The organism is Erythrobacter sp. S227, from assembly GCF_057364925.1.
In genome coordinates this window covers 2,462,766-2,518,465 of sequence record NZ_CP200280.1, presented here as the reverse complement: position 1 = coordinate 2,518,465, position 55,700 = coordinate 2,462,766, and the positions used below count along the sequence as shown (strand labels likewise).

General features: G+C 58.8%; 54 protein-coding genes (2 of these 54 cut by a window edge). 25 read left to right on the top strand and 29 right to left on the bottom strand.

Annotated elements, in window-relative coordinates; all coding sequences use genetic code 11:
- Positions 1 to 816 carry the 3' portion of an electron transfer flavoprotein subunit alpha/FixB family protein gene (locus tag AC0V6Q_RS11935; RefSeq protein ID WP_486168598.1) on the top strand. 114 nt of this gene lie to the left of the window's left edge, so the window shows 816 of its 930 coding nt (coding positions 115-930); its start codon lies off the left edge, out of view; the stop codon is at positions 814 to 816.
- Between the two features lie 66 nt (positions 817 to 882).
- Positions 883 to 1,794 (top strand): energy transducer TonB, encoded by a 912-nt coding sequence (locus tag AC0V6Q_RS11930; protein ID WP_486168597.1) that lies wholly within the window; start codon positions 883 to 885, stop codon positions 1,792 to 1,794.
- Between the two features lie 36 nt (positions 1,795 to 1,830).
- Here the strand turns inward: AC0V6Q_RS11930 and AC0V6Q_RS11925 are convergent, their stop codons facing one another.
- From AC0V6Q_RS11925 to sciP, 5 genes are all read right to left on the bottom strand, one after another.
- Positions 1,831 to 3,123, bottom strand: coding sequence for a DUF445 domain-containing protein (locus tag AC0V6Q_RS11925; protein ID WP_486168596.1), 1,293 nt, complete (start codon positions 3,121 to 3,123; stop codon positions 1,831 to 1,833).
- A gap of 89 nt (positions 3,124 to 3,212) precedes the next feature.
- Positions 3,213 to 6,953, bottom strand: coding sequence for an efflux RND transporter permease subunit (locus AC0V6Q_RS11920; protein WP_486168595.1), 3,741 nt, complete (start codon positions 6,951 to 6,953; stop codon positions 3,213 to 3,215).
- A gap of 99 nt (positions 6,954 to 7,052) precedes the next feature.
- The gene (locus tag AC0V6Q_RS11915) at positions 7,053 to 8,246 is read right to left on the bottom strand and encodes an efflux RND transporter periplasmic adaptor subunit (RefSeq protein WP_486168594.1); all 1,194 of its coding nucleotides are present in this window, start codon (positions 8,244 to 8,246) and stop codon (positions 7,053 to 7,055) included.
- A gap of 291 nt (positions 8,247 to 8,537) precedes the next feature.
- Positions 8,538 to 8,804, bottom strand: coding sequence for a GlsB/YeaQ/YmgE family stress response membrane protein (locus AC0V6Q_RS11910; protein WP_486168593.1), 267 nt, complete (start codon positions 8,802 to 8,804; stop codon positions 8,538 to 8,540).
- A gap of 147 nt (positions 8,805 to 8,951) precedes the next feature.
- Positions 8,952 to 9,251: a CtrA inhibitor SciP gene (gene sciP / locus AC0V6Q_RS11905; protein ID WP_486168592.1), complete on the bottom strand. Its 300-nt coding sequence runs from the start codon at positions 9,249 to 9,251 to the stop codon at positions 8,952 to 8,954.
- 646 nt (positions 9,252 to 9,897) lie between these two features.
- Here sciP and mnmA point away from each other — a divergent pair.
- Complete coding sequence (gene mnmA / locus AC0V6Q_RS11900; protein WP_486168591.1) at positions 9,898 to 11,070, top strand: tRNA 2-thiouridine(34) synthase MnmA; 1,173 nt, start codon at positions 9,898 to 9,900, stop codon at positions 11,068 to 11,070.
- Positions 11,071 to 11,073: 3 nt separating this feature from the next.
- Here the strand turns inward: mnmA and AC0V6Q_RS11895 are convergent, their stop codons facing one another.
- Positions 11,074 to 11,463 carry a hypothetical protein gene (locus AC0V6Q_RS11895; RefSeq protein ID WP_486168590.1) on the bottom strand — a complete coding sequence of 130 codons (390 nt, stop codon included), beginning with the start codon at positions 11,461 to 11,463 and terminating at the stop codon, positions 11,074 to 11,076.
- Between AC0V6Q_RS11895 and AC0V6Q_RS11890 the strand changes: the two genes are divergently transcribed.
- Positions 11,462 to 12,598 (top strand): serine hydrolase domain-containing protein, encoded by a 1,137-nt coding sequence (locus tag AC0V6Q_RS11890; protein WP_486168589.1) that lies wholly within the window; start codon positions 11,462 to 11,464, stop codon positions 12,596 to 12,598. The genes AC0V6Q_RS11895 and AC0V6Q_RS11890 overlap by 2 nt on opposite strands.
- Here AC0V6Q_RS11890 and AC0V6Q_RS11885 read toward each other — a convergent pair whose 3' ends face one another.
- Both AC0V6Q_RS11885 and pdxH read right to left on the bottom strand, forming a co-directional pair.
- Positions 12,599 to 13,405 carry a PhzF family phenazine biosynthesis protein gene (locus AC0V6Q_RS11885; protein WP_486168588.1) on the bottom strand — a complete coding sequence of 269 codons (807 nt, stop codon included), beginning with the start codon at positions 13,403 to 13,405 and terminating at the stop codon, positions 12,599 to 12,601.
- Positions 13,402 to 14,064 (bottom strand): pyridoxamine 5'-phosphate oxidase, encoded by a 663-nt coding sequence (gene pdxH, locus AC0V6Q_RS11880; protein ID WP_486168587.1) that lies wholly within the window; start codon positions 14,062 to 14,064, stop codon positions 13,402 to 13,404. Before pdxH ends, AC0V6Q_RS11885 begins: the two co-directional genes overlap by 4 nt.
- A gap of 216 nt (positions 14,065 to 14,280) precedes the next feature.
- On the opposite strand from pdxH, the gene AC0V6Q_RS11875 reads away from it, so the two are divergent.
- From AC0V6Q_RS11875 to AC0V6Q_RS11855, 5 genes are all read left to right on the top strand, one after another.
- Positions 14,281 to 14,598, top strand: coding sequence for a hypothetical protein (locus tag AC0V6Q_RS11875; protein WP_486168586.1), 318 nt, complete (start codon positions 14,281 to 14,283; stop codon positions 14,596 to 14,598).
- A gap of 60 nt (positions 14,599 to 14,658) precedes the next feature.
- Complete coding sequence (locus tag AC0V6Q_RS11870; RefSeq protein ID WP_486168585.1) at positions 14,659 to 15,669, top strand: DnaJ C-terminal domain-containing protein; 1,011 nt, start codon at positions 14,659 to 14,661, stop codon at positions 15,667 to 15,669.
- Positions 15,670 to 15,748: 79 nt separating this feature from the next.
- Complete coding sequence (locus tag AC0V6Q_RS11865) at positions 15,749 to 16,747, top strand: YihY/virulence factor BrkB family protein (RefSeq protein WP_486168584.1); 999 nt, start codon at positions 15,749 to 15,751, stop codon at positions 16,745 to 16,747.
- On the top strand, positions 16,744 to 17,550 hold the full coding sequence (fabI, locus tag AC0V6Q_RS11860; protein WP_486168583.1) for an enoyl-ACP reductase FabI: 807 nt from the start codon (positions 16,744 to 16,746) through the stop codon (positions 17,548 to 17,550). The genes AC0V6Q_RS11865 and fabI overlap by 4 nt, the downstream gene beginning before the upstream one ends.
- Positions 17,550 to 18,563, top strand: a complete 1,014-nt coding sequence (locus tag AC0V6Q_RS11855; RefSeq protein ID WP_486168582.1) for an SDR family NAD(P)-dependent oxidoreductase — start codon at positions 17,550 to 17,552, stop codon at positions 18,561 to 18,563. The genes fabI and AC0V6Q_RS11855 overlap by 1 nt, the downstream gene beginning before the upstream one ends.
- A gap of 12 nt (positions 18,564 to 18,575) precedes the next feature.
- On the opposite strand, the gene AC0V6Q_RS11850 is transcribed toward AC0V6Q_RS11855, so the two are convergent.
- From AC0V6Q_RS11850 to AC0V6Q_RS11810, 9 genes are all read right to left on the bottom strand, one after another.
- Entirely contained in the window at positions 18,576 to 19,175 is a 600-nt protein-coding gene (locus tag AC0V6Q_RS11850; RefSeq protein ID WP_486168581.1) for a hypothetical protein, read from the bottom strand.
- 87 nt (positions 19,176 to 19,262) lie between these two features.
- Positions 19,263 to 19,784 carry a demethoxyubiquinone hydroxylase family protein gene (locus tag AC0V6Q_RS11845; RefSeq protein ID WP_486168580.1) on the bottom strand — a complete coding sequence of 174 codons (522 nt, stop codon included), beginning with the start codon at positions 19,782 to 19,784 and terminating at the stop codon, positions 19,263 to 19,265.
- A gap of 31 nt (positions 19,785 to 19,815) precedes the next feature.
- Positions 19,816 to 20,268, bottom strand: a complete 453-nt coding sequence (locus tag AC0V6Q_RS11840) for a disulfide bond formation protein B (RefSeq protein WP_486168579.1) — start codon at positions 20,266 to 20,268, stop codon at positions 19,816 to 19,818.
- A gap of 48 nt (positions 20,269 to 20,316) precedes the next feature.
- On the bottom strand, positions 20,317 to 21,720 hold the full coding sequence (locus AC0V6Q_RS11835; RefSeq protein ID WP_486168578.1) for a S41 family peptidase: 1,404 nt from the start codon (positions 21,718 to 21,720) through the stop codon (positions 20,317 to 20,319).
- Between the two features lie 150 nt (positions 21,721 to 21,870).
- Positions 21,871 to 23,100: a murein hydrolase activator EnvC family protein gene (locus tag AC0V6Q_RS11830; RefSeq protein ID WP_486168577.1), complete on the bottom strand. Its 1,230-nt coding sequence runs from the start codon at positions 23,098 to 23,100 to the stop codon at positions 21,871 to 21,873.
- Positions 23,101 to 23,106: 6 nt separating this feature from the next.
- Positions 23,107 to 23,529, bottom strand: coding sequence for a 23S rRNA (pseudouridine(1915)-N(3))-methyltransferase RlmH (locus AC0V6Q_RS11825; protein ID WP_486169307.1), 423 nt, complete (start codon positions 23,527 to 23,529; stop codon positions 23,107 to 23,109).
- A gap of 49 nt (positions 23,530 to 23,578) precedes the next feature.
- A complete protein-coding gene (rsfS, locus tag AC0V6Q_RS11820; RefSeq protein WP_486168576.1) occupies positions 23,579 to 23,941 on the bottom strand; it encodes a ribosome silencing factor in 363 nt (120 codons plus the stop codon).
- A 189-nt stretch (positions 23,942 to 24,130) separates the two neighbouring features.
- On the bottom strand, positions 24,131 to 24,787 hold the full coding sequence (locus AC0V6Q_RS11815) for a nicotinate-nucleotide adenylyltransferase (RefSeq protein WP_486168575.1): 657 nt from the start codon (positions 24,785 to 24,787) through the stop codon (positions 24,131 to 24,133).
- On the bottom strand, positions 24,788 to 26,089 hold the full coding sequence (locus AC0V6Q_RS11810) for a glutamate-5-semialdehyde dehydrogenase (RefSeq protein ID WP_486168574.1): 1,302 nt from the start codon (positions 26,087 to 26,089) through the stop codon (positions 24,788 to 24,790).
- A gap of 371 nt (positions 26,090 to 26,460) precedes the next feature.
- On the opposite strand from AC0V6Q_RS11810, the gene AC0V6Q_RS11805 reads away from it, so the two are divergent.
- Complete coding sequence (locus AC0V6Q_RS11805; RefSeq protein ID WP_486168573.1) at positions 26,461 to 27,657, top strand: peptidoglycan DD-metalloendopeptidase family protein; 1,197 nt, start codon at positions 26,461 to 26,463, stop codon at positions 27,655 to 27,657.
- Between the two features lie 16 nt (positions 27,658 to 27,673).
- Positions 27,674 to 28,084 (top strand): bactofilin family protein, encoded by a 411-nt coding sequence (locus AC0V6Q_RS11800; RefSeq protein ID WP_486168572.1) that lies wholly within the window; start codon positions 27,674 to 27,676, stop codon positions 28,082 to 28,084.
- 68 nt (positions 28,085 to 28,152) lie between these two features.
- Here AC0V6Q_RS11800 and AC0V6Q_RS11795 read toward each other — a convergent pair whose 3' ends face one another.
- The 4 genes from AC0V6Q_RS11795 to AC0V6Q_RS11780 all read right to left on the bottom strand — a co-directional run bounded on the left by AC0V6Q_RS11795 (position 28,153) and on the right by AC0V6Q_RS11780 (position 32,551).
- Positions 28,153 to 29,808, bottom strand: coding sequence for a long-chain-fatty-acid--CoA ligase (locus AC0V6Q_RS11795; protein ID WP_486168571.1), 1,656 nt, complete (start codon positions 29,806 to 29,808; stop codon positions 28,153 to 28,155).
- Between the two features lie 155 nt (positions 29,809 to 29,963).
- On the bottom strand, positions 29,964 to 30,815 hold the full coding sequence (locus tag AC0V6Q_RS11790) for a cell cycle transcriptional regulator TrcR (RefSeq protein ID WP_486168570.1): 852 nt from the start codon (positions 30,813 to 30,815) through the stop codon (positions 29,964 to 29,966).
- 127 nt (positions 30,816 to 30,942) lie between these two features.
- On the bottom strand, positions 30,943 to 31,572 hold the full coding sequence (locus AC0V6Q_RS11785) for a glutathione S-transferase family protein (RefSeq protein ID WP_486168569.1): 630 nt from the start codon (positions 31,570 to 31,572) through the stop codon (positions 30,943 to 30,945).
- Positions 31,565 to 32,551 carry an NAD(P)H-quinone oxidoreductase gene (locus AC0V6Q_RS11780; RefSeq protein WP_486169306.1) on the bottom strand — a complete coding sequence of 329 codons (987 nt, stop codon included), beginning with the start codon at positions 32,549 to 32,551 and terminating at the stop codon, positions 31,565 to 31,567. Before AC0V6Q_RS11780 ends, AC0V6Q_RS11785 begins: the two co-directional genes overlap by 8 nt.
- Positions 32,552 to 32,736: 185 nt before the next feature.
- On the opposite strand from AC0V6Q_RS11780, the gene AC0V6Q_RS11775 reads away from it, so the two are divergent.
- From AC0V6Q_RS11775 to AC0V6Q_RS11760, 4 genes are all read left to right on the top strand, one after another.
- The gene (locus AC0V6Q_RS11775; protein ID WP_486168568.1) at positions 32,737 to 32,940 is read left to right on the top strand and encodes a DUF1192 family protein; all 204 of its coding nucleotides are present in this window, start codon (positions 32,737 to 32,739) and stop codon (positions 32,938 to 32,940) included.
- 111 nt (positions 32,941 to 33,051) lie between these two features.
- Positions 33,052 to 35,457: an ATP-dependent Clp protease ATP-binding subunit ClpA gene (clpA, locus tag AC0V6Q_RS11770; protein WP_486168567.1), complete on the top strand. Its 2,406-nt coding sequence runs from the start codon at positions 33,052 to 33,054 to the stop codon at positions 35,455 to 35,457.
- Positions 35,458 to 35,530: 73 nt separating this feature from the next.
- Positions 35,531 to 37,636 (top strand): prolyl oligopeptidase family serine peptidase, encoded by a 2,106-nt coding sequence (locus AC0V6Q_RS11765; RefSeq protein ID WP_486168566.1) that lies wholly within the window; start codon positions 35,531 to 35,533, stop codon positions 37,634 to 37,636.
- 524 nt (positions 37,637 to 38,160) lie between these two features.
- Complete coding sequence (locus AC0V6Q_RS11760; RefSeq protein WP_486168565.1) at positions 38,161 to 39,192, top strand: ligase-associated DNA damage response exonuclease; 1,032 nt, start codon at positions 38,161 to 38,163, stop codon at positions 39,190 to 39,192.
- Positions 39,193 to 39,217: 25 nt separating this feature from the next.
- Here the strand turns inward: AC0V6Q_RS11760 and AC0V6Q_RS11755 are convergent, their stop codons facing one another.
- Positions 39,218 to 39,514 carry a hypothetical protein gene (locus AC0V6Q_RS11755; RefSeq protein ID WP_486168564.1) on the bottom strand — a complete coding sequence of 99 codons (297 nt, stop codon included), beginning with the start codon at positions 39,512 to 39,514 and terminating at the stop codon, positions 39,218 to 39,220.
- 98 nt (positions 39,515 to 39,612) lie between these two features.
- Between AC0V6Q_RS11755 and AC0V6Q_RS11750 the strand changes: the two genes are divergently transcribed.
- Both AC0V6Q_RS11750 and AC0V6Q_RS11745 read left to right on the top strand, forming a co-directional pair.
- A complete protein-coding gene (locus AC0V6Q_RS11750; protein WP_486168563.1) occupies positions 39,613 to 41,208 on the top strand; it encodes a cisplatin damage response ATP-dependent DNA ligase in 1,596 nt (531 codons plus the stop codon).
- A 49-nt stretch (positions 41,209 to 41,257) separates the two neighbouring features.
- Positions 41,258 to 41,764 carry a DUF1993 domain-containing protein gene (locus tag AC0V6Q_RS11745; protein ID WP_486168562.1) on the top strand — a complete coding sequence of 169 codons (507 nt, stop codon included), beginning with the start codon at positions 41,258 to 41,260 and terminating at the stop codon, positions 41,762 to 41,764.
- Positions 41,765 to 41,777: 13 nt separating this feature from the next.
- Here AC0V6Q_RS11745 and AC0V6Q_RS11740 read toward each other — a convergent pair whose 3' ends face one another.
- The 6 genes from AC0V6Q_RS11740 to AC0V6Q_RS11715 form a co-directional block, all read right to left on the bottom strand.
- Positions 41,778 to 42,170, bottom strand: a complete 393-nt coding sequence (locus tag AC0V6Q_RS11740; RefSeq protein ID WP_486168561.1) for a VOC family protein — start codon at positions 42,168 to 42,170, stop codon at positions 41,778 to 41,780.
- Positions 42,171 to 42,182: 12 nt separating this feature from the next.
- Positions 42,183 to 42,764, bottom strand: a complete 582-nt coding sequence (locus AC0V6Q_RS11735; protein WP_486168560.1) for a gamma carbonic anhydrase family protein — start codon at positions 42,762 to 42,764, stop codon at positions 42,183 to 42,185.
- Entirely contained in the window at positions 42,761 to 43,300 is a 540-nt protein-coding gene (locus AC0V6Q_RS11730) for a GNAT family N-acetyltransferase (RefSeq protein ID WP_486168559.1), read from the bottom strand. The genes AC0V6Q_RS11735 and AC0V6Q_RS11730 overlap by 4 nt, the downstream gene beginning before the upstream one ends.
- Before the next feature lie 16 nt (positions 43,301 to 43,316).
- On the bottom strand, positions 43,317 to 43,895 hold the full coding sequence (locus tag AC0V6Q_RS11725) for a GNAT family N-acetyltransferase (protein ID WP_486168558.1): 579 nt from the start codon (positions 43,893 to 43,895) through the stop codon (positions 43,317 to 43,319).
- 6 nt (positions 43,896 to 43,901) lie between these two features.
- Positions 43,902 to 44,897, bottom strand: a complete 996-nt coding sequence (gene hemB / locus AC0V6Q_RS11720; protein ID WP_486168557.1) for a porphobilinogen synthase — start codon at positions 44,895 to 44,897, stop codon at positions 43,902 to 43,904.
- A 70-nt stretch (positions 44,898 to 44,967) separates the two neighbouring features.
- Positions 44,968 to 46,542, bottom strand: coding sequence for a peptidoglycan DD-metalloendopeptidase family protein (locus tag AC0V6Q_RS11715; protein ID WP_486169305.1), 1,575 nt, complete (start codon positions 46,540 to 46,542; stop codon positions 44,968 to 44,970).
- 346 nt (positions 46,543 to 46,888) lie between these two features.
- On the opposite strand from AC0V6Q_RS11715, the gene AC0V6Q_RS11710 reads away from it, so the two are divergent.
- From AC0V6Q_RS11710 to AC0V6Q_RS11685, 6 genes are all read left to right on the top strand, one after another.
- Positions 46,889 to 49,900, top strand: coding sequence for a helicase-related protein (locus tag AC0V6Q_RS11710; RefSeq protein WP_486168556.1), 3,012 nt, complete (start codon positions 46,889 to 46,891; stop codon positions 49,898 to 49,900).
- Between the two features lie 7 nt (positions 49,901 to 49,907).
- Positions 49,908 to 50,207, top strand: coding sequence for a S4 domain-containing protein (locus tag AC0V6Q_RS11705; RefSeq protein ID WP_486168555.1), 300 nt, complete (start codon positions 49,908 to 49,910; stop codon positions 50,205 to 50,207).
- Between the two features lie 118 nt (positions 50,208 to 50,325).
- A complete protein-coding gene (gene fdxA, locus AC0V6Q_RS11700; protein WP_034960615.1) occupies positions 50,326 to 50,664 on the top strand; it encodes a ferredoxin FdxA in 339 nt (112 codons plus the stop codon).
- Between the two features lie 324 nt (positions 50,665 to 50,988).
- The gene (locus tag AC0V6Q_RS11695; protein ID WP_486168554.1) at positions 50,989 to 51,522 is read left to right on the top strand and encodes a CarD family transcriptional regulator; all 534 of its coding nucleotides are present in this window, start codon (positions 50,989 to 50,991) and stop codon (positions 51,520 to 51,522) included.
- Positions 51,523 to 51,661: 139 nt separating this feature from the next.
- Positions 51,662 to 52,456, top strand: a complete 795-nt coding sequence (locus tag AC0V6Q_RS11690) for a head GIN domain-containing protein (RefSeq protein WP_486168553.1) — start codon at positions 51,662 to 51,664, stop codon at positions 52,454 to 52,456.
- An 84-nt stretch (positions 52,457 to 52,540) separates the two neighbouring features.
- Positions 52,541 to 52,873 (top strand): hypothetical protein, encoded by a 333-nt coding sequence (locus AC0V6Q_RS11685; RefSeq protein WP_486168552.1) that lies wholly within the window; start codon positions 52,541 to 52,543, stop codon positions 52,871 to 52,873.
- Position 52,874: 1 nt separating this feature from the next.
- On the opposite strand, the gene AC0V6Q_RS11680 is transcribed toward AC0V6Q_RS11685, so the two are convergent.
- Positions 52,875 to 53,822 carry an L-threonylcarbamoyladenylate synthase gene (locus tag AC0V6Q_RS11680; protein WP_486168551.1) on the bottom strand — a complete coding sequence of 316 codons (948 nt, stop codon included), beginning with the start codon at positions 53,820 to 53,822 and terminating at the stop codon, positions 52,875 to 52,877.
- Between the two features lie 84 nt (positions 53,823 to 53,906).
- Between AC0V6Q_RS11680 and AC0V6Q_RS11675 the strand changes: the two genes are divergently transcribed.
- On the top strand, positions 53,907 to 55,649 hold the full coding sequence (locus AC0V6Q_RS11675; RefSeq protein WP_486168550.1) for an acyl-CoA dehydrogenase family protein: 1,743 nt from the start codon (positions 53,907 to 53,909) through the stop codon (positions 55,647 to 55,649).
- Positions 55,650 to 55,700, top strand: the 5' portion of a protein-coding gene (locus tag AC0V6Q_RS11670; RefSeq protein ID WP_486168549.1) for a DUF815 domain-containing protein. It continues 783 nt past the right edge of the window; 51 of the gene's 834 nt are visible here — the first part of the coding sequence; its start codon is at positions 55,650 to 55,652; its stop codon lies beyond the right edge, outside the window.

Below are 55,700 nucleotides of genomic sequence, written 5' to 3'. Positions count from 1 at the left end.
AACTGCGGCGGCGCAGCTGACGCGGCAGCAAAAATCGCTGGCGTTTCAAAAGTGCTTAAAGCGGACGATGCAGCTTACGGCGAAGGTCTCGCTGAAAACGTCGCACCGCTCGTGGCTGGCCTGATGGCTGACTACGACGCGCTGCTCGCCCCTGCGACAACCTCGGGCAAGAACATCGCCCCGCGTGTGGCTGCCATGCTCGACGTTATGCAAATCTCGGACATTCTTTCGGTTGAGGGTCCAAAAACCTTCACCCGCCCGATTTACGCAGGCAACGCCATTGCGACCGTCGAAAGCTCTGACGCCAAACTCGTCATCACCGTTCGCGGCACGGCCTTTGAAAAGGCAGCAACCGAAGGCGGCTCGGCTTCTGTCGAAGACGTAAGCGGTGCAGGCGATGCTGGTCTCTCCACCTTCGTAAGCCGCGAAGTCGCCAAGAGCGAGCGTCCGGAACTGACCGCTGCCAAGGTCATCGTTTCTGGTGGCCGCGCTCTTAAAGACGGTGAAACCTTCGAACAGATCATCAACCCGCTTGCAGACAAGCTGGGCGCAGCCATCGGCGCGTCACGTGCAGCGGTTGACGCAGGTTACGTGCCCAACGACTATCAGGTTGGCCAGACCGGCAAGATCGTGGCTCCGGAAGTTTACATTGCAATCGGCATCTCGGGCGCGATTCAGCACCTTGCCGGTATGAAAGACTCCAAAGTCATCATCGCGATCAACAAAGACGAAGACGCACCGATCTTCCAAGTTGCTGACATCGGCCTTGTTGCCGACTTGTTTAACGCAGTACCGGAAATGACCGGAGCGCTTTAAGCTCTGAATAAATCGACTGTTTACAGGGATCTCCGGAGCGCTATCTTCGCGCTTCGGAGGTTTTTTATGCGTTTCAATTTGGCAATGGCCGGGGCATCAGCTGCAATACTTGGAACACTTGGCGTCGGGCTGCCTTCACCAGCGCTGGCTGAACCAGTTGTGCTTGAGCCTCAATCCCCGTGGTCCATGGATTTTGGCGATACGCGATGCCAACTCGCGCACCTCTTCGGGGAAGAAGACGACAAACACATCATTATATTTGACCAATTTGGTCCGGGAGATAGCTTTCTCCTGACTTTAGCTGGATCCTCGGTCGGCCATTTTGACCGTGGCAGTCCGATCTTGACCAGTTTCAATTCCAAACAGGAGCCGTTTGAAGGCGAGCCCTACGCTGGTGCGCTTGGCTCCTACGGAAAAGCTCTGGTTTTCAGGAAGCTCGGCCTTAGCGCAACGATTACAAAAGCCACAACGGAACCACCGAGCATTTCGGAAACTCACGGCTCCCCCTCCTTGCGACGGCTTGATATCGAAGCAGCCAAAGCCACCGAATTTTTTCAAGTGGATCAAGGCGAGCAGATCGTTCGGCTGAAGATTGGTTCGCTTGGAGATGCCTTCACGCTTCTCAATCAGTGCACACACGGATTGATCGAAAGCTGGGGTCTGGATTCGGCTGCGCATCTGACGGCACAGCGTTGGCCAGAATTGTTGAATGAAGAGCGCGTAGCCAAGGGGGTACTTGGTAGCTATCCAATTGGGGCGATTCGCCGTGGCGAGTCCGGCGTGGTTGAATTGCGTGTTACCGTTTCAAAGGCTGGATCAGACACCAATTGTGTGGTTGAAAATGCAACCGCGTCCAGTGAGCTTCAGTCGGCTGCTTGCAGAGGGATGCGACGTTCGCGCTTTAACCCGGCCCTAGATGCTGAAGGAAACCCGATGGACTCCTTCTATCGGACCGAAGTCACTTACAGCTTGCCTTAATTGGGGCGACGCCACTCACCGGAAACGGACAGTCTCTCACAAAAAGCTCACGATAAAGTGTAGCGTCATGCCCACAAGGCCGCCGACAATGGTGCCGTTGACGCGGATGAATTGAAGATCACGGCCAACGGCGCTCTCGATACGCCCCGTAATCGTGGTCGCATCCCAACGCTTCACCGTTTCTGACACAAGCGTCACGATCTCGCCGCCATAACGCGTGGCAATGCCCACCGCTGTACGGCGCGCGAAACGGTTGATCTGGGTTTGCAGCCGTTCATCCTGTTTGAGCGCCTCACCAAGGTCAGACAGGCCCACGCGCATATCATTGCCCAATTGGCTATCTGGATCGCGCGCTCTGCGGATAAGGGACTGGCGAATACGCTCCCACACGCCCATCCACCATTCCGCGACCGCCGGGTTCTCGAGAAGATCGCTCTTCATGTCCTCCACACGGGCACGGGTTTCGGGATCGTTTTGCAGGTCGGTCGCAAGCTTCTGCAAGCCCTCTTCAATCTTGCCGCGAATAGGGTGCTCTGGATCAACCAGCACTTCGGCGAGCAATTTGTACAGGCCATCCAGAACGTTGGATGAAATCGTCTTGTCGAGGCCCGCCCAGCGCAAGACCCCGTTCACCCGGTCATGGATGATCGTTCGCACCGTCTCTTCATTGTCTTCAAGGGTCAGGCCTGCCCAACGCACAAAGCCATTGATCAGCGGCAAGTGGCGCTGATCGGCCATGGTGTTTTCAAGCATCCGCCCGGCGAGCGGGGAAACGTCGATTTTGCTGAGCTGCCTGCCAAGCCCTGCGCGAACCTGATTGCCAAGGCGATCCGGGTCGAGCGATTCGAGCACTTCGGCGAGCAATTCCGCCGCGCCGCCCGTTATGCGCGAACGGTTGTCCGCACCATCATCCTCCGGGCCGACGGCGAGAAAATCGCCGATGGCGCGTGCGACATTCATGCCTGACATGCGCCTTGCGACCACAGCAGGCGTCAGGAAGTTTTCCTGAAGGAATTGCGCCATTGTATCGGCGATCCGGTCCTTGTTGGACGGGATGATCGCCGTGTGCGGGATAGGAAGGCCGAGCGGATGGCGGAAAAGCGCTGTCACCGCAAACCAGTCGGCAAGACCGCCCACCATGGCCGCTTCGGCAAAGGCATTGACATATCCCCACGCCGGGTGCGCGGGCACAAGGCCGTGAGTGGTGAAGAACAGGACACCCATGGCAAACAACAGGCCCGTTGCCGTCCAGCGCATTCTCCGCGCACGGTCGGGGGTCAGCGGTTCTCCGCCAAACTTCAATGGGATGGAGCTTTGCGTTTCAGCCATAGACCCATGCTCTGTGCCCAAGCTCGCAGCCTTTGAAAAGATCAAAGGTCGGCAACGACCGACGCTCGAACTGAGGCGAAAGGAGCTGTTTACTCGGCAGGCTCTGCTCCCGGAGGCGGGATTTGCGGCTTCGTCTGAGCGGGGGCTGGAACGGGTGCCTCGAGCACGGGCTGTCCATCATCGCCCGGCTTATAGGTAAGGAAGCTCTTGCGCAGCCAAGGACCAACACGCTTCTCGACCCCGTCAGCGAGACTGAAGCCGGCAGGTACGATCAGAAGCGTAAGCAGCGTCGACAGCATCAATCCGCCAATCACCACGATACCCATCGGCTGACGCCAGGCGCCATCACCGGTCAGCGAAATGGATACAGGCACCATGCCCGCCGTCATAGCCACGGTGGTCATAACGATAGGTTGCGCACGTTTGTGGCCCGCTTCCATGATCGCAGTAAGCTTGTCGGTACCCCGCTCCATCTCCTCGATCGCAAAGTCGATCAGGAGGATCGAGTTCTTGGAGACAATGCCAAGCAAGAGCAACATGCCGATATAGACCGGCATCGACTGAGGCATTCCAACGAGCCAGATCAAGAAGATCCCGCCAAGCGGTGCAAGCGCCAGCGAAGTCATATTCACGAGCGGGCTCATGAGGCGCTTATAAAGAAGCACAAGGCAGGCAAACACGAGAAGAACACCAGAGACAATCGCAACAGCAAGGTTGCCCATCAACTCCTGCTGGATTTCGTCCTGACCCACGGCGTCGCGGATCACGCCTTGCGGCAGGTTTTGAAGCGTTGGAAGCGCGTCGATTTCAGCCTGCGCATTGCCCCTCAGAACGCCGCTTGCAAGGTCAGCACCGATGAACACACGCCGGTTCTGGTTGTACCGTTGAATTGTGGTCGGGCCGGAACCAAACTCGATGGCTGCCACCCGCGAAAGGGGAACCGTTCCACCGGTATTGGTTTGCACTGGCAAATTCTCGATCGTGGTCATCTTCCCGCGAGCGTCTTCACCAAGCTTCACATTGATCGGAATCTGGCGATCAGACAGCGAGAATTTCGCCGCATTCTGTTCAATCTCGCCAAGGGTGGCGATACGGATCGCTTGGCTCAAAGCAATGGTGGATACGCCCAGCTCGGCTGCCAGTTGCTCATTGGGAGTAATGATAATCTCGGGCCGGCGAAGGTCAGCGCCAATACGCGGTGCGACAAGGCTGTCGAGCCCCTTCATCTCTTCGACAAGCTGGGTTGCTGTCTCGTTCAAGAGGACTGGATCAGAGCCTGCGAGCATGACAGTCATATCTCGGCCAGAGCCTGCACCGCCGAAGCTTTCAGCAACAAAGCGAACGCGCGCATCGGCCACGGTGTTAAGGATCGGCGCCATCTCGCGCTGGAAGACGATGGACGAGCGCTCGCGATCCTCTTTGAGGGTCACGTAAATGGTCGCTTCGCCGGTACGAATACGCTCGAGTGTGAGCTCGACTTCCTGCTCTTGCATCAGAAGGTCTGTGACTTGGTCGACCACGCGTTTTGTGCCTTCAAGCGTGGTGCCAGGCACCATCTCAATGGCGATTTCACTGTTGGAATCGTCGATGTCGGGCTGGAATTGGCCCGGGACCGTGCCCAGCAGAACAACGGTGACCAGAAGCGACATCCAACCAGTGCCCAGCATCCAAACACGGTGGTCACGGAATCGCGCAGTGAGATAGCGCACATTGTCTGGTTGTGACGCCAACCTGATGATGGTCCTGATACCAAGGTATCCCCCGCCAATGGCTCCTACGATCCCGGCAAGGCCCACGAGCATGATTGGCGCGTTGATTGTTGTCGTGTCGATTTCGCCAAATGCGGCGCTGACCAACAGCTGAGCGATCCCGCCGACAACGGCAAAACCCAAGGCGGCGAAGACGAGAACGGAGATTCCGCCAAGCAACATTCTGCCAATCGTTGCAAGTGCGTGCGCCGACTGCAGCAAGGTGGTCAGACCCTCAACACATTTGAGCGCGAGCCAGGTGGCAACGCCAGCGACAAATGTGACGGTCAGCAATTGCGCGAGCTCGAACATCTTGGAAATGCTCTTGTAAACAATCCCGTATTCGTCAGCTGTGAACAAAGCAGCGACCTGGCCGTGCAGGTTCACTTCGCCGACCAGCCCCCACAAGGTGAAGACCACAAGCGCCGGAACCGCCAGCAGGAGCACCGATACAAGCAACAAGGCGACGATGTAGAGCCAGCGCGAACGCGGCCCATCGATGCCATCGCGAATCTGGTGCATCGTGCTGCTATCAAGCGTCCATTCGAGGACGCGCAAATAGCGTTCCATCCACTTGCCGCCGCCGTGGTCGGCGTGGCCTTTGGCAGAGAGGAAATAGGCCGCCATCAAAGGCGTGATCATGCGCGCAACCGCCAGCGACATAAGCACCGCGACCACAACGGTCAGGCCAAAGTTCTGGAAGAATTGCCCCGAAATACCGGGCATCAGTCCAACCGGCAGGAAGACCGCCACAATACAAAAACTGGTCGCAACCACCGGAAGGCCGATTTCGTCGGCTGCATCGATACTTGCCTGATAGGCGGTTTTGCCCATCCGCATGTGTCTGACTATGTTTTCGATCTCCACGATTGCGTCATCGACCAGGACACCTGCCACAAGGCCAAGCGCGAGCAAGGACAAGAAGTTCAGGTTGAAACCGAGCAAGTCCATAAAGAAGAATGTCGGGATAGCAGACAGCGGGATAGCGACCGCGCTAATGAAAGTTGCCCGCCAATCGCGCAAGAACAGGAAAACCACGACAACCGCAAGCACCGCGCCCTCGATCAGGGCCTGCATGGAGCTGGCATATTGGCTTTTCGTATATTTGACCGTGTTGAACAGCTCAATGAATTTGAGGTCAGGGTTGGCAGCCTCAATCTGGGCAATGGTTTCTTTGGCGTTCTCGTAAACCGTGACATCGGACGCGCCCTTTGCCCGGCTCATGAAGAAGTTCACAACTTCCCTATCGCCGACCTCGCTGATGGATGTGCGCTCTGAATAACCGTCCCGTACCGTTGCGACATCGGCAAGACGGACCGTGCGTCCATTGCCCAGCTGAAGCTGGCGTTGAGACAGTTCGAAGGCCGTTTCATTGTTGCCAAGTACGCGCAGGGACTGGCGTGTTCCGCCAACCTCTGCAAGGCCGCCGGCCGCATTCACATTGGTTTGACGCAGCACGTTGTTGATCTGCCCGGCGGTCACGCCAAAGGCCTGCATCTTGGCAGGATCGAGGACGACCTCGATCGCGCGATCAACGCCGCCGAACCGGCCCGCTTCGGCCATGCCGCTGATATCGAGAAGCTGTTTGGTGACCGTGTCGTCAATGAACCAGCTCAGCTGCTCGATGGTCATGTCATTAGCTTGCACCGCGTAAATACCAAGGAAACCGCCTGCGGCCTCGACCTTGTTGACCCGAGGCTCCTGTATACCGTCGGGAAGGCTGCCCCTGATCCGGTCAACCGCGTTCTTGACCTCGGAGACCACCACATTGGGATCGGTACCGATTTCAAACTCGACAAATGTGTTGGAGAAGCCCTCGCTTGCCGTCGAGGAAATCTGCTTCACCCCGTTGATCGAGCGAACTGCGCTCTCGACCTGCTGGGTGATCTGGTTCTCAATCTCGCTCGGCGCAGCACCGGGCTGCGAAATGCCAACCGTCACCGCCGGAAACTCGATATCCGGGTTGTTGGTGATGTCCATTTGAGTGAAACTCACCATGCCTGCAAACAGCAGAGCTGTGAACATGACGAGAGGGATCACGGGGTTACGGATCGACCAGGCCGAGAGATTGCGAAAGTTCATGGGTTTCCTGTCTGCCTTCGCCTAAATTGGCTTTGTCTTGGTTGGCACTTGGACGAAGCCTTTGGGAATTTACGGTTCACAGGCTCCTCCAGATGCCAATCAGTTTTCTTCACGCCTCGGGCTTACGGTCTCGCCCGGATTGAGGAAGCCGCCTGCACGAAGGACAATAGCCTCCGTTCCGGTGAGCCCCTCCATGATCGCAATGCCGTCCGGCGTTACCATACCGGTTACGACCGGCGTCCGGGTTGCCTTGTTTTCTGCGTTGACAACATAGACATAGCTGCCCTCGTCATCTGCAAGCACAGAGCTTTCAGGCAAGACGGTGGCGGTTAGTGTGCCGCTATTGATCGTCGCCGTTGCAAAACCGCCGGGGCGAAGCTCGGGCTGATACGACAAAGCAATGCGCGCCGTTCCCTGACGGGTTTGCGGATTGACGATTGGTGAAAGCTGCCAGACCTGACCTTCGAAGCTCTTGTCGGAGCCAGCGGGCACCACGCTTGCCGATACACCGGTTGAAAGCGTTGCGAGCTGGGTTTCACTTATCTCGGCGAGCATTTCAAACTCGCCGCCGCGCGCAATCGTGAACAATGCGCCAGAGCCTCCGCCAACCGTTTGGCCGGGTTCGACATTGCGCTCCAGAATATAGCCTGATGCAGGCGCAATGATATTCAGGCGAGCGTTACGTGCACGCAGTTCGCCCAGCTGGGCCTCTGCCACTTTGATGCGGGCAACGGCCGAATCTCTGGTTGCGGTAAGGCGGTCAATCTCTGCTTTCGAGATAAAGCCGCGCTCCACCAGCTGGAGTGCGCGATCAAGATTGGATTGCGCGAGCTGCGCATCTGCACGGGCGACACCGATTTGCGCTTCTTGCGCTGCGGCTTGTTGTGCTTGAACGGAGCGATCGATGATCGCCAGCACCTGACCCTGACGAACCCAGTCACCCGCATCAACCCGAACCGAGAGCACCTGCCCGCCTTCGCCTGCAACACCAACGGGCATCGGGCGGCGAGCAGCAATAGTGCCAGGCGCCACTATGCGGCCGTTCACAGTGGTTTTCCCGGGTGCAATCACCGTGACAACGGGTGCCTGCGTATTGTCATCGCCTGCGCCAACGGGCTCTCCGCCAGTCAATGCGAAGTAAGCGCCGAGCGCCAGGAGGAGCGCCAAAAGCACACCACCTGCAATCAGCAGTTTGCGGCCCACTGCAGAGCCTTGCTGCTCGTGATATTGTGTCAAAGCATCGGCAGGAACGTCATCCTGCGCCTCAGCTTCGATGGTGCTCGCGTAATTCATGCCATTTGCCTTCTAGCGGTGACACTTACAGGCATCACGCCCGCTTTTGTCCGACACAGGGTGTATTATAGGCATAAGTCACCCCTTGCAATCCCTCATACTCATAGCATGAAAAAGGGCAATCCGTATCTCGACCGATGACTTTGGGCCTAGACGAAAGACGTGCCTGGCCAATCGAAGTTCCCGAATACAAAAGACGGCGCGAGGATTGAGCCCCCCGCGCCGTCTTTTTCAATGTATCGGGCAGGCCTTTTCCAGCCCGCCTCGAAAGTTAGCGGTTTTTTCGCAAACCTAACCTTTAATGCGGCCGCGCTGGATCAGGTTGAGAATGCCAAGCAGCACCACTGCACCGACGACGGCAACGCCAAGACCAGTGAGCGAGAACTCTTGAACGCTTCCGGTAATGCCAAGCTGACCAAGTATCAGATTGCCAATAACGGAGCCGACACAGCCAACAACGATGTTCCAGAAGATACCCATCGATGCATCGCGGTTCATAACCAAGCTAGCAAGCCAGCCGGCAACACCGCCAACGATAAGTGCGACAATCCATCCCATGATACTTTCCCTTCATTGCCCGCGCACCGCGCTCGTTTGACACGGCTTCCCAAGCGGGACGTGGGGAAGGGGTAGCGCAAAATTGCGCCAGAGAGAAACGTGATTTTGTAAAAGGGCGGTTGCGGTCGTCTCGCGACCGATTTGGAATTAGTACTTGAGCTGGCGTTCGTAGAGGTCGCGATAGTGCTGGATCCGGGTCACTCGCAGACCCTGCATTCCAGAACGATCAACGGCACGCTGCCATCCGGCAAACTCTTCAAGAGTAAGGCCATAACGCTCCAGCACTTCGTCAATCGTGAGCAAACCGCCATTCACAGCAGCAACAACTTCCGCCTTGCGACGCACAACCCAACGCTTGGTCGAGGGAGAAGGCAGATCATCAACGGTAAGAGGCTCTCCGAGAGGGCCAATCACTTGTGCTGGTTTGATATCCTGATTCTCAATCATTGCTCTTCTCTCGTATAACTCGGTTCAATTCGCATGCTTTGCGATTTGTCCAAGCACTTTTCATTAGTGAAAAGGCCCTCACCGGACCCTGCACTCTTTATAGAGTGAGAGGTATCTGATGAGGTTTTTCGGGCCTCTAAAGCATTAGGGTTAACGCAGCGTTCGTCTTCTGCACTTGCGCGAAAAAATTGTGCCGCCGCATTGGCAAAGCCCTGATTTTCGGAGCGTGCCTTAGCACCGACATCTTCCCGCAGGAGCTGCCTGAGGTCGCGCGCTGCGCTGAGTCGCGCAGTTAGGTCGCTCCATTCAATCGTACGCAGCGGCAGCGCTTCGGCCGAAACGCTCGTATCGCTCGACCGGTCCATAAACTGGTCAAGGGTAGAGACATCCGGCGCTGACGCGGAGTGTACAGATGGAATCACTGGAGGCTTGGCCTTTTCGAACATGAGCCATGGTATAAGCAGCGGTTGTCAAAATGTGGTAAAACGCAGCTTTACTACTGCTTAGGATGTGTGCCGAGGCGCTTGGAAAGCTTGTGATGTTCCAAGTTAACGCTCAAGAAATGCGTGTAAAATCAGCGGCCTCGGACGTAAAATCGCGAGGCTATGGCCAATCCATAGAGGCATGACTATATGCCTTCCCGATCATGGAAACCCTAGAATCCCCTTCTGTTAGCCCCGTTTTCGGGCTCGATACGGCCGCATTGTTTAACCTGCCGAGGCCTGCATCCGACTGCCGAATCGTCGTTGCGATGAGCGGCGGGGTTGATTCGTCTGTGGTCGCAGCGCTTGCTGCGGATACGGGCGCCGAAGTCATCGGCATCACTTTACAGCTTTACGATTACGGCGCTGCCACAGGGCGCAAGGGGGCGTGTTGCGCAGGCGATGACATTGCCGATGCGCGCGCGGTTTCGGACCGGCTTGGCATTGCGCATTATGTTTTCGACCATGAAAGCGCCTTTCGCGAGGAAGTCGTCGATCAGTTTGCAGATGAGTATCTGGCCGGGCGCACGCCTGTGCCGTGTATCCGCTGTAACATGGGGCCCAAGTTTACCGACCTGTTCCGCATGGCGCGCGAACTTGGTGCCGATTGCTTGGCCACGGGGCATTATGTTCGCCGCGAAGAAGCGGAAGGCGGCCCGCACCTTTACCGCGCCAATGATGCAACCCGTGATCAGTCATACTTCCTCTACGCCACTACTCAGACGCAGCTCGACTACATTCGCTTCCCGCTTGGCGGCCTTCCCAAAACGCAGGTTCGCGATCTCGCCGAGGCAGCGCAGCTTCGCAATGCGATGAAGCCTGACAGCCAGGACATCTGTTTTGTGCCCGATGGCAATTATGCCAAGATCGTCACCAAGCTGCGCCCCGAGGGCGGCGTACCGGGCGCCATTGTGCACGCCGCAACCGGAGAGACTTTGGGCGAGCACAAGGGCATCGTCCATTACACAGTGGGTCAGCGCAAAGGCCTTGAGATTGGCGGACAGCCTCAACCGCTCTACGTCATCAGCCTTGATGCAGAGACCCGCGAAGTGCGCGTTGGGCCCAAGCGGATGTTGGCGGTTGAGAGCGCAGAAGTGATCGAGACCAATTGCATTGGCTCTATCCCCGAAGGCGCTGAGCTGACCGCCAAGGTTCGCAGTCTGGCAAAGCCTGTGCAGATCACCCTCGAAGGGCCGCTGGGCGACGGCGCCTCAACCCGCATCCGCTTTGCAACGCCCGAGTTTGGGGTTGCCCCCGGACAGGCGGCGGTCATCTATCATGGTGAGCGTGTAATCGGCGGCGGCTGGATTGATGCGACCACTTCTGTTGCGTCTTAAGTCCTAGCCCTCCCAGTTTTCAAGCACGCAGCCATAGCCTTCGCGATTCGTCGCGGTAGCTGTGTTGACGAAGGGAATGCTGGCGGTCACGCTTTGCGCATCAGGGTTTTCGCTCAGGGATACCATTTCCATGCCGGAGAGCTTGTCCTTCGCACAATCCTCCAGATCACGGCCTGCGACAAAGCGGCACGAGCACGCAACGCGCGCCGAATAGGTGGTCGCAGCCGCGGTGTATCCCTCTATCGGACCGCGATAGTAGTTTGCGGCAAGACCGAGCGCGAGAACGATAAGCCCGAGGACCGTGAGCCAAACTGGCTTGCGTCCCCATTTGGCCGATGAATTGCCCGATTTCGCCATTGCTTTGCGCGTATCCTTGTTAGATTGAGAGGCCATGACTGCCCGTTTGAAAGCTTCTATCGCCGCCGCAACGCTCGTGCCAGCCCTGATCGCTTGCGGGGATGCTGAGCCTGCTGCCCTGCCGCCGCTCAGCCAAGAGGCTTTGGATGCGGTGTCTAACGATGCGGGCGCACCCAAGGATCAACTTGCCCGCCAGGTGGATGAGCTGTTCACGACCGAAGGCCTTGGAGAGACTCGCGCCGTTCTGCTCATGGCGGATGGCAAGATCGCGGCCGAGCGATATGCGCAAGGCTACGATGCCGACACCCGCTTTATCAGTTGGTCGATGGCAAAGACCGTCACCGCCGTTCTGGTCGGCATGTTGGTCGCCGATGGCCTTCTGAATGAAGAGGCGCCTGCGCCCATTCCCGACTGGCAGCGCAGCGGCGATCCGCGCGGCGACATCACTTTGGAGCACCTCCTTCAGATGCGCTCTGGCCTGCGCCATACAGAGGCAGGCGATCCGCCGTATGAGTCGTCCGAGGTGCGCATGCTCTTCCTTGATGGTCGCGATGATATGGCCAAATGGGCGAAGGAGCAGCCGCTCGAGGATGAGCCGGGCGCACGGTTCGAGTATTCGTCCAACACCACCGTCATCCTTGCCGATATCGCAGCGCGCGCGCTTACCGACAGCGACAATCCCGATATACGGCGCAAAGCGGTGGCCGACTATCTTCAAGAGCGGCTTTTCGGACCGCTCGGCATGACCTCCATGGTTCCCGAATTTGACGCCTCTGGCACTCTGATCGGCGGGAGCCTGATGCATGCCTCGGCCCGCGACTATGCCAAGTTTGGCGAGTTCCTTCGTGCCGGTGGCCAAGCGCCCAGCGGTGAGCAATTGGTGCCCAGCGGCTGGGTTGCAAAGATGCTGAAGCCCAGCCCTGCGTCCGAGCACTACGGCTATCAGATCTGGCTCAACCGGCCCGAGCCTGACCTTGAGCGGCCTCACCCGCTCTTCCCCGACCGCGCGCCGCAAAACCTGTTCTCTCTGATCGGGCATATGGGGCAATATGTGCTTGTCTCTCCCGATCAAAAGCTGACTTTGGTGCGGCTTGGCCATTCGACCAGTGAGGAGCGTCCACCGATGCTCAAGGAAGCCGCCGATGTCTTGGCGCTGTATCCGGCTGAATAGTCAGAGGTAAAACTCTCCTTTCACCACGGTCACGCATGGCCCGCCCAGCCACACGCGCTCCCCGTCAATCCGGCAGGTGAGCGATCCGCCGCGTTCGCTTGCCTGATAGGCAGTGAAGCTGTCGCGCCCCAGTTTTTCCGTCCAATAGGGTGTCAGCACCGCATGCGCGCCGCCTGTCACGGGGTCTTCGTCAATGCCATAGGCTGGCACAAACACACGGCTGACGATGTCGGTATCCGTGCCCTTTGAAGAGCCAGGCGCAGTGCATACGAACAGCTCGCCGCCCAATGCGGCAAGCCCGCGAAAATCAGGGTCGAGCGCGCGGATGGCGGCCTCGTCATCGTAGAGGAAGAGGTTGTAGCCAAGCTCGCTTCGACGCATATCCTGGGGGTTCCCGCCAAGGAGCCGCGCCGCCTCGTCCCATGTGCTCGGCTCGGTCTCGATTGCCGGAAGACCGACTTCATACCCATCGCCAACACGGCGAACTTCGAGAATGCCTGCCTCCCTTGTGCGAAAAGTGACCTTCTCGCCCCCATCGCGGGTCAGCAACATATGCCCGCTTGCCAAGGTCGCATGACCGCACAGGCGGATCTCGGACGTCGGCGTGAACCAGCGCAGTTCCCAATCGGCCTCTTCGCCCGCATCGCGCACCAGAAAGGCGGTTTCGGCAAAGTTGTTCTCTGCCCCGATCTTGGTGAGCACCTCGTCATCGAGCCACTCATCCAGCACCATAACCGCCGCCTGATTGCCGCCAAAGGGTTCGGCGCTAAAGGCGTCGATATGCCAATAGGGGATCGGTATCGTCATGGATAAAGGAGCGTGTCGGACCATTCGAGCGCATCGCCTGCGCCCGACGAGGTGAATTGACGCCGGTCATGCAGACGGTTGTCGCGGTCGATCCAGAATTCGATCCGGCTCGGGCGAAGGGTAAAGCCGGTCCAATGCGATGGCCGCGGCACTTGGCCCGCTGCCTCATGTTCAGCCCAGATCGCCTCCACCCGGTCGAGATAGTCCTGCCGTGTTTCCATCGGGCGCGACTGGTCACTGGCCGCGCTGCCGACCTGACTTTTGTAGGGCCTCGAGTGGAAGTATTCATCCGCGCGTGCGGGTGTTACCTCTTCCAAAGGTCCCTCGATGCGGATTTGGCGGCGCAGGCTTTTCCAGTGGAACAGCAGGCTGGCCTGCATATTGGCGAGGATTTCGCCCCCTTTGCGGCTTTGCGAATTGGTGAAGAAGGTGAAGCCGCCCGTCTCACTCTCGGTAGGTCCATGCCCTTTCAACAGCACCATGCGCACCGACGGCATTCCCGAAGCGCTCGAGGTGGCCAATGCCATGGCGTTGGGATCGTTGATCTCGCTTGTCTTCGCCTCGGCAAACCACTCGTCAAACAATGCATAAGGATCGGCGCCTGAAGGGATCACGCTGTCTGCCAATTGCGCTTCGTTAAGCGTGTTGGGGTTAATCATGAAAAGAGTTCCTTATCAGACGTTTATCGAGGATTTTGACACACTTGACACACTGTTCAGGGGCAAAAAATCTTTGTGCCCGATCTGGCCCTGCAAAGCGATGCGGTGAAGCGGTGCAAAAGGGATGCGTTTTTCAGACATACGGCGTGCGATAAGGCTTAGAGGCGCAGTAGGAAAGATATTCCCTACAGGTCCCGCATCGGCTAGCAATTATGAATGGAATTTTGGCTCGCTGTCCTTTTCTTTCTCGCCTTGTTTGTAGGTGTGCCTGTCTTTCTCGGCTCAGTCGCCTGGCGAACAGGATTGCGAGAGGAATTCTTCTTTTGCTGGAATTTTCTCGAACGGGTGATCTTGTTGCCGGCAATATTGCTTTCTGTGGCCACCTTGGCAAATTGGTTGCAAGCAGATCCTATTTTGTTTTGGCGTCACGTGATCATCTACGGCGCTTTGTCTGCGTATCTTGCCTTTTTCTATTCACTCGGCTTCGTCCACGGCCTTTTGCGACGCAGAAAATCAGAGGGATTGCTATCTTAGGGCTCGCTTCGCTGCGTTACACGCTTGCTTCAATGCACTGTTGCACCTAGCTAAGACACCATGCGCGATCCGTATTCCACCCTTGGCATTGCCCGCACGGCTTCTGAAAAAGAGGTCAAGAGCGCCTATCGCAAGCTTGCCAAAGAACTGCACCCTGACAAAAACAAGGACAATCCCAAGGCGGCCGAGAAGTTTTCGGATGCGACCAAGGCGTATGACCTTTTGTCGGACAAGGACAAACGCGCGCAATTTGATCGCGGCGAAATTGACGCCGAAGGCAATCCGCTGAACCCCTTTGCAGGGATGGGCGGCGGTCGTCCCAGAGGTCCCGGTGGTGGATATGGCGGGGGAGCCCAGCGTGGCGGCGGTTTTCGCGATTCCGAATTTCAGGGCTTTGACACAGACGACATGGATTTAGGCGATCTGTTCGAAGGCCTTTTTGGCGGCGGGCGCAATCGTACAGCCCAACCCCCACCGCGTGGTGGGTTTGGGGGCGGAGGCTTCGGCGCTCGCGGGCGTGCATCGCCTCCGCCAAAAAAGGGTGCAGATATTCAATATCGCCTTGCCGTCCCCTTCGTGGATGCAGCCTCTGGTCAGGACCAACGCATCACTCTGGCCGATGGCAAAGCGATCAGCCTGAAACTGCCCGCAGGGGTCGAAGACGGCACGCAAATGCGCCTTAAAGGCAAGGGGCATGCGGGACCCGGCGGCCACGGCGACGGCATCGTCATGGTCGAAGTTGCCCCGCACCCGTTCTTCCGGCGCGATGGCGACAATATCCGCATGGATTTGCCCATCACCCTTGATGAGGCGGTGAACGGCGGCAAGGTCAAATGCCCCACGGTCGACGGACCGGTGATGCTGACGCTGAAGCCGGGTGCCAATGGCGGCACGGTTATGCGCCTTACCGGTAAAGGCTGGACCAAGAAAACGAGCAGCGGGTCAAAGCCTGCGCGCGGCGATCAATTGGTGACGCTGGAGATTCAAATGCCCGAGGATCTGGACGGCCTCAAAGAGAAGCTTGGCGACTGGAAAGACCCGGCCAAACCGCGCAGCGTCTTCGGCCTCTAGAATAGCTGAAATCCCAGGCGAGCAAAACTTGGACCAAGAGCCACCTCTCCTCCAGAGCTTCGATCCAACTCAACGGAGCATGGAGATACGTTCATTGTCGCCCGAGGCGCGGCGGATAAGGGCGCTTTCACAGCCGGTCCGTTTTTCCGCTTTCGGGACACAAGTTCGCCCGCAGCCCGGCATTTTCGGATTTATCGCCCATTACGCAGGGCCAGGGACACGGCTGTTTGAAACCGTGCGCCGCACTCTTGTAGGGACGTGGCAGGACGGCTTTATCCATGCAGGAAACCTGGCGTATCTTTCGATGCTGGCGATTTTTCCGTTCTTTATCATTGGCGCGGCCTTGTTCGAGCTTATCGGCGGGCGTGATCAGGCTTTGGAACTGGTCAACACCGTTTTGACGGCCATGCCCCCAACCGTTAGCCGCCTGATCGGGCCGGTTGCCGAGGAGATCGTCGATGCACCGCAAGGCTGGCTCTTGTGGCTGGGTGCTGGCGTTGCGCTGTGGACGGTGTCCAATCTGGTGGAGACGATCCGCGATATCCTGCGCCGCGCATACGGGACGCAGCCGTTGCTGGCTTTCTGGAAGGCTCGCCTGTTTTCCGCAGCGCTTATTCTGGCGGCCGTGGTGGTCTTGATGGTGTCGCTGTTTGCGAGCGTTCTGATCGGGACAGCGCAACAGATGATACTCAGCTATTTTCCCGAATTCCTTGGAACGGTCGGCGATTTGCGCGTCACACGGATCGTGCCGGCCCTTGGCCTTGGGGTATCGCTCTATCTTTTGTTCTACACGCTGACGCCTGCGATGTACCGCGGCAAAGCCTTTCCCAAATGGCCCGGGCCTGCCTTTACCGCCATCTGGTGGCTTGGCGTCACTGCCGCCATGCCCCCCATTTTGCGCGGCGTTTTTACCTATGATCTGATCTATGGCTCTATGGCGGGGATTATCATCGCCTTGTTCTTTTTCTGGCTCGTTGGCCTCGGGCTCGTTATCGGAGCAGAATTGAACGCTGCACTGGCAGAGCCAGAGAACGAGCAGCAGACACTTGATACTATCGAAGAGGAAACCGCGGCATGACCAAACTCATGGAAGGCAAGAAGGGTCTCATCATGGGCCTTGCCAATGATAAGTCGCTGGCCTGGGGCATTGCGAAACAGTTGGCCGAACACGGCGCCGAGCTCGCATTCTCCTATCAAGGTGATGCTTTGGCCAAGCGGGTGAAGCCTCTCGCGGAAAAGCTCGGCAGTGATTTCACCTTCGACTGTGATGTGTCGTCGATGGAGTCGCTGGATGCGGGCTTTGACGCCATCAAGGAACGCTGGGGCACGCTTGATTTCGTGGTTCACGCTATCGGCTTTTCCGACAAGAATGAACTGCGCGGAAAGTATCTCGATACCAGCCTCGATAACTTCCTGATGACGATGAACATCTCGGCCTATTCGCTTGTCGCTGTGACCAAGCGCGCAGCGGAATTGATGCCTGAGGAAGGCGGCTCCATCCTGACGCTGACCTATTACGGCGCCGAGAAATACATGCCGCATTACAATGTGATGGGCGTTGCCAAAGCGGCACTTGAGACGAGCGTCATGTATCTTGCCAATGACCTTGGTCCCCGCAATATCCGCGTGAATGCGATCAGCGCAGGGCCTGTTAAAACGCTCGCGGCGAGCGGGATTGGCGACTTCCGCTATATCCTTAAATGGAACGAGCTGAACTCGCCGCTGCGCCGCACGACCACTTTGGAAGATGTGGGCGGTTCGGGGCTTTACCTGCTCTCAAACCTCTCCAGCGGGGTCACGGGCGAGGTGCACCACGTCGATAGCGGCTATCACACTGTGGGCATGAAGCAGGTCGACGCGCCCGATATCTCGGTGGATTGATGCGAACAGTCCTCGTCACGGGATCAGCCGGTTTCATCGGCTATCACCTCTCGCAATTGCTCCTGGATGAGGGCTTTCGCGTCGTTGGCTATGACGGGATGACCGATTATTACGAGGTCGCACTGAAAGAGCGGCGGCATCAAATGCTGCTGCAAAACGCGAACTTCACCTGCAAAGTCGGCATGCTGGAGGATATGGAGACGCTCCATGCGCTCGCCATGGAAGAAAAGCCCGATGTGATCGTACATCTCGCGGGGCAAGCGGGCGTCAGGTACTCCCTTGAAAACCCGCGCGCCTATCTCGACGCCAATCTGGTGGGCACGTTCAACGTGATGGAATGCGCGCGCGAGTTGGAGGTGGAGCATCTGCTGATGGCGTCCACCAGCTCGGCCTACGGCGCGAACACCGATATGCCATTCCACGAGAGCCAAAAGAGTGACCACCCACTGACATTCTATGCCGCCACGAAAAAGGCGAATGAGGCGATGGGGCACTCCTATGCCCACCTCTGGAACCTGCCGACCACCATGTTCCGTTTCTTCACGGTTTACGGCCCGTGGGGACGCCCGGACATGGCCTTGTTCAAGTTCACACGCGGCATTCTGAACGGCGATCCGATCGACGTTTACAACCATGGCGAGATGCACCGCGATTTCACTTATGTGACGGATCTGGTGCGGGGTATCCGCTTGCTGATTGATGCAAAGCCTGAGCGCCCGGAAACGCCCGAGGCCATTCCCGAATGGGATTCGCTATCGCCCGCTGCGCCCTACCGTGTGGTCAATATCGGGAATAGCGACACGGTGAAGCTCACCGATTTTGTCGATGCGATCGAGGCGGAATGCGGGCGCGAGGCGATCCGCAATTTCCTGCCGATGCAAAAAGGCGATGTGCCCGCCACATGGGCGGATGCGACGCTTCTGAAAGAGCTAACCGGCTACACGCCAAAAACCGACGTGCGCGAAGGCATCGCCAAGTTCGTCGCGTGGTACCGCGATTACTATCAGGTGTAAGCGCCTGACGCCTTAGTTAGGCCCGTCCCCGGATGCGTCGGTTTCGGCTTCGGGATCAGGCAATTCCTGCTCGGCTGTTTCTTCACCCGGAAGCGCAGCGCTGCGTTCACGCTCCAGCCGCTCCAGATATTCGCGCTCGATCTGCTCGACACGGTCCTGTTCGGCAGCGGCATCGCCGTCGATGGTCGATAGCCGCTCCTGACGCGCCTGTTCGATCAACTGACCAAAGCGCACGCCTTCTGCTCGATCCTTTTCGGCATAGGCTGCATCAATGAATTGCTGCGTACAGCCGGTAAAGCCGCCCGCGCCGGCGGGACTGCATGAAAACGCGCCGAATTCACCGATATAACGAACCTTTTCAAACTGCTGCGCCTGAGTGATGTTCTCTGGCGAATCGCTTGTTCGCAGGTTTGATGGAATGCGATAGCGGTCCGCTTCGACCACGATCTGGCACACCACGATTTCGTTTTCGGCGGTCTGCTCGGGGCATTCGTCTTCGCTATAGGCGATGACCATGTTGACGCGGTCGCCGGCCTGATCCTGCGCTGTGGCGGGGAATGCGGTGGCCGCTGCGAAGGGGGCGATTAGGGCGAGGCGCAAAAGCTTGGACATGGTGGTTCCTATCAGGGACGAATTCGCTGTTCGCAATAGATAGCAGTCACTGAACCGCGACTGAAGCGGAATTAGCGGGCTGTGACCCTAGACACGCTCGCTAACCTTGATCGCAATCTTGCAGCCGAGACGGATCGCGCCCGAGAGCAGCGGATAGGCAGGTGCCTTTTCTGCGCCGTGTTCCAGCGCTGCATCACGGTGCTCGAGCTCTTCCTGGCGAAATTGCTCGATCATCTCGGCAAGCTCCGGCTCCGAATTGGTTTCTGCGAGCCGGTCCAATTGATCGGAATAATGCTTGTCGATTTCCGTTTCGACTGCCGCGGTGCAAGCCATGGCTGCCTCTGGGCCAAGCAGCGCCGTGCCCGCACCAAGCGCATATCCCGCCATCGACCAAAGGGGGTGCAAAGCGGTGGGGCGGACGCCGCGCTCTGCCATGAGAGCGTCGAATTTCTCGCGGTGGACCTTCTCTTGTTCAGCCATATGGCGGATTTCGGCAGATTGCGGCCCGCGATCACCCATGACCGCCAACTGGCCTTCGTAGATGCGGGTTGCGCCAAATTCGCCAGCCTGATCGACGCGGATCATCCGGTGCAGTTCATCGCGTTCCATAGGTCATCTCCAAAAGACACTGCATGTAATGCTACTTCTTATACGCAGCCATTGCCACAACAGCCGCACCGCCAGCGCAAGAAATCAGGAAATTCCAACCGGCAAGCGAGATGCCGAACAGGTCCCACGGCGCCACATCACAGCGCACGATTGGCGCAGCGTTGATGTCCATCACGTCAATCTCGGATGGCAAGGTTGAGCATCCGGTGATGCCTTCCCACCAGCCATATTCAACGCCTGCGTGAAAGCCGCCGATAAGGCCCGATGTGATAACCGCCAGCCCTGCCAATGCGACCCAGACCCGCGAGGGCTGCATTGCGACGGCAGCAAGGCCAAAGCCAAGAGCGGCGAAGTGCGGATAGCGTTGCCACCAGCACATCTCGCACGGGTAGAGGCCAAAGACGTACTCGGAAATGTATGCGCCGCCCAAAAGGCCAGCGGGAATGAGCACCGCCAATCCGCGAGCTTGATTGAGACCGGTCATAATTGCCACTTAGGAAGCCGGGTCAGGTTTGACCACTTTCCCGTTCCCTTAGCCGCCCGTTTTCGAGCCGCGTTTTCTCAGCGCGACCGAGCTTGCCGTGGTGCGGCGAAGGGTTTCAAGCGCATAGTGCAGCTGGAAATCCTCAACGCCCTGCTCTTCCAATTCCTCACTCGTGAGTTGGAAACGCGGATCGGCAATGGTGTCCTCGACCATTTCCTCATCGGCAATACCGATTTCGTTGATCAAGTGCCCGCGAAGATCGCTTTCGCGCGTTCGGTATTTCTCGCGCAACGCAAAGTCGGGATCGGACAGTTGCGGCACGCGGATGTCCGGCGCAATGCCGCCTTCCTGAACCGATTTGCCCTTGGGCGTGTAATAGCGCGCCGTGGTCAGCTTGAGCGCCGAATCCGGCCCCAGTGGCAGAAGCGATTGGACAGAGCCTTTACCAAAGCTCCTCTGACCCATGATGAGAGCGCGGCCATGATCCTGCAGAGCGCCCGCGACAATTTCAGAAGCCGACGCAGAACCTGCATCGATCAGAACGATCATCGGCACGTTTTGCGCGATTTCACCCATGAAAATCTGCGCTTGGCTGCGGCTCATCCGGCGGCGCAGGTAATAGTCGAGATCATCGGCCTGGAATTTAAAGGTTTCGCCCCATGAACGCCCGCGCTGCGAGACAATCTCGCCCTTTTCAAGGAACAGGTCGGTCAATGCGACCGCCTCATCCAGGCTACCGCCGGGGTTGGAGCGCAGGTCAAGCACCAGCCCGCTCATCCGGCCGGTGGCTTCGGTCTGAAGCGCGGCCCAGGCGTTGTAAACGTCCGCGCCCACATCGGCGGAAAATTCGTTGACCGAGATGTGCCCGATATTGCCGGGTTTCAGCTCATAGGTCACCGGCTCAAGCTCGATAACGCCGCGCGTGACGGAAAGCTCAATCGGCTCGTCACGGCCCGGGCGGAAAATGGTGAGGTTGATCGAGGTGCCCGCTTGCCCCCGCATTTGCGCAACGGCATCGTCCAGATCACCGCCAACGATCAACTTGCCTTCAAGGTGGGTGATATAGTCGCCCGCTTTGATCCCGGCCTTGTCCGCTGGGCTGCCCTTGAATGGCGAGATGACTTTGACCGCGCCTTCTTCCTGAACAACCGAAAGGCCAAGGCCCGAGTAATTGCCGTCGATAAGCGTGTTCAGCCGCTGAAGATCGCTGCCATCGAGATAAGCGCTGTGCGGATCAAGCGCGGCAAGCATCCCGTCAATCGCGCCGCGCACAAGCACGTCGTCCTCAACCGGCTCCACATAGTTTGCCTGAACCCGCTGCATGATCGCGAAAATCTTTGCGAGTTCGGGACCTGCGCGGCCATCGACCTGTGCCATGGTGGCAGTGGTGGCGGGAATAAGCGCAACGGCTGTAACCAGAGCAGCGCTACGAATAAGAGCGGCGAATTTCATGATGGGCGAAGTGCTCCTTAGTGTGTGCACGCAAACGTATAGGAAGCGGGGTCTGAACGCCAGATGAGAGGTGCACCGCGCGGCCTGTGTTTGCGCTTGCGTCCCTTTGCGGGGCAAGGCGAGTACCCAAAGCTTAAGGTTATCTCTCAATTAACCAAGATAATTGAGGGGGTTAACCGGCTCTCCATCGCGCCTAAGCTCAAGCGTAATGGGTTCATCGCCGCCGCCAGCAACGCCCAAAGGCCCGCCGCCGATGATCTCGTCACCCACTTCAACCTGTGTTCTTTCCAGCCCTGTGACAAGCGAAGTCCAGCCTCCTGGATGTTCAATAATCACGATTCGCCCGAAGCCGCGATAGGGGCCGGAAAAGGCAATTCGACCCGCGCTTGGCGCCACAACCTGGGCGGCAGGAGCAGGCGATAATGTGAGGCCTTTGGAGCGAAGACCGCTGTCGCGCAGTTCGCCAAATCCAGCCAGAGTGCGCCCTTGCACAGGCAGCTGGAAGCCGGGTGGTCGGGTGGCTGCGCTTGGCGTTGATGTGGGTACAGGACCGACCTCGGCGACCCGCGCCGACAAATCACTTGGCCGCGCGATTGGTCCGGGAAGCGCCGCGAGTTCAGCCCGCAATTTCGCCGCTTCGCCGAGCGTGTCGACCAAACCGTCAAGATCGCGCGCCTCTTCGGCCAGAGCCAATGCCCTTTCGCTTTCCCGCACTGCGTTGCTGCGCGCTTCGGTTGATGAGAGGCGTTGCTGTGCTTCAAGCTCGGCCAGCCGGGTGCGGCGCGATTGAAGCTCCTGTTCAGAGGCGCGCAAATTCTCAACCGCGCGCGCGGCCCGCCGCTCCAACCGCTGCCCCTCTTCCAGCTCTGCCCGCAAAGCCGCCGTTCGGTTGCGAATTTCGGGCACGGCAGAGGCAAGCACGGCGCGGACATAGACAAGATCTTTCAATGACCCGGGCTGAAGCGCGGAAAGCGCCAGAGGCCTGCGCGCTGTTGTCTGCAAGGCTCCGGTCAAACGCACCAGAGGTTCGCGCCGGTCGGACAGGCGTTTTGCAAGTTTCACGCGGTCATTCTGGAGAAGCGAAAAGCGGGCACGCGCCGCAGTGATTCTGGCCTCGGATGCCTGAATTTGCGCTGCCATTGCCGCCGCCTCGCGCGCGGTTTTGTCAGCCGCCTCGCTTGCCGCTTCCGCCTCTTTGGCAAAGCGGTCTGCACGCGCCTCTGCCCGCTGGCTTTCGCGCGTTGCTCTGGTCAGTTCGGCCTGCGCTTCCTCGGGTTCCAGAAGCGTGATCTCGCGCTGCGCCCAGCCTTGCGGCACGGCAATCAGCAGAGCCGCGCTGGCGGCACCTGTTACACCGAGAAGGGCACGTGATTTGCGCATCGGGAGCTACCCTGCACGATGATAGGGATGGCCTGCAAGGATGCTTGTTGCACGATAGAGCTGTTCCATCAGCATCGCGCGCGCCAAAAGATGCGGCCAGGTGGCAGGGCCAAAGGCATAAAGCAGGTCAGCCTCAGCCCGTTCGGCTGCACTGTGACCATCGGCCGCGCCCAGCACAAAGCGGACCTCGCGCGTGCCGGTATCGCGCCAATTCTCAAGCGTTGAGGCAAGTTTTTCCGAAGCCAGCGCTTTGCCGCGTTCGTCCAGAAGCACGGTTTTATGCGGAGATTGCGGCAACGGCACTTTGCCCCCGGTTTCAGGCAGTTCGGTCAGCTTCACCGGCCATGTGAGCCGCTTTTCATAGCGCGCAACAAGCTCCGCCTCAGGCGAACGAGCGATTTTCCCGCGAGCGATGATGTGGAGGAGAATTTGTTGGTTCCTTTGTTTGATGCGCCCCCATCCGGGGGCGCAAAACAACCTAACTCCGTCCTTGCTTCAGTTCGCCGCCTTCGAACGACCACATGCGTTCAAGGTTGTAGAAACTGCGCACTTCGGGACGGAAGAGGTGAATCACGACATCGCCGCAGTCGATGAGCACCCAGTCCGCCTGAGGCAGACCTTCGATGCGCACCGGGCCAAAGCCTGCCTGCTTCACCTTTTCGGCCAGCTTTTGCGCCATCGACGCCACTTGCCGCGACGAGCGACCGCTTGCGACCACCATGTGATCGGCAACAGAACTCTTGCCCTCAAGCGGGATGGAGACGATTTCAGCTGCCTGATCATCGTCCAGTTGCTGCATCACCAGCGCATAGAGCTCGTCTGCTTTATCGCCGTTAGACATGGTCGAAACCACCGCCGCACTGGACGAGTCGAGCCCGTTTGTTGGGCCCCTTGTCGCCGTGGAAGTGTGTGCCTGTGAAGTTGACTGATGCGTCATAGGCCGTTGGATGTCTCCTGAACATAAATGAAACTTGGGGGTGGGTGCCGCTTTTGGCAAGCGAGGACGATTGCGAGGTGCGATGAAGCGCCCTCATGCATCGATTTCCCTGATTTGCCGGAATGTCAGCCTGTCGCGCAGGGCAGAGGTATCGGGCGCACTGTATTTCTCTGCCCAATCAGCATTACCGCGGCGAATGGCCGTGGCAGAGCGATGGTCAGGATCAAAGCGCAATAACACCAGTGCCGGTGCTCTCCTCAAGCGTGTCTGCCCCATTGTTCTTATGTCAGCAACAGACACCCGATTGTGTCTGAACCAAGCCATGGCGGGGCTCGTCATAGCCTCTCTGGTATAGCCGGGTCGCGCGATGACTGCAATCGGCATGGTGCGAGCGATGGTCCGCCAGTCTTTCCAGCGGTGAAACTCGGCCAGATTGTCAGAGCCCATCAACCACACAAACTGGCGCGATTTGTACCGTCGCTGAAGGGCGCGAAGGGTGTCCACGGTGTAGCGTGTGCCCAGCTCTCTTTCGATCGTGGTGGGGATGATGGGTGCGCGCTTTGCTTGTGCCGCGGCCGAACGCAGCCGCGCCGAGAGGGGTGCCATGCCTGCTTTGGGCTTTAGCGGATTGCCCGGAGAAACCAGCCACCACGCCTCGTCCAGCCCTAGCGCATCAATCGTGAACTTGGTGATTCGCCGGTGCCCGCCATGCGCAGGGTTAAAGCTACCGCCGAGGAGTCCGGTGAGCATTTAAGGGCGCGCCTGCCCGGAGCCGCGCACTAGCCATTTGTAAGTGGTGAGCCCCTCGAGAGCCACGGGTCCGCGTGCGTGGAGCCTTCCGGTGGCAATTCCAATCTCTGCGCCAAGCCCGAATTCGCCCCCATCGGCAAATTGTGACGACGCGTTGTGCATGACAATCGCGCTATCGACGCTTGCCAGAAATTGCCCGGCGGCCAGATCATCATCTGTGACAATCGCATCGGTATGGGCAGAGGAGTATTTGGCAATATGCGCCAATGCGCTCTCCATCCCGTCGACAATGGCGACCGAGAGAATGGAGTCGAGATATTCGGTCCCCCAATCCTCATCGCTTGCCGCCATGATCCGGCTGTCGAGCGCGCGTGTGCGGCCATCACCGCGAACCTCTACGCCCGCGTCGATCAAAGCCGCGACCAACCCCTCAGCATCGGCGAACTGTGCATCGATCAGCAATGTCTCCATCGCCCCGCAAATGCCGGTGCGGCGCATCTTGGCGTTGACCGCAATTTCGCGCGCCATGGCTGGGTCGGCGGCCGAATGAACATAGGTGTGATTGACCCCGTCAAGGTGAGCAAGGACCGGCACACGCGCATCGGCCTGCACTCGCGCAACAAGGCTTTTCCCGCCGCGCGGCACGATCATATCGATCATCCCGCTCGCCGTCAGCATCGCACCTACGACCGCGCGGTCCTGCGTTGGTACAAGCTGCACGAGGCCCGCTGGAACGCTGCCCTCTTCAAGGCCAGCCTGGAAGGCGGAAAGGATCGCGTGGTTGGAATGAACCGCCTCGCTGCCCCCGCGAAGGATCGCCGCATTGCCTGCGCAAACGCACAAAGCCGCGGCATCGGCGGTCACATTGGGGCGGCTTTCATAGATGATACCGATCGTCCCGATGGGCACGCGCACCCGCGACAGTTTGAGGCCGTTGGGCCGCACGCTTTCATCGATCACTTCTCCCACGGGATCAGGCAAATCCGCGACCGCTTCAACAGAGGCCGCGACACCTTCCAGTCGATCCTCGTCCAAAGCGAGCCGGTCAATCATGGCAGCGGAAAGTCCGTTTGCGCGGGCCGCATCGACATCCCTTGCATTGGCCTCGAGAATGTCCTTGGAACGCTTACGCATATGCTGCGCCGCAAGTTTCAAAGCCGCCGCGCGCGACGCGCTTTCCATGCGCGCGCATTCTCTTTGCGCAGCGCGTCCGATCCTCGCAAGCCGGGCAATCAGCTCGCCTGGAGTGGCGGCAGTTTCGCCCGCCAATTGCGCGTCCGGGATAGCAGAAATCTCGTTCATGGAACTACCCGTTAGCACTTGGTTGGACCTGTGTCAGGATCGAAGACAAAGAGCATCGATTCCCTTCGCCTTGCGGGACCGGTCCAGCATCGAAATGCAACGAATCGGAGGCTCAGCAGGGTCAATTTTCCGTTACGAATCGGTGGGAAACGAAGCGCGAATCTGTGTCTCATCGGGACATTCCTCAGGGGTTCCACTCAGCTTTCGATGTCTGTGTTATTCGCCCGCCCCTAGGGGATTGCTCTAGGATGAACGACTCATCGCACTAAGGCTTCGATTTAACCTTTCGACAAGGTTGGAGATTCGCTTCTTAACCGATCCGTCGCTAGCGTCCGACGCAATAAAAACACAAAATTCGGGTCAGAGACACTTTGTCAATCAACAACACATCACCGGAAGGCAAGACCGGGCGCAGCTTTGCAGAAAGGCTCGGCCGGTGGTTCCCCGACCGCGAGTTCTTTATGCGGTCCCAAGGACAGGTGCGCTTTATCAAGGTCTCCTCGAGGCTTCAAAAAGGCGCAGCGACCGCCGCTCTCGTATTGGCTCTGGGATGGGCAGGATCGATGAGTGTGATGGCGTGGAACAAATATTCCGCCGAATTGCAGGTCGCCTCCTTCCAGTCCGAAAAAGCAGAAGTCGCCAAAGCGCAGGAACGCATTCAGGCTTACGGCGGCAATATCGACACCGTCGTTGCCGATCTTGAGTCGCGTCAGGAAGCGCTCGAAGCGATGTCGGAAATGCTTCCCGACGATATCAAGACGGTCGACACCAATGTCACCGACAGTTCGGAAGAGACATCGAAGACCGTTGAGCAAGTCGGCGCTTTCTTCCCGCAAGCCAAAGGCCTTGCCGAAATCGAAGCGCGCCAGCTTGCTTATGTCGAGAACATGACGCGCTATGCCGACTGGCGCGCGCGCAAGGCCGAAGAGGCGCTGCGCAAGCTGAACCTTGATCCGCGTGCGATGGAACGTGCGGCCCGCGCCGAAGCGCAAAGCGCGATGGGTGGTCCGTTCGAAATGCTCGCATCATCGGCGGATGGATCTCTTGATCCCCGATTTGAGCGTCTGGGTCTCAGCCTGCAACGCATGTCGACGCTCGAGCTTGCCCTTGAAGGGGTGCCGCGCGTGGTCCCTGCGACCGTCACCCGCATCTCTTCCAATTTCGGCTACCGCCGCGATCCGTTCAATCGCCGCGGCGCAATGCATAACGGCATCGACTTCAAAGGTCCCTATGGTTCGGAAATCTATTCCGCTGCCAAAGGCGAGGTTACTTTCGCGGGCTGGAAGGGTGGTTATGGCCGCACGGTCGAGGTCACTCACACCAACGGAATCGTTACGCGTTACGCGCATTTGGCGCGGATCGGCGTGAGTGTGGGTCAGGCTGTCGAGCCGGGAGCGGTCTTGGGTGGCCTTGGCAGCTCTGGCCGGTCTACAGGACCTCACCTGCATTTCGAAGTTCGTATCAATGGACGTGCGGTCAACCCGCGTCCTTTCCTGGAGACCGCCCCTAATGTTCTCAAAGAAGCCCGCGGAACAGACACCGCCAGCGCCTCCGGTGCCCAGCGCTAAACCAAAGGGACGAGGAATGGCCAACAACTCAACCTTTTCTGTGATCGGTTCGGACGTCACCATCAAAGGCGATGTGGCAGCCACGGCTGACCTGCATGTCGATGGTACAATCGAAGGCGACATCAAATGCGCCAGCATCGTGCAAGGCGAATCAAGCTCGATCAGCGGCGCGATCACCGCCGAAACCGCACGCATGTCGGGCAAGGTCAACGGTTCGATCACTGCGAAAGAGCTCGTAATCCTCAAATCCGCCAGGATCGATGGCGATGTGCACTATGATGCGCTGACCATTGAACAGGGCGCGCAAGTTGATGGACGCTTTGCACCGAACGCGAGCCGTTCAGCAGGCGCTCCAGCCGCCAATGCTGCGACGCCCAAGCCATCCGAACCTGTCAAAAAGGGCGCAGAGCCGCTGATCGCTGGCTAACCTTCGCGAAGCTCAAACGTTTTCAAAACGCCGCAGCCCACGGGTTCGCGGCGTTTTTCATTTATGGGTCAGAGAACCTCGGCGCGCAGCGCCTTGCGGTCGAGTTTGCCGATGATGGTCTTTGGCAGCTCTTCGCGGATCACGACCTCGTCGACCCGCTCGTGCTTGCCGATGCGACCGTTGAGCCATTCTTTGATCTCCTCGGCACTGGCGTCCCCTTCAAGCGTCACAAAGGCGCGCGGTGCCTCGCCGCGATAATCGTCAGGCACGCCAATCACCAATGCCTCTTTCACCGCCTCGTGCTTGAGGATCGCGTCTTCGACGACGCTCGGGAAGACTTTAAAGCCGCCAACGGCGATCATGTCCTTGATCCGGTCAACGATGCTAAGGAACCCGTCTTCATCCATGACCGCGACATCGCCTGTGCGAAGGTAGCGTTTGTCATCGCGCTCGACAAAGACATCGGCATCGGTTTCGGGTCGCTGCCAATAGCCGCGCATGATCTGGGGTCCGCAAATCGCGAGTTCTCCGGGTTCTCCTTCGGGCGCGAGCTTGGTCGGATCTTCCTTGTCGAGAAGGATGATCTCGGTCCCTGCGACAAGTTGCCCGATCGTCCCCTTCTTGCGCGTTCCGGCATAGGGATTGGCAGAGACGACGCCCGAGCTTTCGGTGAGGCCATAGCCTTCGACAAGGCGCACACCAGTGACGTCCTCAAACCGCGTGTGAACCTGCGCGGGCATAGGCGCACCGCCCGAGATACAGACCTTGAGGGTCGATAGATCGGTTTTGGTGAGGTCAGGGTGATCGAGCAGCGCCTGAAACATTGTAGGCACCCCTGGAAAACCGGTCGCGCCGTATTTCTCGATTGTTTGCAACACCTGCTTGGCTTCAAACCGCGGAACCATCGCAATCGATGCGCCCGCTGCAACGGCATGGTTCAACAGCGCAGTGTTGGCGAAGACATGGAAGAACGGCAGCGCGCCCATCATCACTTCTTCGCGGGGATTATCAAAGGGGTTGATCGCGGCCACTTGCTGAGCGTTTTGCGTCAGCTGGCTGTGCCCCAGCATCGCGCCCTTGGGCCGGCCGGTCGTGCCGCCGGTATATTGGAGCAGCGCCAGATCATCGGGTGTGATCGCTGGCAGGGTCACGCCCTCATCGTTGAGCACATCGTCCCAGCGGAGCACCGAATTGCTCCATTGGACTTTCCCGATCTGGCTACGCTTGAACAGATTGAAGGCGATGCTTTTGGCGAAGGGCAGCATTGATCCCAATGATCCCACGATCAGCGTCTCGAGCTGCGACGAGGCAAGCACTTTGGATGCGGTCTCGTAAAGTTCGGGCACGTCAACCGTAACGAGCGCGCGCGTCCCGCTATCGGCGACCTGCCAGGCAAGTTCCTCAACCGAGTAAAGCGGCGAGAAATTGACCACCACAGCGCCCGCCATCATCGCGCCGTAATAGGCGGAGGCATAGATCGGCACATTGGGAAGAAACAGGCCAACCCTGTCGCCCGGCTCTATGCCCATTTCAATAAGGCCGTTTGCAAACTTCACCGCCTCTGCATGCATGACGCGATAGGAGAAAGTGCGGCCCATAAAATGCAAGAACGGCGCTTCGGGATTATGGGTCAGCGTGCGCTCCAACATCGCAGGCAGCGTCAGAGGCTCGAACGTAGTGTCCCACGCGGTGGGGTGGTGATAGGCGGCACTATTTACATACATGTCAATAGAATGGGCGAAATGGCCCCGGCGCGCAAGTGAGATCGAACCATACTAGTTTGCGACAGGCACAAAAAAGGCGGCCTTGCACAAATGCAGGCCGCCCATTTTTGTTTTGCGCGTCTTTGTTTCGCGCTTTTGTGTTGCGCGCGGGGGGCTTAGCCTTGGCTGTCGCTGTCTTCTGCGTCTTCGGCGGGTGCTTCCGCTGCTTCTTCAGCAGGTTCTGCCGTTTCTTCGGCAGGGGCCGTGAATGCCGCTTCGGCATCGACAACCTCTTCCGCGCTCGCTTCTTCAGCGGCACGTTTATCGGCCAGCCACGCTTCGGCTTCCGCCTCTTGCGCGGCCTGGGCAGCCGCTTTCTCGTTTGCGGCACGTTCAGCGCGCAGCTCTTCGATCAGCTTGTCCTTGTCAGAACGTGTGTCGAGCGCTGCTTCGTCGGCAACCGGCGCTTCTTCTTCGGTCACGCCTGCACGTTTGGCGGCTTTCGCAACCACTGCATCAAGCTCGCGCTGCGCACAAAGGCCAAGGGTCACAGGATCCTTGGGCTGAATGTTCTGGATGTTCCAGTGCGAACGCTCGCGAATCGCGCCAATGGTATTGCGGGTTGTGCCGATCAGCTTGCCGATTTGCGCATCGGAAATCTCCGGGTGGTTGCGCAGCAGCCATGCGATGCCATCGGGCTTGTCCTGACGCTTGGACACAGGCGTGTAACGCGGGCCCTTGGTGCGGGTAACCTCGACGGGAGCCTTGTGCATTTTGAGCGAATAATCAGGATCGCCCTCACCGGTCTTGATCTCTTCGAGCGTCAGCTCGCCTGCGTGCACAGGGTCGCGGCCGGTGTATTTGCTACCGGCAAGGTCATCGGCCATCGCCTGAACTTCAAGGATATGAAGGCCGCAAAATTCTGCGATTTGCTCGAAAGAAAGACCGGTTTGGTCAACGAGCCAGGTCGCGGTGGCGTGAGGCATCAGCGGCTTTGGCTGTTCCTTTTGTGCACCTGAATTGGCCATAGGGGAAATCTCCGTTAGAAATAATAAGGGCCGCCCCTTGCGGAGCGGCCATTGCACGGGCGTAGATAGGCGATAGTGGCGAGCGGGGCAAGGAAATGCTTTCGGGCCGCGAAATGTCTCGCCGCAATCAATCCATCGGTGTGAAGCCCGGCAGTGCTTTGATGCGCGCAATCCATGCGCCCAGATTGGGTAAAGCGCCCATTTCAAAGCCCGCTTCATGCGCCACGTGCGAATAGGCAAAAAGCGCGATGTCTGCGAGCGTCACGCTCTGACCGCACAAAAATGGTCGATCCGCCAGTTCGTCATTCATCAGTTCGAGCGCCGCCTCGCCGCCAGCACGCTTCGCCGGGATTTGCGCGCGTTGTTCGTCGGAAAGACTGTCGTCACCCACAAACCGCAACCAAAACCGAAGTGTCGCAACATTGGGTTCGTGGTTGTATTGCTCAAAGAACATCCAGCGAAGCATATCCGCCTGCGCAAAGCGGTCATTGGGGACCAGGTGCGAACCGCTGGCAAGGTACCAGCACGCCGCATTGCTCTCTGGCAGAAACCTTGCGTCCTCTCCCTCACCGATCTGAAGGACCGGGATGCGCCCGTTGGCGTTCACGTTCTCAAGAAATTCCGGCGTCCGGGTCTGGCCGTTGAGAATGTCATATTGCCTGGTCTCAAGCGGAACGCCGAGAAGGGCAGCGGTCAGCCTGATTTTATAGCAATTGCCGCTCTTTGAGTATTCATGGAGGGTCAGGCGTTCACCCACCGGCAACTTCCAGCATGATCTTGCCTATATGCGCGCTGGATTCCATCCGCGCATGGGCGCTGGCAGCTTCAGCGAGAGGGAATGTCTGATCCATCACCGGAGCAAGCTCGCCGCTGGTGAACAGGTCCCAGGCGTTGTCGGCAATCTCGTCGGCCAAGGCCGCTTTGAACGCGTCGGAGCGTGGGCGAAGGGTCGAACCCGTCAGGGTCAGCCGCTTCATCATCACCAAGGGGATGAAAAGCTCGGTCTTGGCCCCGCCCAGCACAGCGATAGTCACATGGCGGCCATCTTCGGCCAAACACTGCAAATTGCGCGGAATGTAATCACCCGACACCATATCGAGCACGATATCGACGCCTTTGCCGCCCGTGTGCTCCTTCACCGCCGCGACAAAGTCATCCTCGCGGTAATTGATCGCAAGATCTGCACCCAGCTTTCGTGCAGCTTCGCATTTGGCCTCGTCGCCGCAAGTCGTGATGACGTTCAAATCGAACGCTTTGGCGAGCATAATCGCCATCGTGCCGATGCCAGAGGTGCCCCCGTGGACGAGCAAAGTCTCTCCATCGCGTGCAAGACCGCGTTCAAACACATTGTGCCAGACGGTGAAGAGCGTTTCGGGCAAAGCGGCCGCTTGCTTCAAATCCATGCCGTCGGGAACGGGTAGGCAATGCTGCCAGGGCGCGGTGCAATATTCGGCATATCCACCGCCCGGCGTTAAAGCGGCGACCACATTGCCAAGCATCTCGCGCGGCACGTCAGAGCCAACCGCGACAACTGCGCCCGATACCTCGAGACCCAGAATGGGCGATGCCCCGGGAGGCGCGGGATAATGACCCGCACGCTGAATACAGTCCGGTCGATTGACCCCGGCATAGGCGACCTTGATCAGCACATCACCGGGACCAACCGCGGGTGTCGCCGTCTCTTCGATCTTCAGAACATCAGGCTCGCCGGGCGCAGCAAAGCCGATAGCCTGCATCGATACTGGCACCGCCTGTGGCACGGTTTCTGGTATTTCTGGATTAGTCGCCCCGACCATTCGCATTTCCCCAAGATCTGCATTTGCGCATTTCATGGCACAAATGCGCCACATCCAATCTATTGGCGCAAATACCTGCGTTGAGCATTGACAGCAAGCCGAACAGCGCGCGATCATGCCAAACGATGGAAGACGACGATCTGCCAAAGGGAAAAGGGGACGCTGCGAGCAAGCTCGCAAGCGAGGATCTTGCACCTTACTCCCAAGATGAATTGGCGCATCGTGTCAAACTGCTCGAGGCAGAAGTTGCGCGCGTTCAAGCACATAGCGAACGTGCCGCAAAGCACCGCGCGGCGGCCGATGCATTGTTTAGAGCCTCCGGATCATGACCGGCTTTCCATCTAGGGCCAATTCGGAGTCGTATTTACTCAAAGACGCCCCATATTGCGATAAAACGAGCGGTGTCCTGCCGCGCTTCTCACCCCCGATAGAGATTTTACATGCCTAGTTTTGCCCAGAATCTGGAACGCACACTTCACAACGCTCTCGCCCACGCGTCAGAGCGTCGCCACGAATATGCGACGTTGGAGCACTTGCTGCTCGCGCTCATCGATGATGAAGATGGCGCAGCGGTCATGGGCGCATGCGGGGTGGATTTGGCCGAACTTGGCGAGGTCGTGAAGCAATATCTCGATCAGGAATATCAGTCGCTTAAGACCGAAGAAGACGCCGATCCGCAGCCTACCGCCGGTTTCCAGCGTGTAATCCAGCGCGCGATTTTGCATGTTCAATCATCGGGCAAAGACACGGTGACAGGCGCCAATGTGCTGGTCGCATTGTTCTCCGAACGCGATTCTTACGCGGTGTACTTCCTGCAACAACAGGACATGAGCCGCCTCGATGCGGTGAGCTACATCAGCCACGGCATCGGCAAAGGCGGTCGCCAGATCGAATCGAGCAATGCGGGCGGCAGCGAAGAAAGCGCGCCAAACGATGCCGAGGCTGCCAAGGAAGGCGGCAACAAGAAAGAAACCGCGCTCGACCAGTTTACGGTCAACCTCAACAAGAAAGCGGAAGACGGCAAGGTCGACCCGCTGATTGGTCGTGGGCCAGAAGTCGACCGCACCGTTCAAATCCTGTGCCGCCGATCAAAGAACAACCCGCTTTATGTGGGTGACCCCGGTGTTGGTAAAACCGCGATTGCAGAGGGCCTTGCGCGCAAAATCGTCGAAGGTGATGTGCCCGAGGTGCTTGAGCCTGCGGTGATTTACTCGCTCGACATGGGCGCATTGCTGGCCGGCACGCGTTATCGCGGCGACTTTGAAGAGCGTTTGAAGCAGGTTGTGTCCGAGCTTGAGGGCATGCCGCATGCCATCCTCTTCATCGATGAAATCCACACCGTTATCGGAGCCGGCGCGACCAGTGGCGGGGCGATGGATGCATCCAACCTGCTCAAACCTGCGCTTTCGGGCGGGACTATCCGCTGCGTGGGTTCAACCACTTACAAGGAATTCCGCAATCACTTCGAAAAGGACCGCGCGCTTCTGCGCCGCTTCCAGAAGATCGACGTGAACGAGCCCACGATTGAGGATACGATCAAGATCCTCAAAGGCCTGCGCACCGCATTCGAAGACCATCACAACGTGAAATACACGCCCGATGCGCTCAAAACCGCGGTCGAGCTGTCGGCGCGTTATATCAATGACCGCAAGCTGCCCGATAAGGCGATCGACGTGATCGACGAAGTGGGCGCGATGCAAATGCTGGTCCCGCCCAGCCGCCGCAAGAAGAAGATCACCGCGCGTGAAATCGAGCAGGTCATTGCGACCATGGCCCGCATCCCGCCAAAATCGGTCAGCAAGGACGACAAGAAAGCGCTCGAAAACCTCGACCGCGATCTGAAACACGTTGTCTTTGGTCAGGACGAAGCGATCACCCGCCTAGCCACCGCGATGAAGCTGTCGCGCGCTGGCCTTCGCGATCCGGACAAGCCCATCGGCTCCTTCCTGTTCTCCGGCCCCACGGGCGTGGGTAAAACAGAAGTCGCGCGTCAGCTCTCGTCCATCATGGGCATTGAATTGAAGCGCTTCGACATGTCCGAATATATGGAGCGTCACAGCGTTTCGCGCCTCATCGGTGCGCCTCCGGGCTATGTTGGTTATGATCAGGGCGGTCTGCTTACGGATGCAGTGGATCAGAACCCTCACTGTGTGCTCCTCCTCGACGAGATCGAGAAAGCGCACCCCGACCTCTTCAACATCCTCCTGCAAGTCATGGACAACGGTCGCCTGACCGATCACCACGGCAAGACGGTCGATTTCCGCAATGTCGTGCTCATCATGACCACCAATGCGGGCGCGGCCGATATGGCGAAAAGCGGGATCGGCTTTGGCGACGTCTCCAAGGAAGATGCGGGCACGGAGGCCGTGAACAAGATGTTCACCCCTGAATTCCGCAACCGCCTCGATGCGATTGTGCCTTTTGCCTACCTTGGCAAAGACACCGTGGCGCGCGTTGTCGACAAGTTCATCCTTCAACTTGAACTGCAACTGGCCGAGCAGAATGTGCACATCCAGTTTGACACCGATGCCCGTGCATGGCTCGCGGACAAAGGCTATGATCGTCTTTACGGCGCGCGCCCGATGGGCCGCCTCATTCAGGACAAGATCAAGCAACCGCTCGCCGAAGAATTGCTTTTTGGCAAGCTTGCCGATGGCGGCGAGGTTTCGGTGACGATGAAAGACGGCAAGCCCGCTTTCGAACTCTCCCCCGCTGCGCCGAAGGCCAAACCCAAGCCCAAGCCGAAGCGCAAACCAGCGGCCAAGAAGACGCCCCCTGCCAAGAAGGATGATTCCCAAGAGGACAAATCCAAGCCAGAGGCATCGGACTCAGACAAAGAGGGCTGATCAGCCACAGCGCTGGACAAGCCCCGAAATTTAGTCATTGATCGGCTCCAGATGTTCACGTCTGGAGCCGTTTATGTTTGCACGAAAGCCTGTCCTGAAAACCGTCTTTACAGTGAGCGCCCTTTCGCTCGGCGCGCTTGGCGTGCCTCTTGCGGCGGACGATCATGCTGCTGGTGACAATGCGGAAGGGGTGTCTGCACCTCAGAAACATTTCACAGGCGATGATATCTTCGGCCTTTCGGTCGCCGCCGACCCTCAGATTAGCCCCGATGGTTCGCAAATAGCCTACGTCCGGCGCACCAACGATATTATGACCGATAAGGCGGTTTCCTCGATCTGGCTTATTGATGTGAGCAGCGGCGAGGAAACTCCGCTGGTGACCGGCGCTGGCACGCATGTGTCGCCGCGTTGGTCGCCCGGTGGTGACCGGCTCGCCTATATCTCGACCGAGAGCGGCGGTGGACCGGAATTGCATGTGCGCTGGATGGAAAGCGGCGAAAGCGCCAATATCACCGCCCTGGCAGAAGGGCCGGGCGGTATTCAGTGGTCCCCCGACGGCAGCCAGATCGCCTACACCGCGCGCGTTCCGGGCAAAGGCCTGACCCTAGGTGCGCCCCCTGCCAAGCCGGAGGGCGCGGAATGGGGCCAGCCGATCCAGGTGATCGACCGTCTGGTCTATCGCCGCGATGGGGGCTCTTACGTAAAACCGGGCACGGCGCAGCTTTTCGTGGTGAGCGCCACCGGAGGCGCACCGCGTCAGCTTACCTTTGGCGAATATTCCAATGGCGGCGCGGTGGAATGGTCGCCCGACGGCTCCAAGCTCTATTTCTCGGCCAATCGCAAAGAGGATTGGGAACTTCAAATCTTCGGCAGCGAGATCTACGCGCTTGATATCGCCAGCGGTGACATCGAAGCCCTCACCAACCGCGATGGGCCCGATGGCGCGCCGCAGGTCTCTCCCGATGGCAGAAAAATCGCCTATCTCGGGTTCGATGATCAGGGCAACGCGTTTGACCAGACCAATCTCTATGTGATGAACGCCGATGGGTCGGGCTCGCGCCAGCTGGTGACCGGATTTGACCGCGGTTTTGACGGGCTTGAGTGGACCAAGGCGGGGCTTTTCGCGAGCTACGAAGACGATGGCGAGCACCGCGTTGCAAAAATCGGCCTCAATGCAAGCGCGCCAACTCCATTGGAAGCGCGCGTGGGCAGCGGATATTACGCGCTGCCCTACACTGGCGGCGAATGGTCGGTCTCGGATAACGGCAATCTCGCCTTCACCACGCAAAGTTCGGTCGCGCCGCCCGATGTTGGCGTTCAGACACGGCGCGGCATTCGCACACTTACCTCGCTCAACGCGGTCAGCCTTGCGGGCAAGGAAATGGGCGAGACGCGCGAGCTGCGGGTGACCATGGAAGACGGCACGCGCATCCCTGCATGGATCATGCTCCCGCCGGGGTATGAAGCAGGCACGGCTGTGCCGACCATCCTCGAGATGCACGGCGGCCCTTATGCGGCCTATGGTCCTGAATTCTCGGTCGATTATCAGCTTTATGGCGCGGCGGGATATGCCGTTGTCTTCGCCAATCCGGGCGGCTCCACCGGCTATGGCGAGGCGTTCGCTGACCGGATCGAAGACAATTACCCGATCAGCAACATCCCCGAACTTCTGGCCGTGGTGGACGCAGCGGTGGCGCAGGGCTTCTCTGATGAGGAAAACCTGTTTGTGACCGGCGGTTCAGGCGGCGGTATCTTGACCGCCTATATGGTTGGCAAGACGGACCGGTTTAAAGCGGCAGCGGCACACAAGCCTGTCATCAACTGGGTGAGCCAGGGGCTGATGTCGGATCTGCCAACATTGATCCCGCGCTATTGGCTCGGCGGCCTTCCATGGGAGAAGCCGGAGGAATATTGGGAGCGTGGCCCGCTGAGCAATATGGCCAATGTCACCACGCCAACGCTGGTTCTGGTGGGTGCAGAGGATTACCGCACACCGAGGAGCGAGGCCGAGCAATTCTACGCCGCGTTGAAATTGGTGGGCGTGGATACAGCCTTGGTGGTGACACCCGATTCCAGCCACAACAACCTCTCGCAAAGCCCAAGCCAACAGGCCGCGCGCACGTCGAGCGTCATCGCGTGGTTCGACAAGTACCGCACCGATAAGGACGACGCCGAATGAATTTCAGGGGGAAAACCCGGCGCACACAGTTACATTAGACCACCGACCGTGCTTTAACCAATCTTGGTCGTGTGACCCCTTTTTTCTGAACCTCCGTCCTCATGGCCCCTTGATACGGGCGAGGGGCGCGAGGCCCCTCGGAGGTGTCGGCACTTTGTCGGCTTTCAGAATGAAAGGAACGGCCTATGAAACGTCGTGTGCACGTATGTGCTTATCGTCGCTTTCGGTTCAGCCGGTGGGAAAATGTTTCACAGCACACCCGCCGCTGGCCCCGTCAGCTATCGTTCAACTTTTAAATAAGCAATAGTCTGGTCACACGGCCACCTTTAGGGTGGCTCTTGTCCTTGTATCCATACAGAATACGAATCGAGAATCAATAGGAGGGAATTGGCTTAATCCCTTGAGTCAATAGAGCGAATCGAATTCCATCCACAGATTTTCCAAAGTTTTAGACAGACATGAATGCGCGCCGTAAGGCAACTGAGTAATCGGAACTATGGGGCGCCCTCGCGGGTTAAAGCCGCATGAGCGCGCCCTTTTCCTGGATCAAGCCGCACCCCTGGGGGGTCGAAGTCGTGCCTGCGGGCGCCTTTATCGACCCTGCGCGCGCGGTCGATAAGGCGCTCGTCAGCCACGGCCACGCAGACCACGCCCGCGGCGGGCATGGCCAGACTTTCGCCACCCCCGAAACGCTCGCGATCATGGAGCTGCGCTACCGCACGGGCGCTGCCGATGATGCAGGCGAGATCCCGCACAAGGCTGTGCCGGTCGACTATGGCGAGACGATCCGCCTGACCGGAGGCGTTGATGCGACATATATCCCGGCAGGCCATGTGCTGGGCTCGGCCCAGATCCTGCTCGAACACGCGGGCGAGCGGGTGGTGATCACGGGCGATTATAAACGCCGCGCAGACCCGACCTGTGCGCCCTTCGAAGTCACGCCTTGCGATGTTTTCATCACAGAGGCGACCTTTGGCCTCCCCGTCTTCACCCATCCCCCGATTGCCGAGGAAATGGGAAAACTGCTTTCGGCATTGGAGGCGAACCCCGAAGGCTCAGTGCTTGTCGGCGCCTATGCGCTCGGCAAAGGACAGCGGGTAATCGCGGAATTAAGGGCAGAAGGGCATCATGCCCCGATCTATCTCCACGGCGCGATGGAGAAAATGTGCCGCCTCTACGAAGAGCACGGCGTTGAGCTGGGCGAGCTTCGGCTGGTCGCGGATCACACCAAGGACGAGATGCAAGGCGCGATCATTGTCGCCCCGCCGTCCGCTATGAGCGCGACCTGGTCGCGGCGTCTCCCTTCGCCCATAACCGCAATGGCGTCAGGCTGGATGCGGGTGCGCGGAAGGGCGCGCCAGCGCGGAGTCGAATTGCCGCTGATCATCTCTGACCATGCGGACTGGAACGAGCTTACCGACACCATCGGCGAGGTGAACCCGGCCGAGACATGGATCACCCACGGGCGCGAGGAAGCCCTGCTTCGATGGTGCGAGCTAAACCAGCGCCGCGCGAGGGCGCTGGCCCTGGTCGGGCGGGAGGAAGAGGATGATTGATCGTCCCCTCTTCCTCAGATTGCCGCTAAGCGATTGCGGCAAGCTCGGTTTTGATCTTCTCGATGGTTTCCGCCGTGATTGCGCCATTCGACATGGGCTGAACCTGCGGCAGGGTCATCGTTTTGAACTGATCGTAGAAGGGATGCTGGTTAAGCGGGCCCAGATGCTTGATCACAACAGCCTTTGTCGCTTCATTCGCCATCAGCGCTTCGATCGGGCTGTCGATCGAGAGTTTCGAAGCGGCTTCCTCAGCGAGCGCAGGCGCTGCGGTGATGGCAAGAACAGGAGTAAGCGCGAGAGCGGCGGCGTGAAGCATTTTCATCGTATCGGGTTCCTCAAGGAATGGACTCGGAAGAGCGGATTGGCACAAGCCTCTAACGATTGCACCTGTCTTCTCGATGAAGCGCATGAGGTTTTCGCGTGAAGGCCTTTGCCACCCTTCTCGACACGCTGGTTTACACCACCAGCCGCAATCGCAAGCTTGCATTGATCGCGGAATATCTGCGTGAGACGCCGGACCCGGATCGTGGCTGGGCGTTGGGGGCGCTGACGGGGGAGCTTGATTTTCCCGCTGTCAAATCCTCCACCATCCGCAATTTGATGAAAGACCGCGTGGACCCGGTGCTGTGGACGCTGAGCCGGGACTTTGTCGGCGACACCGCCGAGACGGCGAGCCTGTTGTGGCCCCAGGACGCTGACCCGCAAGACGACCCGCCCAGCGTCAGCGAGGTGGTCGATCTTCTCTCGGGCCTCAATCGCAACACGGCACCCAAAGAACTGCCAAAACTTCTGGACCGTCTTGATGCCAACGGGCGCTTTGCACTGATCAAGCTTGCCACAGGAGGTATGCGGATTGGCGTCTCCGCGAGGCTGGCCAAGACGGCATTCTCGCAGGCCTTTGACGTTAGCGTCGAAGAGGTCGAGGAATATTGGCACGCGTTGGAGCCGCCTTACACCGAGTTGTTCCAATGGGCTGCGGACGGCGCTGAGCCGCCCGATGTGTCGAACCGCCCGATGTTCCGCCCGTTTATGCTCGCCCACCCGTTGGAGGAGACCAAAGTCAATCTCAAGGATTATGCGGCGGAGTGGAAATGGGATGGCATCCGCGTGCAATTGGTACGGGTTTCGGGTGAAACACGGCTCTATTCGCGCTCTGGTGATGATATTTCAGCGACTTTCCCGGAATTGCTCGATTGTCTACCGATCGACGCGGTTCTTGATGGCGAGCTTTTGGTACGCGGTACTGCTCAAGGTGGAGAAGCGGGAGGCGCGGCCAGTTTCAATGCCCTGCAACAACGCCTTGGCCGCAAAACGGTGTCCAAGAAAATGCTGGCGCAAGCGCCCGCTTTCGTCCGGCTTTACGATGCGCTGATCCTTGAGGGGCAGGACCTTCGCGAAAGAGAGTGGCAGCGGCGGCGCGATACGCTCGAATCGCTCGTGCCCAAGCTGCCGGACTCGCATTTCGACCTGTCGGCGCTCGTCGAGGCGCGCGATTTTGATCACTTGGCTGAGATACGCGAAGGCGCGCGCGATGACGCGATTGAAGGGCTAATGCTCAAACGCCGCGATGCGCCATATATTGCCGGGCGCAAAGTGGGGCTGTGGTACAAATGGAAGCGGGATCCGTTGCTGATTGATTGCGTGCTGATGTATGCGCAGCGAGGCTCAGGCAAGCGGTCGAGTTTCTACTCCGACTACACTTTCGGGTGCTGGGATGGCGATCCCGATCAGGGCGCAGAGCTTTTGCCCGTGGGCAAAGCCTATTCCGGCTTCACCGATGCCGAACTCAAAAAAATCGACAAATTGGTGCGCCAGACGACCCTCAACCGGTTCGGGCCGGTCCGCGAGGTGGAACGCACTCTGGTTTTCGAAGTCGCATTTGACAGCGTCCATTCCTCCAAACGCCACAAGTCCGGCCTCGCCATGCGTTTCCCCCGCATCCACCGCATCCGTTGGGACAAACCGGTGCACGAAGCGGACCGGATCGAGGCATTGCGGGCGCTTGTCCGGGATTAAGTTGCAAGCTGCAACTAGTTTGCTAGATTGTGGTGCAAAAGGAGCTTTTATGGACCTCTATACCCAATCTGTTGCCACTTACCGCTCGCGCATGAACACTTTGAACGGCCTTTTGGTCAAAGCCGAAAGTCATGCGGAAGGCGACGCACTGCTTCAGGCGAAGCTTGCCGACGACATGCTGCCACTTGAGGCGCAAATCCGTTTTTTGACTAACATACCAGGCGAGGCGCTCAGCCGCTTGGGTGCGGTCACCTTCACATCAAGCGATGATGAACTGGCGACTATAGCGCAAGCCAAGGAACTGGTCGCCAAGACATCGAAAATGCTCGATGCGGTCAAGGCCGATGATCTTCCAGCCCCCGATGCTCGGGTCGCATTTTCAATCGGTGATGGTGCCTATTCCTTCGAGATGAGCGCAGAGGAATATGTGCGCGAATTTTCGCTGCCCAATTTCTATTTCCACCTTACCACGGTTTACGCCATCCTGCGAATGAAGGGTCTGGAGATTGGAAAGGCCGATTTTATCCCGCACATGATGGCATACTTCAAGAAGTGAGCAGATAAACGCCCTAACCTTCCGGCTTGACCGAGGTCACAAAGCTCATCTTGTTGCCATCGGGATCGCGGGCGTAGGCGCCGTAAAAGTCGGGCCCGTATAACGGCCGTGGGCCAGGCGCGCCTTCGTCGCTTCCCCCATTGGCAAGAGCAGCTGCATGCGCTGCATCGACCATGTCAGGGGTAGCGGCAAAGAAGCCAGCGGTGTGACCGTTGCCGCAAGCGGCCGCTTCGCCATTTTGCGGCTTTGTCACCCACACCATAAAACCATCGGCGAATTTATAGGCGAAGGTCATGCCTTCGTATTCGAACGCAAATTCGGCGCCCAATGCCTCCATCACGGGGTCATAATATGTCCGCGATTTGGCAAGGTCATTGGATCCCACTGTGATGTAGTTTTGCGTCATGGTCTTTGCTCCTCAATCACCCATCGCCTGTGCAACGGCATCGGCATGGTGCTTCGCATTTTCGGCGTAGTGCGCAACGCCGATGCGCATACCCGCAATCGCTGCATCGTTCAGGTCTTTCAGTTTTTTAGCCGGACGCCCAGCCCAAAGCTCGCGCTCACCCATGACCTTGCGCTCGGTCAGCATGGCTCCTGCGCCAAGCATCGCATCGGACCCGATGACCGACTTGTTCATCGCAATCGCGCCAAGGCCGACAAAGCCGCGGTCGTGAATGGTGCATCCGTGGACCATGGCCATATGACCGATCAGCACATCATCGCCGATGATCAGCGGAGAGCCTTCTTCATCGCCGGGACGTGGCGGGTCGCAGTGAAGGACTGAGCCGTCTTGCACATTGGTGCGTTCACCGATGCGGATTTTGAAGACGTCTGCGCGAAGGACGCAATTGTACCAGATCGAGGAGCCTGCCCCGATCTCAACATCGCCAATGATGGTACAGCCGGGCGCGATAAAGGCGGTTTCGTGGATTTTGGGCGTCTTGCCGTGAATCGGCACGATGTTCACGCCCGGAAAACTTGAGGTCTGTGCGGTCATTGCGCGCTCTCCCATTTAGCCTTGGTCAGCGAGTATTGGATCAAAAGCTCATCGTCCATAAAGTCGAGGTCCTCGCGCCTTTCCATACCCAGCTTCTCCATCAGCTTCCAACTGCCGATGTTGGGCAGATTTGTGATCGCAACAACATGGGACGCGCCAACTCTGCCAAAGGCCCAATCAATCACAGCGACCATCGCCTCATAGGCATAACCTTGGCGCCAGCGATCTTCGCGGATCAGCCACCCGATTTCGTGATCGCCCTGATTGGGCGCATTGGGGTGATCGACCCGCTTGATCCCGGCGTGCCCGACAAGGTCACCGGTCGCTTTCTCGATGAGCATGCAGAAGGAAAACCCCTCGGTCGCATGGAGCGCCATGACTTTGGCGTGCTTCGCCTCGATCTCGTGCAATTCCTTCACCCCGCCCAGATGCTCCATCACATTCGGGGTGTTGAGGTAGCGATCCTGTAGCGCGGCATCGCTTTCATCGATGGTGCGCAGGATAAGCCGCCGCGTCTCGAGGACGATATCGCCCATTATGCCATCGCGACCATTATACTATCCCGGCAAGCGAGGGGCGGTGTTGTTCCCAGGCCTCGCGCGTGATCGAATAGACTATGACCATGCCGTAATCCTGCGACCAAAACGTCTCGGGAAAATCGAGATCGGGCCGCCGCTCCATACCAAGGCGGTGCATAAGGCCCCAGCTCCCGGTGTTGCCTTGGACCGTCATCGCAATGGTTTCGTCCGCGCCAAAACGGGAGAAAGCCAGGTCCAACGTCGCAATCGCCGCTTCCTTGGCATAGCCCTTGCCCCATGCGTCTTCGCGCAGGCGCCATCCGGCCTCCATCATGCCAAACGGCCCGTTCTTGTCGGTGCAGCGCTTGAGGCCGCAAAAACCAAGGATCGCGCCATCTTCCTTGCGTTCGATCGGCCAGAAAGTGTGCCCATGGTCGCGGCGATAGCTCTCAAGCCGCTCTTGCGCCCCTTTGCGGGTCTCTTCGTCCGCCAGTCCGCCAAGCCATTTCATCACCGCGGGCGTGTTGGTGCCCTCCCAAAATGGAGCCCAATCATCCTCGCGCCAATCGCGCAGGATCAGACGGTCTGTTTCGTGATAGAAAGGCTCAGCCATCAACAATCAGCCATTGAGAAGGCGCGCAGCGACAGGCGCGTGATATGTCAGGATCCCTGCACACCCTGCGCGCTTGAAAGCGAGCAGTTTTTCCATCAGCAACGCGTCCCGATCACCTGCACCGACGCTGCTGGCCGCTTCGAGCATCGCATATTCGCCGCTCACCTGATAGGCGAAGACAGGCACGCGAAACTCCTGTTTCACGCGGTAAATAATGTCGAGATAGGCAAGGCCGGGTTTGACCATCACGCTGTCTGCGCCCTCGGCAATATCTAGCCCCACTTCGCGCAAGGCCTCGTCTCCGTTCGCAGGGTCCATCTGATAGGTTTTCTTGTCGCCTTTAAGAAGGCCGCCCGATCCCACCGCATCACGGAACGGCCCATAAAAGGCGGAGGCATATTTGGCCGCATAGCTCATGATCTGGACATTGGGGTGATTGTTCATCTCCAACGCCATGCGGATCGCGTGGACGCGGCCGTCCATCATGTCAGACGGGGCAATAATATCCGCGCCAGCAGCCGCCTGGTTCAATGCCTGATCGACCAGCATCGCGACGGTATCGTCATTTGTGACATAGCCCGCATCATCCAGAAGCCCGTCCTGCCCGTGGCTGGTGTAAGGGTCGAGCGCGACATCGGTCAGGACGCCCACGTCCTCCCCGCAAGCGTCTTTGATCGCCCGGATCGCGCGGCACATAAGGTTGTCGGGATTGTGCGCCTCGGCCCCGTCATCGGATCTCCGGTCTGGCTGTGTGTTCGGGAACAGGGCCACCACAGGAATGCCAAGCGAAACCGCCTCTTTGGCCTGTGCCACAATGCCATCCACCGACCAGCGCGAGACGCCGGGAAGCGAGGCAATTGGCTCCTCCACGCCCTTCCCTTCGGTGACAAACATCGGCCAGATCAGGTCTGCCGGCGTCATCATGTTTTCGCGGTGCAGCGAACGGCTCCAGCCAGTGGCGCGGGTTCTGCGAAGGCGGGTGTTGGGATAGCTTCCTGTCATAGGTAAAGAGTGTTGCCCGAATTCGCCTGAGCGATCAACGAAGTTTGACAGTGGTATACGTCAAGCAGACTCAATCAGCCATCGTACCGGGTGCAATCTTTTCGATCTCTCGCACCGGCTCTTCGACTTCGGTCGGAAGTGGTTCGAGGTCTTCCAAAGCCGCGCCCGGCTCTACCGCGCGCAGGTCGATCAGCTGACGACGGAAATCGAGCAGCTCTGTGCCGGAAAGCACCGCGCGCGTGACATAATCGACGCTTGCCGGGTTAATCGCTCGGCCATTGCGGTACATTTCATAGTGCAAGTGCGGGCCGGTCGAGAGGCCGGTCGAACCGACATAGCCGATCACCTGTCCGCGGCGAACCTGTTGTCCTTTGCGCACGGCCATGCGGCTCATGTGGCAATAGCGCGTATCCAGCCCGCCTCCGTGGCGAAGGCGCACGGTGTTCCCGCAGCCCCCTGCGCGGCCAGCGGAAACCACTTGGCCATCGGTAACCGCAACAATCGGCGTGCCGTGCCGCGCTCGGTAATCCATACCTGCGTGAAGACGCCGAATACCGAGAATGGGGTGACGGCGCATGCCATAACGCGACGAAACAGGCCCTGGAACCGGAGCGACAAGGCCACGCCTTTGTTCGCCAACGCCCGATGCCTCGTAAAAACGCCCGTCTTCGCCCCAGCGCATCAGCTGTGTCTTGGGCTTTCCGTCACGTTCGATCCCTGCATACAAGAGATTGCCTGCCTGACGCTCGCCTGTGGCGGCGCGGCGATAGGCGATGATGATGTCAAATTCGTCGGAAGAGCGCACTTCACGTTCGAGCTCGATATGATCGTCAAGAGCGCGAAGATAGTCTTGTGCAGCGCTGGCGGGAACACCGGCGGCGCGCATGGAGCGGTAAAGGCTTGACCCCACCCGCCCGCGAACGCGCAGCGGTGTATCATCCACGCGGATAAATTTGCGCACCAAAGACAGCGTTCCGGGCTCGCCTGCCTCTGGGCTTGCTCCTTGCCGCTCGATCTCCAGCTCGAGGTCAAAGCGCGCGCGGAAGGATAGGGCATCGAGGGGACGCGGGGCGCCTTCTTCGGGGCGGCGACCAAGTGTGATGTCCATCTTGGTCCCGGATTCGATGTCGGATAGCGGCATCGCATCGCCGATCAGGGCGCTCACCCGGCCAATATCGCCTGACGACACTCCGGCCCGGCGAAGCATGGCGGCAAAGCTGTCACCTCTGGCAAGCGTTGTCACGAGCGCGATTTGTGGGCGTTCAGGTGCACTTTCCAAAGGCGTGACGGCAGCGGTCGGTCCCATCCGCCGGCCACTGTCAGCGCCCAGCGCCAAAGGCATAATCATCTGGCTGCGAAACTCGTCGCGAATATCCTCGCCTTCGGGGATTGCGGCGCGCGCTTCCAATGGGGTGAGGCTGGGCCAAAAAGCCAGCGCAACAGCGCCCAGAAGCACCATAGTGCCAAGCCCTCGAAACCAGCGGCGGCTGCCGATGTTTTCGGCAAGGTCCGGTGCCAGATCGAGGCTTTCGAACTTTTCGCCAATGCCAAGCCGCCATTCGTCATAGCGCTCGCCCCAACCTTGCACACGGGCCAGAACCTGACGCTTGACCTTGCGCGACCCTGTTGGAGGGGCAGCTTTCATGGAATTGGCAAGAACAGGGGCAAAACTACGCGCGGTCTCTTCGTCCATGCCGCCCATGGCAGCATTGGAAACCGGCGCAGCTACATCTCGTGCGGACGACGCCTCACGTGCTTCGTGAGAACCCGGTTCGTCTCCCGATGAGCCCTTGGAAATGTCGCCGCTGTGGTCCAATTCAGCCTTCCTGTTGCACCAGATGCGCCCAATCATGGCGAGTGGGCAAACTTCTGCGCTCCTTCCATGGCGAAACATGGTAAATGTAAACTTAACACGCGGCCAACAGAGTCGCAGATGCGATAAGGTGTTTTGCGTATAAGGCCAGCACACAATCGGGCGTTTTGCGCCATAAATGCGCCGAAAGGCATTGCCCCTTGGCGTCCGGTTTGACACAGCGAGCCCGGTGACCTCGCAAATCCCTCATCGACCCCCCACAGATAGCCGCGTTCGCGCCGTTCTTGGTCCAACCAATACGGGCAAGACGCATCTCGCGATCGAGCGGATGTGCGCGCATTCTTCTGGGATGATGGGTTTCCCGCTGCGGCTGTTGGCTCGTGAGGTTTATGACCGGGTTCGCGCGATCAAGGGGGACAAGGCGGTCGCGCTGATCACTGGGGAACAACGGATCGAACCGCCCGAAGCGCGCTATTTCTGCTGCACGATGGAGGCGATGGACCGTCTTGGCATGGGCGTAAATGGTCCCCACGCCTTTGTTGCCATTGACGAAGCGCAGATCGGCGCAGACCCTGAACGCGGCCATATCTTCACCGACCGGTTGATGCATGCACGCGGGCGCGAAGAGACGATGATCCTGGGTTCCGCCACGCTGGAACCTATCGTCAAAAAGCTGATCCCTGGCGCGGAAATGGTAGAGCGGCCACGCTTTTCCACCCTCACCCACGAAGGGGAGGCGAAATTGTCAAGACTCCCTCCTCGCAGCGCCGTCGTCGCCTTCTCAACCGAGCAGGTTTACGCCATGGCCGAGGCGTTAAAGCGTTTTCGCGGGGGCGCAGCGGTGGTCATGGGCGCGCTGTCGCCGGAGACACGCAACAAACAGGTTGAGCTCTTCCAGAACGGTGAGGTCGACTACATCGTTGCCACCGATGCGATTGGCATGGGGCTCAACCTCGACCTTCACCATGTCGCGTTTGCCGCGCTCACCAAGTTTGACGGAAAGCGCAAACGCCGCCTCACCCCTGCCGAAATGGCGCAAATCGCTGGGCGCGCGGGACGTCACCAGACCGACGGCAGTTTTGGTGTGCTTTCCGGCGGGGGAAGCCGGTCGGGCGCGCCAATCGAATTTGCCGAAGAAGAGATTTACGCGATTGAAGAGCACCAGTTTGCCCCGCTGACCAAGCTTTACTGGCGCGAGGCAGAGCCGCGGTTTGATACGCTGTCCGTGTTGATTGGTGATCTTGAGAGCAAACCCCAGAACGAGGTGCTGCGTGCAGCGCCCGAAGCGATTGATCTTGCCGTCCTCAAACGGCTTGCGGGCGAACCCATCGCCGACACCGTCAAAGGCCACGGCAGTGTGCGCCGTTTTTGGGAGGCGTGCTCGCTTCCCGATTTCCGGCAGCTTGGGGTGGACCCGCATTCGCGCTTTGTCGCGCGGCTGTGGCAGGATCTTCGCGAAGGCTATATCGGCGCGGATTTCGTCGCCGCCCGGATCGCGGAACTCGACCGCACCGGCGGCGATATCGACACGCTTCAGGGAAGGATCGCTGCAATCCGGTCCTGGGCCTATATCTGCCAGCGGCCCGACTGGGTTCTGGCGCGCGATGAAATGGCGGCGCGTGCAAGAGGGGTAGAAGCGCGGCTATCGGATGCGCTACATGCGCGTTTGACAGAACGTTTTGTGAATCGAAGGACGACTATCTTGATGAAATCTCTGGGCCAGGATGGCGGCGCTCTTCCGGTGACGCTCGAGCCCGATGGACGGGTCAGTGTCGAGGGTGAGACAATCGGACGCCTCGATGGTTTCCGTTTCTCCGTCGATCCGCAAGCCGGTCTGGCTGACCGCAAAATGTTGTTATCCGCAGGGGAAAAGGCGCTTCCGGGCATCTTGTCCCAGCGCGCCGAACAATTGCTCGCAGCGGGCCTTGACGATCTGTCGATCGAAAGCGGCGCTATTCAATGGCAGGGCGAAAAGCTTGCAGAGATCACCATCCCCGATGATTTCGGAACGCCGCGATTGACGCTGCCGCGGGAGGTTTCGGCCCTTCCCGATGCAGCGCGCGAGAAACTGGAAACAGGCCTCATCGCATGGCTAGAGGGTAAACTCGCCCCGCTCGAACCGCTGCGCAAACTGTCCGAAGCGGCGCGTGATCCTAATGCGGGAAGCGAAGCGCGCGCACTGCTCGTCACTTTGATCGATGCACGCGGGGTTGTGGCGCGCGAGAATGCAGGGCTCCAGCATCTGCCCAAGGAAATGCGCCCCTTCCTGCGCAAACTTGGCGTGACATTTGGTGCGCTTGATATCTTCGCGCGCGATCTTTTGAAGCCTGCCCCGCGCCAGCTGCTCCATGCACTGGGCCTTGATACGCGGCCGCTTCAGGAAGCGATGCTGCCGGTGATCGGCGAGAGCAAGCAAATCCCGGCGGGATATCGCCTTGCCGGAAGCCAGGTGATCCGGGTCGATCTGGCCGAGAAGATTTTGCGTTCCGCCTTCGACACGCGCGCAAAGGCGGCCGAAGCAGCTGCGCCTGCGACGACACCTTCAAAAAAGGAAGAGGCGGCGCCCGAGACTGCTGCGCAACCTGCCGAAGAGCAAGCAGCGCCGATCGAGGCAGACACTGCGGAAACAACGGACGCGCCTGAGGCGATAGAGCAGGCCGAGACGCCAAAGCCCGATGCAAAAGCGCCAAAGCAGGCAAAGCCGCGCCCCAAGCAAAGCCCCAAGCAAAGCAATGCGAAATTCGCGCTCGACCTGTCTTTGCCGGTATCCATTGGCCTTGAGGAAGTGAACGCGCGCCGGCTTCTAAGCGCTGCAGGTTTCCGCGCTCAGCGGGCCAAACCCTTGGCGGAAGGGGCTCAAGGGCCGATGCTGCCCGATAGCTGGAGCTGGCGTCCGCGCAGAGCAGGCGAAGGACGGCCTGACCGGCGCGGCGACCCGAGGAAACAGGGACGCCGAAATCAGGGCAAAGGCGCTGGCAAAGGCGGGGGCCAACGTCAGGATCGGAATAAGCACAACGACAATCGCGGCGCAAAAGGCAAAGGGAAGCCAAAAGGCGGCAACCCGAAGCGCGGTGGTAAACCAAACCATTCCGGGCCGAACCACTCTGCTAAGCGCAAGCCCAAGCAGGACTTTGGTCCGGCACGCGCAAGCGGTGCGTTCGACAAGCTGGCGGATCTGCTAGGCGGATGAGGCGCTGATGGCGGAGAGCGATGCAGCGCAAGAGAGCTTAAGGCTCGACCGTCTGCTCGTTTACCTGCGCTTTGCCCGCACAAGGTCGGCTGCACGCGCCATGATTGAAGGCCGATCTTTGCGCCGCAATAGAAAGCATGTGCGGCGCAGCAGCGAGATGATTGCTATAGGCGATGTGCTGACATTGGCTGTGGGCGGCGAGGTTCGGATAATAGAGATATTGGCCTTGCCAAGCTGGCGTGCCTCTCCTGCATCCGCCAAGAGTTTTTATTCTGAATATGATCGAGGCACCAAACAGGAGACTTGATCGGGAGCTGCACCCCGCGAGTCTTGACCAAGAGGCCCACTTGCCACTAGCAGCGCGAAACCTTTGATTTATGATAGAGCCCTATCAGGTGCGAACTGCTTAAACGAAAGACGCATTAATGACTTACGTCGTCACTGATGACTGCATCAAATGCAAGTACACTGACTGTGTCGAAGTGTGTCCGGTGGACTGCTTCTATGAAGGCGAGAATATGCTCGTCATCAACCCTGCCGAATGCATTGATTGCGGCGTGTGCGAGCCTGAATGCCCGGCAGAGGCGATCTTGCCTGACACCGAAGACGGCCTTGAGAAATGGCTTGAGCTGAACACCAAGTTTTCGGCTGAATGGCCCAATATCACGAGCCAGAAAGAACCGCCTGCGGACGCCGACGAGCACAAGGGCGAAGAGGGCAAGTTCGAGAAATACTTCTCCGAAGCACCCGGTGAGGGCGACTAAGCGAAGTTGATCAGGGCGAAGGTGATCAGGTCAAAGGTGACTGATTCTCGCCCTTGATTGAGGCCTTCATTTCCCTGATTCGCAATTTTGTTGCGAGTATGCTATATACTGTCGCAACCACGCTCGTGGGTCGAACGATCGACCATGGCGTAGGGTGTGACAATTGGAAAGGCCACATACCAGCAATTACAATTTGATATCAGTCAGTTCGCAGCTCCTGCATCATCGTGTGCGGGCGCTGGAAATCCAAGGCTTTTGTCGAATCCCCGCTAGATCGGAATTAGGGGTTAGGACCTTTGCTGGGGCCCAAAGAAAGGAATTTGCATGGCAAGCACTGCGCCCGCCTTCACTGTTGGCGATTATGTTGTTTACCCAAAGCACGGCGTTGGCCGCGTGATCGAACTTCAGAACGAAGAGATCGCCGGTATGCAGCTGGAGCTTTACGTCCTTCGGTTTGAAAAAGAACGCATGACGCTTCGTGTACCGACCAACAAGGTCGAATCGATCGGTATGCGCAAGCTGTCCTCGGACAAGACCCTCAAAGAGGCGATGGAAACGCTCAAAGGCAAGCCCAAGGTGAAGCGCACCATGTGGTCACGCCGCGCGCAGGAATATGAAGCGAAGATCAACTCGGGCGAAATCGTTCTGATTGCCGAAGTGACCCGCGATCTGTTCCGCCCGGACGATCAGCCAGAGCAAAGCTATTCGGAGCGTCAGATTTTTGAAGCAGCATCGAGCCGTTTGGCACGCGAGCTGGGCGCGATGGAAGAAACCGACGAAGCGACCGCGCTTGAGAAAATCCTCGAAGTGCTGCGCGAACACGCGCCGCAATATTACGAGAGCACTGACGAAGACTAAGTCTCCAAGGCTTTGCCTTTGATGGAAGATAGAAAGGGCTGCCTGATCGGGCGGCCCTTTTTCTTTGGCCCGCGCTTGCACGCACTCCTGTGGTGTATTACATAAGTAACACGCAATGTTCTTTTGATGGAGTCCTCGAATGCCGTCCCTGCCTCATAACCGCTTGCTTGCCCTGACAACGCTTCCTCTGGCACTTGGCCTTGCGGGGTGCTTTGGCATGGATGGAACCATCAACGGCGAAGCCGGTGTGCCTCTATCCGAGTTGGATACAAATGGACCAACTCCCGTCGAATTGGTTCTGGCGGGGCCTGACAATGTGCTTATTACCGAAGGCAAGTCCCTCAGCATAGATATTGAGGGAAGTGACGAAGCGGTTGCTGCTGTTCGCTTTGTCATTGATGACGACATGCTGGGCATTACGCGAGAGCAAGATGCGTGGGATGCCATCTCACCTGCGACCATCCGCGTAACAATGCCCCCGCCTAGCGAAATCGCTGTATCAGGAAGCGGCAGTGTTGAAGCCGTCAACCTTGCCCAAGATGCAGACATTTCGCTTTCCGGGTCGGGCAGCTTCCTGGGCCGGAATGCCAATGTCGAAACCCTCGAGGTGAATATCAGCGGCTCTGGTACGGCAAAATTCGACACTATTACCGCGAGCGTTCTTGAAATCAGTCTTTCCGGCTCCGGGAGTCTTGAAGGCGCAGGAAGCACAGATAGGCTGGAGGCCAGTCTATCGGGATCAGGCGAAGCCGACCTGGCGGAGCTCGAAGCTGCAAATGCCGAGATTTCTGCAAGCGGCTCAGGCGGCGTTGCCCTCAAATCCAATGGAACGGTCAAAGCAAACCTTTCAGGCTCCGGCAGCGTGCGCGTAAACGGCACTGCGAGCTGCACTGAATCTGCATCAGGGTCCGGTTCGCTTAGCTGTTCGGGCTAGCGCGAGCGTAAAGGGCGATGAACGGAACCGATCAAGGGTAATCCCCGACTTGCAATCATTCGCCAAGCGGGCGAGGTTGTTGAGATGCGCGCCACCCCTCAACTTGCCCTCACTTTGGCAACCCTCTCGCTCACGCTTTCCGGCTGCTTGGTCCGTACCGCTGCCAATGTGGTGACCGCTCCTGTTCGCGTTGCGAGCAAGGCGGTGGACGTTGCGACCACAAGCCAATCGGAAGCCGACGAAAACCGCGGTCGCGAAATTCGCCGCCGCGAGGAAAGGCTCGCTCAACTCGAACGACGGATGAGCAAAGAGAGGCAAGCGTGCAACGCGGGCGATAAGAGCGCTTGCAAAGATGCCGAGGAAACCCGCGAGGAATATCTGGAGCTCTTGCCCCAGGTTCCGGTCGAGCCGCGCTGAACTACTGGCTGGCCGCGCGCTTTAGCCTGTCATTGATCGCACGCCCCACGCCGCCTTCAGGTACGGGCGCGACTGCAATCCGCGGCTTGTCTGAAGCGCCCGCCAGATGCAGGCTTTCATACAGACGCGCGGCTGCTGCATTCAAATCGCTTTGCGGTGACAGGTTGAAGTCACCATCCAAAACCCCGAAACCGATCCAAAACTCGTCTTGCGCAACTTCTGCTGCATTCAGCCTCAAAGGTTTGCCCGGGGAGTAGTGGCGAGCCGTTTGGCCAGGCGATTCTATCCGCGAAGTTGCCGAAAGGGTCTCTGGTCCCAGAATATCTGCGAGCATTTCGCGGGTGACGGGTCCGGGCCGTAAGAGGTTCCAGCCGCCATCTTCCCGAAGCGCAACGATAGTCGACTCCAAACCGGTCTCGGTCGCCCCGCCACACATCACTGCAGGACAGCGCTCGCCCAGCGACGCCATGACGTGCTCTGGCTTTGTAGGGCTCACCTCTTCGCTGCGATTGGCAGACGGGGCTGCCAGCGGGAAGTCGAGCCGCTCCAGCAAGGCACGCATGGCGGGATGCGCCGGTTGGCGAAGCGCAATGGTTGGCAGGCCTGCACTCACCGCAGGCGCAAGTCCCGCGTCACCACGCAATGGGAGAACGAGGGTCAATGGCCCTGGCCAAAACCGCTCCACCAGATTGTGGGCGCGGGCATCGAAATGGGCGAACGCCTCAGCCTGCCCGATATCTTTCACATGGACGATCAGCGGATTGAAACTTGGCCGGCCCTTCGCTGAATAAATGCCAGCAACGGCTTCTGCCGAATCTGCACGCGCCGCAAGGCCGTAAACCGTCTCGGTCGGCACTGCGACCAAGCCTCCACCGACAAGAATGTCGGCCGCGCGCGCAAGCCCTGCATCATTTGCTTGCAGCTGTTCCGTAACGTTCTTGCGGGCCATGGGCTCGCGCTATATCTGATAGCATGAATTTCCAAGCCCGCATCGCATGATGGGCCAAGCTTTCTCTCAAGAGGATCAAACCGCGTGACCCCTTTTACACCGCCCACCCAGGACCAATTGCTCGCCATTCGCGTGAACGCCGGGATTGAACAGCTCGCTGCTTCTGAAAAGTTCGCTCACGCAGAAAGCGATCTGGTCGAGGCAATCGTCGAAGGGGTCGGGCAATTCGCCGCTGGCGAATTTGCACCGCTCAACCGTATCGGCGATCTGGAAGGCGCAAAACTTGAAAACGGGGTTGTGCGCCTGCCCGATGGGTTCAAGGAAGCCTACGAAGGCTATGTCGGGCAGGGATGGAACTCCATCGGAAGCTCAACCGATTTTGGTGGTCAGGGCCTGCCCTTCACGCTTGCCTGCAATGTGCTCGAGAATCTGGGCGCGGCCAATATGGCGTTCTCCCTTCTCCCGATGCTGTCAGTCGGCGCGGTTGAGGCGTTGGAGCACCACGGCAGCGAAGCGCAGCAGTCGATGTACCTGCCTGACCTGATCAGCGGGAAATGGTCAGGCACGATGAACCTGACCGAACCAGCTGCGGGAAGCGATGTGGGCGCGCTGCGCTCTACCGCTGAACCGATCACGGACGGCGAACACGCTGGCAAATACAAGATCAAGGGCCAGAAGATCTACATCACATGGGGCGACCACACGTTGGCAGAAAACATCATCCACCTCGTGCTCGCCCGCCTTCCCGGAGCGCCCGAGGGCACGCGCGGGATTTCACTGTTTGTGGTGCCGAAGTATCATGTGAATGCCGACGGATCGCTTGGTCCTCACAACGATTTACGCCCGGTGAGCCTAGAGCATAAGCTTGGCATTAACGCCTCGCCCACTTGCGTCATGTCCTATGGCGACAATGACAATTGCATTGGTGAGTTGGTGGGCGCTGAGAATCGCGGGCTCATGGCGATGTTCACGATGATGAACAACGCGCGGATCAATGTCGGCAACCAGGGCGTGCAAATCGGGGAGCGCGCAACGCAGCAGGCGATTGCGTATGCGATTGACCGCGTGCAGTCGGCGCGTGCCGGATCGCCGGACAAGACGCCGGTTGCAATTATCGAACACCCCGATGTGCGCCGCATGATTTTGCGGATGAAGGCTCTCACTGAAGGGGCGCGCGCGCTGCTCTATTACTGTGCAGGTCAGGTCGATCGCGGAACTCTCGGCGATAGCGGGGCGGGAACGCGGGCCGAGATTCTGGTGCCGCTGCTCAAAGCCTGGGGCACGGATGTAGGCGTCGAAGTTGCTGGCATTGGCGTGCAAATCCACGGCGGCATGGGCTTTGTCGAGGAAACCGGCGCAGCGCAGCATTGGCGCGATTCGCGCATTGCTCCGATTTATGAAGGCACGAATGGTATTCAGGCGGCTGACCTTGTGACCCGCAAGTTGGGCATGGAAGGCGGCGAGGCAATGCTGGCACTGTTTGCCGATATTGCGCGCGATGCTTCGGGTGAACCTGCTCTGGCGGCCCTTGCACAAGATTGCGCTGCGATTGCCCAGTGGATGCGCGATGAGGCGAGCCTCGATGATCGCCTCGCGGGTAGCGTTCCGTTCTGCACGATGGCTTCGGTCGCGGTTACAGGCTGGCAGCTGATGAAACAGGCCGAGGCGGTATCCAATGGAGCAGCACCGGCACTGGCCGCGACAAAGCCGGTAACGGCGCGCTTCTTCCTCGACCGGATTGTGCCGGAGGCCGCTGGCCTCAAAGCAAGCGCGACCGCCGGGGCTCAGGACCTCTACACACTCTCACCCGAGGCATTAGCGGGCTAGGTGTCAGGGGAGCGAGATCTGCCACGCGATCTTTTGGAGCGAATTGCGGCA

Excerpts from the sequence above, each read along its gene's own strand:
- AC0V6Q_RS11930 (WP_486168597.1), top strand. The coding sequence starts at position 883 with ATGCGTTTCAATTTGGCAATGGCCGGGGCATCAGCTGCAATACTTGGA.
- AC0V6Q_RS11925 (WP_486168596.1), bottom strand. The coding sequence starts at position 3,123 with ATGGCTGAAACGCAAAGCTCCATCCCATTGAAGTTTGGCGGAGAACCG.
- AC0V6Q_RS11920 (WP_486168595.1), bottom strand. The coding sequence starts at position 6,953 with ATGAACTTTCGCAATCTCTCGGCCTGGTCGATCCGTAACCCCGTGATC.
- AC0V6Q_RS11915 (WP_486168594.1), bottom strand. The coding sequence starts at position 8,246 with ATGAATTACGCGAGCACCATCGAAGCTGAGGCGCAGGATGACGTTCCT.
- AC0V6Q_RS11910 (WP_486168593.1), bottom strand. The coding sequence starts at position 8,804 with ATGGGATGGATTGTCGCACTTATCGTTGGCGGTGTTGCCGGCTGGCTT.
- sciP (WP_486168592.1), bottom strand. The coding sequence starts at position 9,251 with ATGATTGAGAATCAGGATATCAAACCAGCACAAGTGATTGGCCCTCTC.
- mnmA (WP_486168591.1), top strand. The coding sequence starts at position 9,898 with ATGGAAACCCTAGAATCCCCTTCTGTTAGCCCCGTTTTCGGGCTCGAT.
- AC0V6Q_RS11890 (WP_486168589.1), top strand. The coding sequence starts at position 11,462 with ATGACTGCCCGTTTGAAAGCTTCTATCGCCGCCGCAACGCTCGTGCCA.
- AC0V6Q_RS11895 (WP_486168590.1), bottom strand. The coding sequence starts at position 11,463 with ATGGCCTCTCAATCTAACAAGGATACGCGCAAAGCAATGGCGAAATCG.
- AC0V6Q_RS11885 (WP_486168588.1), bottom strand. The coding sequence starts at position 13,405 with ATGACGATACCGATCCCCTATTGGCATATCGACGCCTTTAGCGCCGAA.
- pdxH (WP_486168587.1), bottom strand. The coding sequence starts at position 14,064 with ATGATTAACCCCAACACGCTTAACGAAGCGCAATTGGCAGACAGCGTG.
- AC0V6Q_RS11875 (WP_486168586.1), top strand. The coding sequence starts at position 14,281 with ATGGAATTTTGGCTCGCTGTCCTTTTCTTTCTCGCCTTGTTTGTAGGT.
- AC0V6Q_RS11870 (WP_486168585.1), top strand. The coding sequence starts at position 14,659 with ATGCGCGATCCGTATTCCACCCTTGGCATTGCCCGCACGGCTTCTGAA.
- AC0V6Q_RS11865 (WP_486168584.1), top strand. The coding sequence starts at position 15,749 with ATGGAGATACGTTCATTGTCGCCCGAGGCGCGGCGGATAAGGGCGCTT.
- fabI (WP_486168583.1), top strand. The coding sequence starts at position 16,744 with ATGACCAAACTCATGGAAGGCAAGAAGGGTCTCATCATGGGCCTTGCC.
- AC0V6Q_RS11855 (WP_486168582.1), top strand. The coding sequence starts at position 17,550 with ATGCGAACAGTCCTCGTCACGGGATCAGCCGGTTTCATCGGCTATCAC.
- AC0V6Q_RS11850 (WP_486168581.1), bottom strand. The coding sequence starts at position 19,175 with ATGTCCAAGCTTTTGCGCCTCGCCCTAATCGCCCCCTTCGCAGCGGCC.
- AC0V6Q_RS11845 (WP_486168580.1), bottom strand. The coding sequence starts at position 19,784 with ATGGAACGCGATGAACTGCACCGGATGATCCGCGTCGATCAGGCTGGC.
- AC0V6Q_RS11840 (WP_486168579.1), bottom strand. The coding sequence starts at position 20,268 with ATGACCGGTCTCAATCAAGCTCGCGGATTGGCGGTGCTCATTCCCGCT.
- AC0V6Q_RS11835 (WP_486168578.1), bottom strand. The coding sequence starts at position 21,720 with ATGAAATTCGCCGCTCTTATTCGTAGCGCTGCTCTGGTTACAGCCGTT.
- AC0V6Q_RS11830 (WP_486168577.1), bottom strand. The coding sequence starts at position 23,100 with ATGCGCAAATCACGTGCCCTTCTCGGTGTAACAGGTGCCGCCAGCGCG.
- rsfS (WP_486168576.1), bottom strand. The coding sequence starts at position 23,941 with ATGTCTAACGGCGATAAAGCAGACGAGCTCTATGCGCTGGTGATGCAG.
- AC0V6Q_RS11815 (WP_486168575.1), bottom strand. The coding sequence starts at position 24,787 with ATGCTCACCGGACTCCTCGGCGGTAGCTTTAACCCTGCGCATGGCGGG.
- AC0V6Q_RS11810 (WP_486168574.1), bottom strand. The coding sequence starts at position 26,089 with ATGAACGAGATTTCTGCTATCCCGGACGCGCAATTGGCGGGCGAAACT.
- AC0V6Q_RS11800 (WP_486168572.1), top strand. The coding sequence starts at position 27,674 with ATGGCCAACAACTCAACCTTTTCTGTGATCGGTTCGGACGTCACCATC.
- AC0V6Q_RS11795 (WP_486168571.1), bottom strand. The coding sequence starts at position 29,808 with ATGTATGTAAATAGTGCCGCCTATCACCACCCCACCGCGTGGGACACT.
- AC0V6Q_RS11790 (WP_486168570.1), bottom strand. The coding sequence starts at position 30,815 with ATGGCCAATTCAGGTGCACAAAAGGAACAGCCAAAGCCGCTGATGCCT.
- AC0V6Q_RS11780 (WP_486169306.1), bottom strand. The coding sequence starts at position 32,551 with ATGCAGGCTATCGGCTTTGCTGCGCCCGGCGAGCCTGATGTTCTGAAG.
- AC0V6Q_RS11775 (WP_486168568.1), top strand. The coding sequence starts at position 32,737 with ATGGAAGACGACGATCTGCCAAAGGGAAAAGGGGACGCTGCGAGCAAG.
- clpA (WP_486168567.1), top strand. The coding sequence starts at position 33,052 with ATGCCTAGTTTTGCCCAGAATCTGGAACGCACACTTCACAACGCTCTC.
- AC0V6Q_RS11765 (WP_486168566.1), top strand. The coding sequence starts at position 35,531 with ATGTTTGCACGAAAGCCTGTCCTGAAAACCGTCTTTACAGTGAGCGCC.
- AC0V6Q_RS11760 (WP_486168565.1), top strand. The coding sequence starts at position 38,161 with ATGAGCGCGCCCTTTTCCTGGATCAAGCCGCACCCCTGGGGGGTCGAA.
- AC0V6Q_RS11755 (WP_486168564.1), bottom strand. The coding sequence starts at position 39,514 with ATGAAAATGCTTCACGCCGCCGCTCTCGCGCTTACTCCTGTTCTTGCC.
- AC0V6Q_RS11745 (WP_486168562.1), top strand. The coding sequence starts at position 41,258 with ATGGACCTCTATACCCAATCTGTTGCCACTTACCGCTCGCGCATGAAC.
- AC0V6Q_RS11740 (WP_486168561.1), bottom strand. The coding sequence starts at position 42,170 with ATGACGCAAAACTACATCACAGTGGGATCCAATGACCTTGCCAAATCG.
- AC0V6Q_RS11735 (WP_486168560.1), bottom strand. The coding sequence starts at position 42,764 with ATGACCGCACAGACCTCAAGTTTTCCGGGCGTGAACATCGTGCCGATT.
- AC0V6Q_RS11730 (WP_486168559.1), bottom strand. The coding sequence starts at position 43,300 with ATGGGCGATATCGTCCTCGAGACGCGGCGGCTTATCCTGCGCACCATC.
- AC0V6Q_RS11725 (WP_486168558.1), bottom strand. The coding sequence starts at position 43,895 with ATGGCTGAGCCTTTCTATCACGAAACAGACCGTCTGATCCTGCGCGAT.
- hemB (WP_486168557.1), bottom strand. The coding sequence starts at position 44,897 with ATGACAGGAAGCTATCCCAACACCCGCCTTCGCAGAACCCGCGCCACT.
- AC0V6Q_RS11715 (WP_486169305.1), bottom strand. The coding sequence starts at position 46,542 with ATGAAAGCTGCCCCTCCAACAGGGTCGCGCAAGGTCAAGCGTCAGGTT.
- AC0V6Q_RS11710 (WP_486168556.1), top strand. The coding sequence starts at position 46,889 with ATGCGCCGAAAGGCATTGCCCCTTGGCGTCCGGTTTGACACAGCGAGC.
- AC0V6Q_RS11705 (WP_486168555.1), top strand. The coding sequence starts at position 49,908 with ATGGCGGAGAGCGATGCAGCGCAAGAGAGCTTAAGGCTCGACCGTCTG.
- fdxA (WP_034960615.1), top strand. The coding sequence starts at position 50,326 with ATGACTTACGTCGTCACTGATGACTGCATCAAATGCAAGTACACTGAC.
- AC0V6Q_RS11695 (WP_486168554.1), top strand. The coding sequence starts at position 50,989 with ATGGCAAGCACTGCGCCCGCCTTCACTGTTGGCGATTATGTTGTTTAC.
- AC0V6Q_RS11690 (WP_486168553.1), top strand. The coding sequence starts at position 51,662 with ATGCCGTCCCTGCCTCATAACCGCTTGCTTGCCCTGACAACGCTTCCT.
- AC0V6Q_RS11685 (WP_486168552.1), top strand. The coding sequence starts at position 52,541 with ATGCGCGCCACCCCTCAACTTGCCCTCACTTTGGCAACCCTCTCGCTC.
- AC0V6Q_RS11680 (WP_486168551.1), bottom strand. The coding sequence starts at position 53,822 with ATGGCCCGCAAGAACGTTACGGAACAGCTGCAAGCAAATGATGCAGGG.